The organism is Streptomyces sp. NPDC047853, from assembly GCF_043204535.1.
Taxonomy (GTDB): Bacteria; Actinomycetota; Actinomycetes; order Streptomycetales; family Streptomycetaceae; genus Streptomyces.
In genome coordinates this window covers 1-56254 of the sequence record NZ_JBIDCI010000027.1, presented here as the reverse complement: position 1 = coordinate 56254, position 56254 = coordinate 1, and the positions used below count along the sequence as shown (strand labels likewise).

At 73.1% G+C, this 56254-nt stretch carries 50 protein-coding genes, 2 pseudogenes and 1 riboswitch (1 of these 53 cut by a window edge); of the genes and pseudogenes, 18 read left to right on the top strand and 34 right to left on the bottom strand.

Annotation, left to right across the window (positions count from 1 at the left end; all coding sequences use genetic code 11):
• Together ACGF5T_RS32885 and ACGF5T_RS32880 are read right to left on the bottom strand one after the other, a co-directional pair.
• Nucleotides 1–796, bottom strand: the 5' portion of a protein-coding gene (locus tag ACGF5T_RS32885) for a HEAT repeat domain-containing protein (RefSeq protein ID WP_356605566.1). The gene continues 623 nt to the left of window position 1, outside the view; only the first 796 of its 1419 coding nucleotides appear in the window; the start codon lies at nt 794–796; its stop codon lies off the left edge, out of view.
• Nucleotides 797–1130: 334 nt separating this feature from the next.
• Nucleotides 1131–1523, bottom strand: a complete 393-nt coding sequence (locus tag ACGF5T_RS32880) for an ankyrin repeat domain-containing protein (protein ID WP_356605568.1) — start codon at nt 1521–1523, stop codon at nt 1131–1133.
• A 320-nt stretch (nt 1524–1843) separates the two neighbouring features.
• Here ACGF5T_RS32880 and ACGF5T_RS32875 point away from each other — a divergent pair, with 320 nt between their 5' ends.
• Both ACGF5T_RS32875 and ACGF5T_RS32870 read left to right on the top strand, forming a co-directional pair.
• Entirely contained in the window at nt 1844–2038 is a 195-nt protein-coding gene (locus ACGF5T_RS32875) for a hypothetical protein (RefSeq protein WP_003977410.1), read from the top strand.
• A gap of 52 nt (nt 2039–2090) precedes the next feature.
• Nucleotides 2091–3641, top strand: a pseudogene (locus ACGF5T_RS32870) (hypothetical protein); the annotation flags it as partial.
• A 641-nt stretch (nt 3642–4282) separates the two neighbouring features.
• Here the strand turns inward: ACGF5T_RS32870 and ACGF5T_RS32865 are convergent.
• Nucleotides 4283–5785: a PLP-dependent aminotransferase family protein gene (locus tag ACGF5T_RS32865; protein ID WP_356605570.1), complete on the bottom strand. Its 1503-nt coding sequence runs from the start codon at nt 5783–5785 to the stop codon at nt 4283–4285.
• A gap of 101 nt (nt 5786–5886) precedes the next feature.
• On the opposite strand from ACGF5T_RS32865, the gene ACGF5T_RS32860 reads away from it, so the two are divergent.
• The 4 genes from ACGF5T_RS32860 (at nt 5887) to ACGF5T_RS32845 (ending at nt 9394) form a co-directional block, all read left to right on the top strand.
• A complete protein-coding gene (locus ACGF5T_RS32860; protein ID WP_356605572.1) occupies nt 5887–6549 on the top strand; it encodes a hypothetical protein in 663 nt (220 codons plus the stop codon).
• Entirely contained in the window at nt 6546–7322 is a 777-nt protein-coding gene (locus ACGF5T_RS32855; RefSeq protein ID WP_356605574.1) for a glycerophosphodiester phosphodiesterase, read from the top strand. Before ACGF5T_RS32860 ends, ACGF5T_RS32855 begins: the two co-directional genes overlap by 4 nt.
• A gap of 73 nt (nt 7323–7395) precedes the next feature.
• On the top strand, nt 7396–8742 hold the full coding sequence (locus ACGF5T_RS32850) for an MFS transporter (protein WP_366768062.1): 1347 nt from the start codon (nt 7396–7398) through the stop codon (nt 8740–8742).
• A 277-nt stretch (nt 8743–9019) separates the two neighbouring features.
• Nucleotides 9020–9394 (top strand): RNA polymerase-binding protein RbpA, encoded by a 375-nt coding sequence (locus ACGF5T_RS32845; RefSeq protein WP_366768061.1) that lies wholly within the window; start codon nt 9020–9022, stop codon nt 9392–9394.
• A gap of 145 nt (nt 9395–9539) precedes the next feature.
• Here the strand turns inward: ACGF5T_RS32845 and fxsA are convergent, their stop codons facing one another.
• The 4 genes from fxsA to ACGF5T_RS32825 form a co-directional block, all read right to left on the bottom strand.
• A complete protein-coding gene (gene fxsA / locus ACGF5T_RS32840; protein ID WP_356605577.1) occupies nt 9540–10112 on the bottom strand; it encodes an FxsA family membrane protein in 573 nt (190 codons plus the stop codon).
• A gap of 45 nt (nt 10113–10157) precedes the next feature.
• The gene (locus tag ACGF5T_RS32835; protein ID WP_366768060.1) at nt 10158–11099 is read right to left on the bottom strand and encodes a polyprenol monophosphomannose synthase; all 942 of its coding nucleotides are present in this window, start codon (nt 11097–11099) and stop codon (nt 10158–10160) included.
• A 527-nt stretch (nt 11100–11626) separates the two neighbouring features.
• On the bottom strand, nt 11627–13231 hold the full coding sequence (locus tag ACGF5T_RS32830) for an amidohydrolase (protein WP_366768059.1): 1605 nt from the start codon (nt 13229–13231) through the stop codon (nt 11627–11629).
• A gap of 137 nt (nt 13232–13368) precedes the next feature.
• On the bottom strand, nt 13369–13809 hold the full coding sequence (locus ACGF5T_RS32825) for an Lrp/AsnC family transcriptional regulator (protein WP_332886433.1): 441 nt from the start codon (nt 13807–13809) through the stop codon (nt 13369–13371).
• 268 nt (nt 13810–14077) lie between these two features.
• Here ACGF5T_RS32825 and ACGF5T_RS32820 point away from each other — a divergent pair, with 268 nt between their 5' ends.
• Together ACGF5T_RS32820 and ACGF5T_RS32815 are read left to right on the top strand one after the other, a co-directional pair.
• Nucleotides 14078–14515 carry a hypothetical protein gene (locus tag ACGF5T_RS32820; protein ID WP_356605583.1) on the top strand — a complete coding sequence of 146 codons (438 nt, stop codon included), beginning with the start codon at nt 14078–14080 and terminating at the stop codon, nt 14513–14515.
• 353 nt (nt 14516–14868) lie between these two features.
• Nucleotides 14869–15090 carry a hypothetical protein gene (locus ACGF5T_RS32815; RefSeq protein ID WP_356605585.1) on the top strand — a complete coding sequence of 74 codons (222 nt, stop codon included), beginning with the start codon at nt 14869–14871 and terminating at the stop codon, nt 15088–15090.
• On the opposite strand, the gene ACGF5T_RS32810 is transcribed toward ACGF5T_RS32815, so the two are convergent.
• The gene (locus ACGF5T_RS32810) at nt 15041–16225 is read right to left on the bottom strand and encodes an acyl-CoA dehydrogenase family protein (RefSeq protein WP_356605587.1); all 1185 of its coding nucleotides are present in this window, start codon (nt 16223–16225) and stop codon (nt 15041–15043) included. The two genes, ACGF5T_RS32815 and ACGF5T_RS32810, sit on opposite strands and share 50 nt — an antisense overlap.
• Before the next feature lie 358 nt (nt 16226–16583).
• On the opposite strand from ACGF5T_RS32810, the gene ACGF5T_RS32805 reads away from it, so the two are divergent.
• Nucleotides 16584–17864 carry a glycoside hydrolase family 18 protein gene (locus ACGF5T_RS32805; RefSeq protein ID WP_366768058.1) on the top strand — a complete coding sequence of 427 codons (1281 nt, stop codon included), beginning with the start codon at nt 16584–16586 and terminating at the stop codon, nt 17862–17864.
• 65 nt (nt 17865–17929) lie between these two features.
• Here the strand turns inward: ACGF5T_RS32805 and ACGF5T_RS32800 are convergent, their stop codons facing one another.
• The 3 genes from ACGF5T_RS32800 to ACGF5T_RS32790 all read right to left on the bottom strand — a co-directional run bounded on the left by ACGF5T_RS32800 (nt 17930) and on the right by ACGF5T_RS32790 (nt 20362).
• Nucleotides 17930–18589 (bottom strand): TetR/AcrR family transcriptional regulator, encoded by a 660-nt coding sequence (locus ACGF5T_RS32800; RefSeq protein WP_366768057.1) that lies wholly within the window; start codon nt 18587–18589, stop codon nt 17930–17932.
• Between the two features lie 82 nt (nt 18590–18671).
• A complete protein-coding gene (locus ACGF5T_RS32795) occupies nt 18672–18812 on the bottom strand; it encodes an SCO1431 family membrane protein (protein ID WP_356605592.1) in 141 nt (46 codons plus the stop codon).
• A 176-nt stretch (nt 18813–18988) separates the two neighbouring features.
• Nucleotides 18989–20362, bottom strand: a complete 1374-nt coding sequence (locus tag ACGF5T_RS32790) for a peptidase C39 family protein (RefSeq protein ID WP_366768056.1) — start codon at nt 20360–20362, stop codon at nt 18989–18991.
• Between the two features lie 467 nt (nt 20363–20829).
• On the opposite strand from ACGF5T_RS32790, the gene ACGF5T_RS32785 reads away from it, so the two are divergent.
• Together ACGF5T_RS32785 and ACGF5T_RS32780 are read left to right on the top strand one after the other, a co-directional pair.
• A complete protein-coding gene (locus ACGF5T_RS32785) occupies nt 20830–21450 on the top strand; it encodes a hypothetical protein (RefSeq protein WP_356606199.1) in 621 nt (206 codons plus the stop codon).
• Between the two features lie 430 nt (nt 21451–21880).
• A complete protein-coding gene (locus tag ACGF5T_RS32780) occupies nt 21881–23755 on the top strand; it encodes an AAA family ATPase (protein ID WP_361012237.1) in 1875 nt (624 codons plus the stop codon).
• On the opposite strand, the gene ACGF5T_RS32775 is transcribed toward ACGF5T_RS32780, so the two are convergent.
• The 9 genes from ACGF5T_RS32775 to ACGF5T_RS32735 form a co-directional block, all read right to left on the bottom strand.
• Nucleotides 23752–24789, bottom strand: a complete 1038-nt coding sequence (locus ACGF5T_RS32775; protein ID WP_356605598.1) for a hemolysin family protein — start codon at nt 24787–24789, stop codon at nt 23752–23754. The two genes, ACGF5T_RS32780 and ACGF5T_RS32775, sit on opposite strands and share 4 nt — an antisense overlap.
• Nucleotides 24786–26117 carry a hemolysin family protein gene (locus ACGF5T_RS32770; RefSeq protein ID WP_366768055.1) on the bottom strand — a complete coding sequence of 444 codons (1332 nt, stop codon included), beginning with the start codon at nt 26115–26117 and terminating at the stop codon, nt 24786–24788. The genes ACGF5T_RS32775 and ACGF5T_RS32770 overlap by 4 nt, the downstream gene beginning before the upstream one ends.
• Before the next feature lie 204 nt (nt 26118–26321).
• Nucleotides 26322–26789 (bottom strand): PH domain-containing protein, encoded by a 468-nt coding sequence (locus tag ACGF5T_RS32765; protein WP_356605602.1) that lies wholly within the window; start codon nt 26787–26789, stop codon nt 26322–26324.
• A 20-nt stretch (nt 26790–26809) separates the two neighbouring features.
• On the bottom strand, nt 26810–27667 hold the full coding sequence (gene hisG / locus ACGF5T_RS32760; protein ID WP_356605604.1) for an ATP phosphoribosyltransferase: 858 nt from the start codon (nt 27665–27667) through the stop codon (nt 26810–26812).
• Between the two features lie 41 nt (nt 27668–27708).
• Entirely contained in the window at nt 27709–27981 is a 273-nt protein-coding gene (locus tag ACGF5T_RS32755) for a phosphoribosyl-ATP diphosphatase (protein WP_356605606.1), read from the bottom strand.
• Between the two features lie 34 nt (nt 27982–28015).
• Nucleotides 28016–28501, bottom strand: a complete 486-nt coding sequence (ribH, locus tag ACGF5T_RS32750; RefSeq protein ID WP_356605608.1) for a 6,7-dimethyl-8-ribityllumazine synthase — start codon at nt 28499–28501, stop codon at nt 28016–28018.
• A gap of 20 nt (nt 28502–28521) precedes the next feature.
• Nucleotides 28522–29811, bottom strand: a complete 1290-nt coding sequence (locus ACGF5T_RS32745) for a bifunctional 3,4-dihydroxy-2-butanone-4-phosphate synthase/GTP cyclohydrolase II (RefSeq protein ID WP_366768054.1) — start codon at nt 29809–29811, stop codon at nt 28522–28524.
• Nucleotides 29808–30452 (bottom strand): nicotinamide mononucleotide transporter family protein, encoded by a 645-nt coding sequence (locus tag ACGF5T_RS32740; RefSeq protein ID WP_356605612.1) that lies wholly within the window; start codon nt 30450–30452, stop codon nt 29808–29810. Before ACGF5T_RS32740 ends, ACGF5T_RS32745 begins: the two co-directional genes overlap by 4 nt.
• The gene (locus tag ACGF5T_RS32735; RefSeq protein WP_356605614.1) at nt 30449–31060 is read right to left on the bottom strand and encodes a riboflavin synthase; all 612 of its coding nucleotides are present in this window, start codon (nt 31058–31060) and stop codon (nt 30449–30451) included. Before ACGF5T_RS32735 ends, ACGF5T_RS32740 begins: the two co-directional genes overlap by 4 nt.
• 151 nt (nt 31061–31211) lie before the next feature.
• A riboswitch (FMN riboswitch) is annotated at nt 31212–31342 on the bottom strand.
• A 216-nt stretch (nt 31343–31558) separates the two neighbouring features.
• Between ACGF5T_RS32735 and ACGF5T_RS32730 the strand changes: the two genes are divergently transcribed.
• Nucleotides 31559–33934: a chitinase C-terminal domain-containing protein gene (locus tag ACGF5T_RS32730; RefSeq protein WP_366768053.1), complete on the top strand. Its 2376-nt coding sequence runs from the start codon at nt 31559–31561 to the stop codon at nt 33932–33934.
• An 86-nt stretch (nt 33935–34020) separates the two neighbouring features.
• A pseudogene (locus tag ACGF5T_RS32725) lies at nt 34021–34233 on the top strand (sigma factor); the annotation flags it as partial.
• Nucleotides 34234–34351: 118 nt separating this feature from the next.
• On the opposite strand, the gene ACGF5T_RS32720 reads toward ACGF5T_RS32725, so the two are convergent.
• Nucleotides 34352–35551, bottom strand: a complete 1200-nt coding sequence (locus ACGF5T_RS32720; RefSeq protein WP_361012249.1) for an ROK family transcriptional regulator — start codon at nt 35549–35551, stop codon at nt 34352–34354.
• Between the two features lie 140 nt (nt 35552–35691).
• Here ACGF5T_RS32720 and ACGF5T_RS32715 point away from each other — a divergent pair, with 140 nt between their 5' ends.
• Nucleotides 35692–36903, top strand: a complete 1212-nt coding sequence (locus ACGF5T_RS32715) for an MFS transporter (RefSeq protein WP_356605620.1) — start codon at nt 35692–35694, stop codon at nt 36901–36903.
• Here the strand turns inward: ACGF5T_RS32715 and ACGF5T_RS32710 are convergent.
• On the bottom strand, nt 36863–37330 hold the full coding sequence (locus ACGF5T_RS32710) for a thioesterase family protein (protein ID WP_356605622.1): 468 nt from the start codon (nt 37328–37330) through the stop codon (nt 36863–36865). The two genes, ACGF5T_RS32715 and ACGF5T_RS32710, sit on opposite strands and share 41 nt — an antisense overlap.
• 163 nt (nt 37331–37493) lie before the next feature.
• On the opposite strand from ACGF5T_RS32710, the gene ACGF5T_RS32705 reads away from it, so the two are divergent.
• Nucleotides 37494–38927: a solute carrier family 23 protein gene (locus ACGF5T_RS32705; RefSeq protein WP_356605624.1), complete on the top strand. Its 1434-nt coding sequence runs from the start codon at nt 37494–37496 to the stop codon at nt 38925–38927.
• Here the strand turns inward: ACGF5T_RS32705 and ACGF5T_RS32700 are convergent.
• Nucleotides 38909–40045 carry a glycoside hydrolase family 6 protein gene (locus ACGF5T_RS32700; RefSeq protein WP_366768072.1) on the bottom strand — a complete coding sequence of 379 codons (1137 nt, stop codon included), beginning with the start codon at nt 40043–40045 and terminating at the stop codon, nt 38909–38911. The two genes, ACGF5T_RS32705 and ACGF5T_RS32700, sit on opposite strands and share 19 nt — an antisense overlap.
• A 174-nt stretch (nt 40046–40219) precedes the next feature.
• On the opposite strand from ACGF5T_RS32700, the gene ACGF5T_RS32695 reads away from it, so the two are divergent.
• Both ACGF5T_RS32695 and ACGF5T_RS32690 read left to right on the top strand, forming a co-directional pair.
• Nucleotides 40220–40915, top strand: a complete 696-nt coding sequence (locus tag ACGF5T_RS32695) for a DUF5995 family protein (RefSeq protein ID WP_356605626.1) — start codon at nt 40220–40222, stop codon at nt 40913–40915.
• Nucleotides 40916–41008: 93 nt separating this feature from the next.
• Complete coding sequence (locus ACGF5T_RS32690) at nt 41009–41938, top strand: LLM class F420-dependent oxidoreductase (protein WP_356605628.1); 930 nt, start codon at nt 41009–41011, stop codon at nt 41936–41938.
• A 62-nt stretch (nt 41939–42000) separates the two neighbouring features.
• On the opposite strand, the gene ACGF5T_RS32685 is transcribed toward ACGF5T_RS32690, so the two are convergent.
• From ACGF5T_RS32685 to fmt, 11 genes are all read right to left on the bottom strand, one after another.
• The gene (locus tag ACGF5T_RS32685; RefSeq protein ID WP_356605630.1) at nt 42001–43698 is read right to left on the bottom strand and encodes an NAD(P)/FAD-dependent oxidoreductase; all 1698 of its coding nucleotides are present in this window, start codon (nt 43696–43698) and stop codon (nt 42001–42003) included.
• Nucleotides 43699–43753: 55 nt separating this feature from the next.
• Nucleotides 43754–44542, bottom strand: coding sequence for a carbon-nitrogen hydrolase family protein (locus ACGF5T_RS32680; RefSeq protein ID WP_366768052.1), 789 nt, complete (start codon nt 44540–44542; stop codon nt 43754–43756).
• 368 nt (nt 44543–44910) lie between these two features.
• Nucleotides 44911–46131, bottom strand: coding sequence for an MFS transporter (locus ACGF5T_RS32675; protein ID WP_361012258.1), 1221 nt, complete (start codon nt 46129–46131; stop codon nt 44911–44913).
• Between the two features lie 177 nt (nt 46132–46308).
• Entirely contained in the window at nt 46309–46761 is a 453-nt protein-coding gene (locus ACGF5T_RS32670) for an Lrp/AsnC family transcriptional regulator (RefSeq protein WP_003977367.1), read from the bottom strand.
• Nucleotides 46762–46771: 10 nt separating this feature from the next.
• A complete protein-coding gene (locus ACGF5T_RS32665) occupies nt 46772–48271 on the bottom strand; it encodes an amino acid permease (RefSeq protein WP_361012261.1) in 1500 nt (499 codons plus the stop codon).
• A 429-nt stretch (nt 48272–48700) separates the two neighbouring features.
• Nucleotides 48701–50143: a GuaB1 family IMP dehydrogenase-related protein gene (locus tag ACGF5T_RS32660; RefSeq protein ID WP_356605638.1), complete on the bottom strand. Its 1443-nt coding sequence runs from the start codon at nt 50141–50143 to the stop codon at nt 48701–48703.
• A 108-nt stretch (nt 50144–50251) separates the two neighbouring features.
• Nucleotides 50252–50605 carry a barstar family protein gene (locus ACGF5T_RS32655; protein ID WP_053127973.1) on the bottom strand — a complete coding sequence of 118 codons (354 nt, stop codon included), beginning with the start codon at nt 50603–50605 and terminating at the stop codon, nt 50252–50254.
• Nucleotides 50606–50636: 31 nt separating this feature from the next.
• Nucleotides 50637–51680: a sugar-binding domain-containing protein gene (locus ACGF5T_RS32650; RefSeq protein WP_356605640.1), complete on the bottom strand. Its 1044-nt coding sequence runs from the start codon at nt 51678–51680 to the stop codon at nt 50637–50639.
• A 77-nt stretch (nt 51681–51757) separates the two neighbouring features.
• Entirely contained in the window at nt 51758–52444 is a 687-nt protein-coding gene (rpe, locus tag ACGF5T_RS32645; RefSeq protein WP_356605642.1) for a ribulose-phosphate 3-epimerase, read from the bottom strand.
• Between the two features lie 90 nt (nt 52445–52534).
• Nucleotides 52535–53956 (bottom strand): transcription antitermination factor NusB, encoded by a 1422-nt coding sequence (locus ACGF5T_RS32640; protein ID WP_361012265.1) that lies wholly within the window; start codon nt 53954–53956, stop codon nt 52535–52537.
• 79 nt (nt 53957–54035) lie between these two features.
• The gene (gene fmt, locus ACGF5T_RS32635; protein WP_356605646.1) at nt 54036–54968 is read right to left on the bottom strand and encodes a methionyl-tRNA formyltransferase; all 933 of its coding nucleotides are present in this window, start codon (nt 54966–54968) and stop codon (nt 54036–54038) included.
• Between the two features lie 384 nt (nt 54969–55352).
• Here fmt and ACGF5T_RS32630 point away from each other — a divergent pair, with 384 nt between their 5' ends.
• Nucleotides 55353–55904: a hypothetical protein gene (locus tag ACGF5T_RS32630; protein ID WP_361012268.1), complete on the top strand. Its 552-nt coding sequence runs from the start codon at nt 55353–55355 to the stop codon at nt 55902–55904.
• The last annotated feature ends 350 nt before the right edge of the window (nt 55905–56254 follow it).

Sequence of the window (56254 nt, the reverse complement as noted above, 5' to 3'; positions counted from 1 at the left end):
AGCGGGCCCCCTCGTCGCCGGAACGCGCGGCCTCGACGATCTCGGGCCGGTCCTCGGGGCCGGCGACGGCCGTGAGGCACCGGGCGGCCGGCACATGGAGCGCGGCGCCCCGCTCGACGCCCTGGTCGGCCCACTCGAACACGGCGCGCACGCTCCAGCCCGGACGTGGTCCGGCGGGGCTCATCTGCCGCTGCCAGCGGTCGAAGCACCCCGTCTCCTGGGCGGCCCGCACCCGCGCGGCGATCGACTCGCGCGCATCGTCGGCCCAAAGACGCCAGGGGCGGGGCTCGAAGGCGTCGCGGACGGCGACGGCCAGCTCGGCGTCACCCTCGGGATCGCGCGGGAAGCGCGCCAGGACGGGCGCGGCGAGGGCGCGCAGTCCGGCGTCGTCGTCGCGCAGCGCCAGCTCGTCCAGGGCCCACGCCCAGTTGACGCCGTGGGCGGCGTACCTGCGCAGCAGCTGGAGCGCGTCGAGCCTGCCGTAGGACGCGAGGTGGCCGAGGACGGCGAGGGCCAGCCCGGTGCGCGACTCGTCGGAGTCGAGGACGTCCTCGGGGTCGAAGAGGTGGGCCTCGATCGCGTCCAGCTCGCCGTTGAGGTCGAGGTAGAGCCGGGCGTAGTAGAGGGAGCGGTTCTCGACCTGCCAGTCGTGGCGGGGGTCGTGGAGCACACAGTGGTTCAGTGCCGCGAGCGCCTCGGCCCGCGGGGCGGTGAGCGCGTGCAGCGTGCCGTCGCCGCGACCCCGCTGAAGCAGGCCGAGCAGCGTACCGCTGGGCGCTATGACCGGATCGAACATGGGAAACAGCCTCACATCAAGCGTCGACGCAATCGGGAACCACGCGTTACCTGGCCGTACGCCGACACGTCGAAGCGCCCACCGTCTCTTGCTTGCTGAAGACCATGTTCCTCTGCCTCTCGTCGATGGCCCGTGCGGGCCGTGTCACGGCCCGCGCGGTGCGGCAACACCTGCCCAGCCATCGCGTCCGTGAACCACGTCGTCATGATGACCCGGCGGTCACATCTGCCGCGACCGAAATTTCGGCGGCCCGGTACCGCCTCCCCCGTTGTTCGTGTTTTACCTGGTCAGAATGGGTGCAGCCGATCCGGAGCGGGATCGGCCCGACGCCCGGTCAGTGGACGCCGAACAGCTCCAGCAGCTCCGTGCGGGCGAACATCCGCGCCGTGTCCACGGCCGACGGGGTGCCCGCGGCCGGGTCGGCGCCGGCCTCCAGAAGCGCCCGGGTGACGTCCGTCTCGCCCTTGAAGGCGGCGCCGGCGAGAGGCGTCTGCCCGCGGTCGTTGATGCGGTCGGCCTCGGCGCCGCGCGCCAGCAGGGCGCGCACCGCGTCGGCGTGGCCGTGATAGGCGGCGAGCATGACGAGGGAGTCGCCGCGGTCGTTGGTGAGGTTGGCCGGCACACCGGCGTCGACGTACGCCACCAGCTCCTCGGTCCGCCCCTGCCGGGCCAGATCGAAGATCTTGGTCGCCAGCTCCACGACCTCGGGGTCGGGGGCTTCGCTCATCGGCCGGACCACCTCTCACTACGAACGCTTCACGACGTGAACGTTGGGGACTGGGTGTGCGTACGGCCGCGAGCGGCGCGGCCGTACGAGTGAATCGCCAGGGTAGCGGCTCGTGCCGCACCTCAGCCGACGTGCCCGAGGTAAAGATCAGCACGGACCCGGCAGGGCGCAACCGCCCTGCTCAACCGGCCGAGAGAAGCACTACGCCACCCGGGGCAAATTCGCCGAATTTCCCCCATTTGCACCTTTAATCGTATGGATACATGCTGTGATCCTGGAAGTACTCATGGTGACTGTCCCCGCGAACCAGGAGAACTCACATGATCCTCTCGATCTCAGGCGTGGTCCTGCTCGGCATCGTCGTCTTCATCTTCTTCCGCAAGGACGGCCTCAAGGCCTCCCACGCGCTCGTCGCGGTCCTCTTCGGGTTCTATCTCGCGAGCACCGCCATCGCCCCGAGCATCAAGGCGGGCGGCGAGAGCCTGGCGGGCCTCCTCGGCGGAATCAAGTTCTGACGGCCCGCACCACCGCCCGACATCCGCACGTACGTACCTCCAGGAGGCAGCAGTGGCCCGGCGGCCCCTCCCCCGCATTCTGAGCAACGGCGGCGCACAGCTCGCCCGAAGCCGGGAGCTGGCCCGGACGGCGGCCGACAGCGCCACCGACGTCCTCCAGCCACTGATCACGATCGCCCGAGGTCTGCGCCGCCTGGCCGCGGCCGCGCGGCGCAGATGGACCGAGACCCCCAAGGACCGGCGCGGCGCGCTGCTGTTCCTGGTGGCCTCGGTGGTCCTGGTCGTGGCACTCGTGCCGTACGGTCCGCTGCTGGCCGCCATCAGCCTGATGGCGGCGGCTGCCTGGCAGGGCCGTGACCGCGCCCCGGCGGAGCCCGAGGGCCCCGACGACGCCCAGACCAAGCGCCTCCAGTCCCTCTACGAGGCCCTGGTCCCCTACTTCTCGCTCGCCGAGGACCCCGACCCCCTCTACGCCCACGGCGGCGAGTGGGAGAAGGCCTTCCCGGCGTACGAGTTCGACGACAACGGCCGCTTCGCCCACCTGGTGATCCGCTACCCCGCGTTCTTCACCGACGGGGAGGCCGAGTCCCGGGCGCGCATCGAGCACCTGCTCGCGGCGAAGTCCGGCCGAGGGCGCGAATACCACTTCGCGTGGAACGAGGAGGCCAACCACCTCTCGGTCGACGTGCTCACCGCGCTGCCCACCGACATCGCCGCCCAGCGGTTCGTGACGGCGCCCGGCGAGACCGTCCTCGGCTTCACCGACCCGACCCGGGTCCAGCGCACGCTCCCGCTCACCCACGGCGAGGAGCGACGGGACGTACCGCCGGTGGTCTGGCGCACCGGCATCCGCTCGACCGAACCCCACCTGCTCGTGCTGGGCCAGCCCGGAACAGGCACCTCCACCCTGCTCCGCTCGGTCGCGCTGCAGGCGGTGCACCACGGCGACCTGCTCATCGTCGACGGCGGCGGCACCGGCGAGTACGCCTGCCTGGTCGGCCGGGACGGCGTGCTCGCCGTCGAGTGCGGCCTCACCGGGGCACTGACCAGCCTCGAATGGGCGGCGGCCGAGACGGAACGGCGGCTGATCGCCGTCAACCGGGCTCGTCAGGAGGGCCGGCCGGCGCCCGACGACACCCGGCGGCCCCTGTGGATCTTCCTCGACCGGCCGAGCGCGTTCGCGCACCTGGCCTCCACGGACGGCCGCAGGGACCCGCAGACCCTGCTCCAGGTCCCGCTGCGCCACGGCCGCGCCGCGAACGTGACGGTGGTCGTCGCGGATCAGCTGGACGCCCTGGCCGGCCTGGGCGACGCCGTGCGGCAGCACACCCGCGCGCGGGTCGTCCTCGGCCCGGCCACCGCGGACGAGCTCGCGGCCGTGCTGGGCGCGCCGCCGCACACCACCCCCGTCGAACAGGTTCCGCCCGGTCGCGGCTACGCCCGCCTGGGCACCGGCCCGGTGCACCGCCTCCAGGTCCCGGCCACCCCGGACCCCTACGACGACGCCACCAGCGAGGCTCAGCGGCAGGCCGTCCTCGACCTGCTCCCGCCCCGCACGACGCCCGCGGACGGCGAGCGGGCTCCGGTGCCGGCGGAGGCGGAGGGCGGGTCCGGGACTCCGGCCCAGGCGGAGACCGCCACCACCGGAAGAGGCGACACCACCGAACGAGCCGACACCACCGGGAAGGGCGGCACCACCGAGCAGGGCGGCACCACCGGGAAGCACGGCCCGGCCGGGGAGACGGTCGCCACCGACAAGGCCCCCTCGCCCGACATGGCCGTCGCCCCCGACAAGACCCCCTCCCCCGACAAGGTCATCGCCCCCGACAAGACCCCCTCCCCCGACAAGGTCATCGCCCTCGACAAGGCCGTCCTCACCGTCAGGACCGGGGTCACCGACAAGACCGTCGCCGCCGACAGGACCAGCACCCCCGCCACGAGGGAGACGGACACCCCGGCGGAGTCCCGGTCCGGGACGGAGGAGCCCGGCGAGCCGGGCGAGCCCGGGAAGCCCCTGGCGGACGCCCCGCCGGCGCCGGTCGCGCTGGAAGCGGCGACCGTCGCGCAGCCCTCCTCGGAGACGGCGGTGGCCATCGGCCCGGTCCGCACGGAGAAGGTCCCGGCCGAGGCGGGCGCGGCGGAGACCTCCTGACCCACGCGTCACACCGCGCTCCCGGCCGCCGGGATCCGGGCCGCCGACGGAGGGGGCGCCCGGATCCCGTCGCCGGGGTCGGCGCGTCCCCGCTACGCCACGAACGTCCGCGGCCCCTCGCCCCCGCCGCCGACGCCACCGTTCTCCACCAGCCGGGCCGCCGCGGCGAGCCGCGCCGCGGCCTCCTCGGCCACCGCGCCGCCCACGGTGAACGGCAGCCGGACATAGCCCTCGAAGGCCCCGTCGACCCCGAACCGCGGCCCGGAGGGGACCCGCACCCCCACCCGCTCCCCCGCCTCGGCGAGCCGGGAGCCCGAGAGCCCTCCGGTCCGCACCCACAGCGTGAGCCCACCGCGCGGCACCTCGAACTCCCAGTCGGGCAGCTCCCGACGCACCGCGCCCACCAGCTCGTCCCGGTTCTGCCGGGCCTGTGCGCGGCGCACCGCCACCGCCTGCTCCCAGCCCCCGGTGCTGAACAGCCAGTTCACCGCCAGCTGTTCCAGTACCGGCGTGCCCAGATCCGCGTACGCGCGCGCGGCGACCAGGCTGCGGATCACGTCGGGCGCGGCGCGGACCCAGCCGATGCGCATGCCCGCCCAGAACGCCTTGCTGGCGGAGCCGACGGTGACGACCGTGGAACCGGCCGGGTCGAAGGCGCACACCGGGCGCGGCATCTCGACGTCGTCGTCCAGCCACAGCTCGCTCATCGTCTCGTCGGCCACGAGCACCGTCCCCGCCGAGCGGGCGGCGTCCACCAGCCGCCGCCGCTGGTCATCGTCGGCGAGTGCGCCGGTGGGGTTGTGGAAGTCGGCGACCACGTACGCGATGCGCGGCGCGGCGTCGCGCAGCACCTGGCGCCAGCGGTCCACGTCCCAGCCGGTGAGCCCCTCGGCCATCGCGACGGGGACGAGCCGGGCCCCGGCCTCACGCATCAGCTGGAGGATGTTGGCGTACGACGGCGACTCCACGGCGATGCGCTCGCCACGTCCCCCGAACAGGTGGCAGATGGCGTCGATCGCGCCCATGGCCCCCGTGGTCACCATGATCTGCTCGGGCATGGTCGGGATGCCGCGCGCGCTGTAGCGCTCGGCGATCATCGAGCGCAGCGCGGGCAGTCCGGCCGGATAGTCGCCGTGGGTGTGCGCGTAAGGGGGGAGTTCCTCCAGCGCGCCCTGCACCGCCCGGGTGAGCCAGGGTTCGGGCGCGGGCAGCGCCGCGCAGCCGAGGTCGATCATCGACCCGAGGGCCTCCGGGGGCAGGGGCTCCAGGCCGCGCGCGGGCAGGGGGTTGCCGGCCGGGACCGCGGTCCAGCTCCCCGCGCCGCGCCGGGACTCCAGGAAGCCCTCGGCGCGCAGGGCCTCGTAGGCGGCGGCGACAGTGGTGCGGCTGACGGTCAGGGCGAGGGCCAGCTCGCGTTCGGCGGGCAGCCGGGCGGCGACGGGGACACGTCCTTCCAGGACGAGCAGCCGGATGCCGTCGGCGAGCGCGCGGTAGGCCGGCGGGCGGCGGGTGCCGGGCCCGGCCGGGCGGTCCTGCTGGGAGCCGAGCAGCCGCGCGAGCTGTCCCGCCCCCACGGCAGAAGTCCACTGCGCCATGGAAATCAGTCCACCTTCTCCGAATTGGCCCTGGTTGGCTCTGCTTATCAAGCCACAGGGTGTCATGCAGCAGGCCACTACCACCACCCAGGGGGCATGTCATGTCCAGGCGATCCGGACCGCGGCATCTCACGCGGCGACTGACACAGCTCTACGGCGGCCTCGTCCTGTACGGCGCGAGTTCGGCGCTGCTGGTCGCGTCCGGGCTCGGTCTGGAGCCGTGGAACGTGCTGCACCAGGGCCTCGCCGAGCACACGGGCCTGTCGATGGGCCTGGTGCTGACCGTGGTCGGCGCGGCCGTGCTGCTGCTGTGGATCCCGCTGCGCCAGCGCCCGGGACTCGGCACGGTCTCCAACGTGCTGGTGATCGGCGCCGCGATGGACGCGACGCTGGCCGTCGTGCCCGACGCCCACGGCTGGACGGCGCGGATCACCATGATGGTGGCGGGGATCGTCCTGAACGGCGCGGCGACCGGCCTGTACATCGCCGCTCAATTCGGTCCGGGCCCGCGGGACGGCCTGATGACCGGGCTGAACCGGCGGACGGGCCTCTCGGTGCGTCTGGTGCGGACCGCCGTCGAGATCACCGTGGTGGCGACGGGCTTCGCCCTCGGCGGCACGGTCGGTGTCGGCACCCTGCTGTACGCCGTGACGATCGGCCCGCTCGCCCAGGTGTTCCTGCGCCTGTTCGCCGTCCCGCCGGCATCGGGCGGCAGCACGGTGGTTGCCGCCGCTCGGCCCCGCCGCGCGATACTGCGTCGGTGACCACCCCGATACGCCACCCCCGCCACCCCTATCTGGACCACCCCGGTCCGATCGCCTTCGCCCACCGCGGTGGGGCGGCGGACGGCCTGGAGAACACCCTCCGGCAGTTCCGGCGCGCGGTCGAGGCGGGCTACCGGTACATCGAGACCGACGTACACGCGACCCGCGACGGGAAACTCGTCGCCTTCCACGACGCGACCCTGGACCGGGTGACGGACGGGGCCGGGCGGATCGCCGACCTCCCGTGGGAGAGGGTGCGCCGGGCGCGCGTGGCGGGCGAGGAACCGGTGCCGCTCTTCGAGGAGCTGCTGGAGACCTTCCCGGAGGTGCGCTGGAACATCGACGTCAAGGCGGAGTCGGCGCTGCTGCCGTTGCTGGAGCTGATCGAACGGACGGGCGGCTGGGACCGGATCTGCGTCGGCTCCTTCTCCGAGGCACGCGTGGTCCGCGCCCAGCGCCTGGCCGGCCCGCGCCTGGCGACCTCGTACGGCACCCGGGGCGTCCTCAACCTGCGGCTGCGCTCGTGGGGCGTGCCGGCCGCTCTGCGCCGTTCGGCGGTGGCGGCGCAGGTGCCCGAGGCCCAGTCGGGCATCCAGGTGGTCGACCACCGCTTCGTGCGCGCCGCCCACGCCCGCGGGCTCCAGGTGCACGTGTGGACGGTGAACGATCCCGACCGGATGCACCGGCTCCTGGACCTGGGAGTGGATGGCATCATGACCGATCACATCGACACACTGCGCGAGGTCATGGAGGACCGCGGCGTCTGGGTCTGAGACCGTCGGGGACCGCCTGGACCCGCGACCGGACCCCGGGGCGTCGCGTGCTCCCGGGGAGGCGAGGGCACGGGTGGGTACCGACACCCTGAGGACGGACGCGGCCGACGACGCGGACGGCCGACGGCGCGAGCAGCGCGGCTGGTACGTCTACGACTGGGCGTGCTCGGTCTACTCCACCAGCGTGCTCACCGTGTTCCTGGGCCCCTATCTGACGTCGGTCGCCGAGTCGGCGGCGGGCGCGGACGGCTACGTCCACCCGCTCGGCATTCCGGTGCGTGCCGGGTCCTTCTTCGCGTACTCGGTCTCGCTGTCGGTGATCGTCGCGGTGCTCGTGATGCCCCTGGTGGGTGCCGCGGCCGACCGCTCGGGGCGCAAGAAGCCGCTGCTGGCCGCCGCCGCGTACACCGGCGCGGGGGCGACGACCGCCATGTTCTTCCTCGACGGCGACCGCTACCTGCTGGGCGGACTGCTCCTGGTCGTCGCCAACGCCGCGCAGTCCGTGGCGATGATGCTCTACAACTCCTACCTCCCCCAGATCGCCCGGCCCGAGGAACGCGACGCGGTCTCCTCGCGGGGCTGGGCCTTCGGCTACGCGGCCGGGGCGCTGGTCCTGGTCGCGAACCTGATCCTCTACACCGCCCACGACTCCTTCGGGCTCAGCGAGAGCGCGGCGGTCCGCGTCTGCCTGGCGTCGGCCGGACTCTGGTGGGGCGCCTTCGCGCTGATCCCGTTGCGACGGCTGCGCGACCGCCGCGTGCCCGCGCGCGCGGCGGCGCTGCCGGGCTTCCGGCAGCTCGCGGCGACCGTCCGCGACATGCGCCGCCGCCCGCTGACCCTGGCCTTCCTGCTGGCGTACCTCGTCTACAACGACGGCATCCAGACGGTGATCTCCCAGGCCTCGGTCTACGGCTCCGAGGAACTCGGCCTCGGGCAGTCCACGCTCATCGTGGCCGTGCTGCTGGTGCAGCTCCTGGCGGTGGCGGGCGCGCTGGCGCTCGGCAGGCTGGCCCGCGCGTACGGGGCGAAGCGCACGATCCTCGGGTCGCTGGTGGCCTGGACGGTGACCCTCGCGGCCGGGTACTTCCTGCCGGCCGGGGAACCGGTGTGGTTCTTCGTGCTGGCCGCCGGGATCGGACTCGTCCTCGGCGGCAGCCAGGCGCTGTCCCGCTCCCTCTTCTCCCACCTGGTGCCGCCCGGCAAGGAGGCCGAGTACTTCTCGGCGTACGAGTTGAGCGACCGCGGGATGAGCTGGCTGGGGCCCCTGCTGTTCGGTCTCACCTACCAGCTGACCGGGAGCTACCGGGACGCGATCATCTCCCTGGTGGCGTTCTTCGTCATCGGTTTCGCGCTGCTCGCGCGGGTCCCGGTGCGGCGGGCGATCGACGACGCGGGCAATCCCGTACCGGCGAGGATTTAGCACTCGGCACGAAAGCGCTGTAGTGTACGCGTTTGGCCTGCCAGGCGTACCGTTACTGCGCGTCAATGGCGCCGAAACGCTATGTCACATCTATGAGCAGAGGTGACAAACCGGGCGTCGGCGGGTACTGCACTGGAGCAAGGCTGCGGCTGCGACGGCGACGCAGACGCCCGGAACGGGAGTCGGGACGGGAATCTTTACCGCCGCCCGGACGTTGACCGGATGACGACGACAGCGACACCTGTCCTGTGGGCGACAAGCCCGGGAGGCACGATTCATGAGTGAGCGAGCTCTTCGCGGCACGCGCCTCGTGGTGACCAGCTACGAGACGGACCGCGGCATCGACCTGGCCCCGCGCCAGGCCGTGGAGTACGCATGCGAGAAGGGGCATCGGTTCGAGATGCCCTTCTCGGTGGAGGCGGAGATCCCGCCGGAGTGGGAGTGCAAGGTCTGCGGGGCCCAGGCACTCCTCGTGGACGGCGACGGCCCTGAGGAAAAGAGGGCCAAGCCCGCGCGTACGCACTGGGACATGCTGATGGAGCGCCGCACCCGCGAGGAACTCGAAGAGGTCCTCGAGGAGCGGCTGGCCGTTCTGCGCTCCGGCGCGATGAACATCGCGGTGCATCCGCGTGACAGCCGCAAGAGTGCGTAGCGGGAAACCGTAGGCAACGAACACCGCGGGTGCCGTACGTGAACTTCACGTACGGCACCCGCGGTTTTTGCTGCCGTGTGCCGGCTGCCGTGTGCCGGCTGCCGCGTGCCGTCCGGGGACCGCTCCCCGGACGGCACGCTTCCGCTCAGCGCGCCAGCGGCGGGCGGGGGCCCTGCGGGGCGTCGTCCGGGTCGTCGCGCACGACCTCGCCCTGGACGACCCTGCCGTCCGGCTGGTGCATGCGGGCCTGGCGGAAGGCGTCGCCCAGGGTGCCGGGACGGGCCTCACGGAGCTTGCGCTCCACCGTCCGCTCCGCGTACCGGCTCACCCCCTTCTGGACCGGGGGCAGCAGCATGAGCAGCCCCAGCGCGTCCGAGATCAGGCCGGGGAGGATCAGGAGCAGTCCGCCCAGCATCATCAGGCCGTTGCCCTCGCTGTTCGGCCGGGCCTCGGGGGGCATGCCGGACTGCTGTTGCTGCACCGTCCGGGTCAGGTTCCGGAAGGCTCGGCGGCCCGCCGCCTTGATGACCACGGAGCCGAGGACGATGCCCGCGACCAGCAGCAGGAAGACCACGAAGCCACTGGAGGCGCCCGCGACCACGGTCAGCAGCCAGACCTCCAGCACGAGCCAGGCGGCGACACCCAACGGCAGGAACGTGCGCAGGCGGGAGCGTGGGGGCCGGGCGGGGGACCTGGGGGTCTGAGCGCCAGTCGTCATACCCCCAGTGTGCCTGCCCCCGGCTCAGCGCGGCGTAAGGGGGCGTCAGGCGCTCTCGTCGGGCGCCGGGGTCGACTTGTCGCTTTTCCCGGCGTGCCCCTGGGCGGCCTCCCCGGACGGCCCCGACGCCGGCTCCGCCGGTTCGTCGGCCCTCTCGCGGGAAGCGCCGGCGGTCGGCTCACCCGCTGCCCTGTCGGGCTGCTTGTCGCGCCCCAGGACCTTGCCGACCCTCTCCCCCACACCCCACGTGGTGACCCGCCAGAGGGCCTCCACGAGGATGTCGCGGCTCATCTTGGAGTCGCCGTGCTCGCGCTCGACGAAGGTGATCGGCACCTCGACGACGTGGTAGCCGGCCTTGATCGCCCGGCGGGCGAGGTCGACCTGGAAGCAGTAGCCCTGCGAGGAGACCTCGTCCAGGCCGAGGCCCTCCAGGGTCTCGCGGCGGAAGGCGCGGTAGCCGCCGGTGATGTCGCGCAGCGGCAGGTCGAGCGCGAGACGCGAGTACATGCTGCCGCCCCGGGAGATGAACTCGCGGGACTTGGGCCAGTTCACCACCCGGCCCCCGGGCACCCAGCGGGAACCGAGCACCAGGTCGGCCCCCTTGAGGGCGGTGAGCAGGCGGGGCAGTTCCTCCGGCTGGTGGGAGCCGTCGGCGTCCATCTCGATCAGCACGCCGTAGCCGTGCTCCAGGCCCCAGCGGAAGCCCGCGAGGTAGGCGGCGCCCAGGCCTTCCTTGCCCCTGCGGTGCAGGACCTGGACATGGTCGTCCCCGGCGGCCAGCTCGTCGGCGAGCTTGCCCGTGCCGTCCGGGCTGTTGTCGTCGGCCACGAGGACGTGCGCCTCGGGGACCGCCTCGCGCACGCGCGTGACGATCGCCTTGATGTTCTCCGCCTCGTTGTAGGTCGGGATGATCACCAAGGCCGTACCCAGGGGATCGAACCGCCTCCCCCGCCCCGCTGCCGCGGGCGTCCCGTCGCCGTCGTTCACCGCTGCCCCTTCATGTCCGTACGCAGAGCACCACCTTAATGGCCGCGGCCTGCGCCGACGTGACAGGACGTGCGTACGGCGGTGTCGTTTCCCGTGGACCGGGGTAGGGATGCACGCTTGCGTACCGTTGTCGCTGCGGATGGGGGCCCGGCGCCCTTCGGGCCGACCTGGGACCCGCTGGCTGCGGATCGACCGAGAGCCGTTGTCTACTGAGCGCCCGGGCCCCACCCGGGTCACACCTCCCGACCGGCGGGAACGTTCCCTCGTCGCGGCGAGAGCGCTGAGCCTGGCTCCCAGCGACGGTGCCCCGGTGCGGCACACCGTCCCTGACCCAGCGGCGCCGCGACGCGTGCGCGGAGGATTCCCCGGTCGGACGTCCGGTGGTGGACTCGGCCGAACCTACCGGCCCCCCGCCGTCGCCTGTCAACAGTCGTTCGACCTGCGGCTTCCGCACCAATGCCCAGGTCAGCGGGGCGGAGCCGCAGGTCGTACGCGGCGGAAGATCATCGCCCCGTCGGCCGTGGAGATCACTCGCCCGGCCGTACGAAGACGGTCCGGCCCCCCACGACGGTGCGCAGGCAGACGGGCAGTTCCCGGCCCGGGGTGAGGTCGGGCAGGCCGGGGGTGCCGGAACGCGGGTCGGTCGACCAGCGTGCGACCCGGTCGTCGGGGGCCTGGACCACCAGGGCGCCGGTACGCCAGACCGCGTAGTCGGCGGGGGCGCCCGGCACCAGGACGCCCGCGTCGTCGCGGCCGATCGCCCGCCAGCCGCCGCGCGTGTGCGCGGTGAACGCCGCCCGCACGGAGACGCGGTGTTCCGCCGTGCGGTGGAAGGCGGCGGCCCGGACGGTGCCCCACGGGTCGAGGGGCGTGACGGGGCTGTCGGAGCCGAAGGCGAGCGGGACACCGGCGCGCAGCAGGGCGGCGTAGGGGTTGAGGGTGCGGGCCCGTTCGGCGCCCAGGCGGCGGGCGTACATGCCGTCCTCGCCGCCCCACAGGGCGTCGAAGGCGGGCTGGACGGAGGCGGTCAGGCCCAGTTCGGCGAAGGCCGCGACGGTCTCGGGGGTGAGCATCTCGGCGTGCTCGACGCGGTGGCGGGCGGCGCGGACGCGCGCGAGGCCGAGCTTGTCGGCGGCGGCGCGCACCCCCTCCACGACGGCGGTCACGGCGGCGTCCCCGATGGCGTGGAAGCCCGCCTGGAGACCGGCCTCGGTGCAGGCGACGACGTGCGCGGCGACGTCGGCGGAGTCCAGGTAGGCGATGCCGGAGTGACCGGCGTCGGCGTACGGCTGGTGCAGGCAGGCGGTGTGGGAGCCGAGGGCGCCGTCGACGAAGAGGTCGCCGGCGGCGCCGACCGCGCCCAGTTCCCTCGCCTTGTCGACATCCCGTTCGGCCCAGTAGCCGATGACCCGGGGTCCGGCCTCGGTGGCCGACAGCCGCAGCAGGCCGGTGAGGTCGTCCTCGGAGGAAATCTCCGGTCCTGCGCATTCGTGAACGGTGCCGATACCGAGGGAGGCGGCGTGTGCGAGGGCGGCGCGCTGGGCCTCGGCGCGCTGGGCGGGGGACACGGCTCCGAGGGCGGCCGCGCGTACGGCGTGGTGCGCGTCGGCGGTGAGCGGACCGTCCGCGCGGTCGCCGGCCCCCGGGGTCAGGTCGAGCAGGGCGGTGGTGACGACGGCCGAGTGGACGTCGATTCGACTGAGGTAGAGGGGGCGGCCGCCGGTGGCCTCGTCCAGCTCCGCGCGCGTCGGGGGCAGCCCGTCGGGCCAGCGGGAGGCGTCCCAGCCGTGCCCGAGGAGGACGCGGTCGCCCGGCCGGGCCGCCGCGAAGTCCCGCACCAGGGCGAGGGCGGCCTCCCGGGTGGGAGCGCCGGAGAGGTCGAGGCCGGTGAGGGCGAAGCCGGTGCTCGTGGTGTGCACGTGTGCGTCGGTGAACGCCGGGGTGACCAGGGCGCCGTCCAGGTCGATCACCTCGTCCACGCCGTCCGCGAAGGCGTCGGCGGCGCCCTCGGAGCCGACCCAGGCGACCTGGCCGCGTTCGACGACCATCGCCGTCGCGAAGGGGTCGGCGGGACTGTGGACCTCGCCGCGGCGCAGCAGGACGGTCGTGGACGGGGTGGTGGGCTCGCTCATGGACACCAGTCTCGCCCCTCGTGCGGACCGACCGGCACGCAGGTCGGCGCTGCACGGGGGCGCCCCGCTCCCGACCGGTGACCGGCTGCCGGCCCGGCCGCCCCCTGCCGGGCCGGCACCGTGGCCCGCGGCGACGGTCAGACGCGGGGCGGCCGGGCCTCGTAGGGCGTGGACAGCACCACGGTGGTCCGGGTCGACACGCCCGCGAGAGAGCGGACCCGGGCGAGCAGCTCCTCCAGCTCGTGCGGGGTGGCCACGCGCACCTTGAGGATGTAGTTCTCGTCGCCCGCCACGCTGTGGCAGGCCTCGATCTCGGGAACCCCGGCCAGCCGGTCCGCGATGTCGTCGGGGGCGCTGGGGTCGAACGGTTTCACGGAGATGAAGGCGGTCATCGGCAGCCCGACGGCCTCCGGGTCGACGACCGCGGCGTACCCGCGGATGACGCCACGCTGCTCCAGCCGTCGCACCCGCTGGTGCACGGCGGACGTGGACAGGCCCGTGGCCTTGCCCAGGTCCGTGTAGCTCATCCGCCCGTCCCTGACGAGCAGCTGCACGATCTGTCGGTCCAGCTCCTCCATGGCGCAAGAACCTACAGTGCGCTTGATCTCCTCGGATACCTGAGCGGTCCAGGTCATGCCCTGTTCGTGATGTGACGGGCGGTCGGCCGACGGACCGGCGGGGTACGAACCGGCCACCGGGGGCGGTTGCGCGGGGCATGTGACGAAGACCACACCTCCGGGCCGTTCTCCGTGATGTTCTCGTGATTACCCCGTAGGGGGGACGGGAAGTGCTTGCTGTGGTCGAGGCCGCAGTGCCGTCACGGCCCAGCCCGAGGGGGAGAATCCCATGCAGAGTCTTAAGCGCCCTGGACGTACCACGTCCAAGCGGCAGCAGCCGGTCGTCGAGCCCCTTCCGGAGGGCGTCGAACCCGACGCCCTCGACGAGGAGGAGCTCGACACCTACGACACGTTCGAGATGTACCGGGTGATCTGCCCGGACTGCGCGCAGCCCATCGCGCTGCTGGCGGACGAGGAGGTGCTGCCGCAGCACGCGCTGTGCGCCTCCCCGTGGAACCCGTTCGGTCTCACGGCGTGTGCGGGCACCGGCCGCAGGGCCACCGACGCCCGTCCGGCGGACGAGTCGTTCCAGCCCCACGAGCAGGACACCGCCCTGCTGTTGACGCTCCCCCAGGGCCTCGACTGGCGGACCCAGCCCTTCTCCCACGTCGGCGGTCCGGGCTCGCGCCCGATGCGCGTGCCGACGATGCGGCGCGAGGCGGCCTGAGCCCAGGTGTGCCACCCGGGCGGGCGCCGTCCGGGGTGGTCGCCCCCATGCGTGCACCCACCCGCTCCACGGCCCGCGCACGGCCGTGGAGCGGGCGGAGCGCTGTCCGCGGGAGGCCGCCGGGAGCGACGGTGCGTCAGGCACCGTGCGACGCCGCCGACTCGGCGGCGGACAGCCGCGAACTCACTCTCGATTCCGGGCGCCGGTGACCTGTCCGCACGCCGCCGCGTTGCCCGGGTATGACCCCCACGTACTCGGCGACCGGGCCTCGGCGCCGCGCGTTCGTCCCGGTGCCCGCGGGACCGGTTCCGCCGGCCCCGCAGCCCCCGGACCCGCCGATCTACCGTGAGCTGATGCGGACCTGGGCCGACCGCGGCCGCACCCTGCCGGGACGCGACGACCCGGAGTGGGTGCGACTGGCGGCGCCGCCGCGCGGACTCGGGGACTTCTTCACCACCGGCGACCTCCGCGTCACCGGCGGGTTCGGCGTGGCCGGCGACTTCGCCGTCACCGGTGACTGGAGCGTCACCGGTGACTGGAGCGTCCCTCGGGACCCGCGAGGTGACGGGCGATGACCATGCGCTGGATCTGGTTGGTGCCCTCGACGATCTGCAGCACCTTCGCCTCGCGCATGTAGCGCTCGGCGGGGAAGTCGGCGGTGTAGCCGTACCCCCCGAGGACCTGCACGGCGTCGGTGGTGACCCGCATCGCCGTGTCGGTGCAGTGCAGCTTGGCCATGGCGGCCTGCTTGGCGAAGGGCAGTCCGGCGTCCCGCAGCCGTGCCGCCGTCAGGTACAGCGCGCGGCCGGCCTCGATCTGGGTGGCCATGTCGGCGAGCATGAAGCGCAGCCCCTGGAAGTCGGCGATCGGCTTGCCGAACTGCCGGCGCTCCGCCGCGTAGGACACCGCCTCGTCCAGCGCCGCCTGGGCCACACCGATCGCGCAGGCGGCGATGCCCAGCCGCCCCGAGTCGAGCGCGGACAGGGCGATCGCGAAGCCCTGCCCCTCGTCGCCGAGGCGTCGGGTGTCGGACACCCGCACGCCGTCCAGGTGGACCTGTGCGGTGGGCGAGCCCTTGAGCCCCATCTTCTTCTCCGGCACCGCGGCGCTCAGCCCCTCGGCGTCGGCGGGGACCAGGAAGGCGGTGATGCCCCGCGGTCCCTCCTCGCCCGTGCGCGCCATGACGGTGTAGAAGTCGGCGACGCCGCCGTGCGTGATCCACGCCTTGGTGCCGGTGATCACCCAGTCGCCGCCCTCGCGCACGGCCTTGGTGCGCAGCGAGGCGGCGTCGGACCCGGAGGCGGGCTCGGAGAGGCAGTAGGCACCGAGCAGGCCGCCGCCGAGCATCGCGGGGAGGTGCTCGACCTGCTGTTCCTTGGTGCCGTAGGCGGCGAGCGCGTAGGAGGCGAGGGTGTGCACGCTGACGCCGAGGCCCACCGTGAGCCGGGCCGCGGCCAGCTCCTCGAGGACCTGGAGGTAGACCTCGTAGGGCTGCTCGCCGCCGCCGTACTCGGCGTCGTAGGGCAGGCCGAGCAGGCCGGAGTCGGAGAGCAGGGCGAAGACCTGGCGCGGGAAGCGTCCGGCGTCCTCCTCCTCGGCCGCGTTCGGGGCGATCTCACGCTGCGCGATGTCGCGGACGAGCGAGATCAGATCCCGTGCCTCGTCCGTGGGCAGTTGCCGGTCCACCGGCTGCGGGGCGCGGTCGGGCATGGCGACGCTCTCCTCCCTGTCGGGCGCGACGGCGGACGTGCGCCTTGGGTGGAGGCGGTTCCGCCGGGTCGTTCGGGCCAGGCCGATGCTCGCACTCCCGGGTCGCGGAAGCGGCTGACCAGCGGCTGTGCGCTGTGAGTATGCCCGATCGGAGGCATGGAGTCACCAGTTAACGACCGCTTACTTCAGGAAATGCCCCGGCCGGTCCGCCGGCCCTCGATCCCGGCGCTCCGCCCCGAAGATGGTCCGAACCATTGACCCCACTGGTCTAGTCCTCCTACGGTGACGGACCGAACGCATTACCGCGTTCATGCCAATCGGCGCGCGTTTCCCTCTTCCCCCCACGAGGAGACACCCGATGCACGTCCCGCACCTCCCCCGCGTCCTCCCCCACGCCCGGCCCCGCTCACGCCGGAGGGCCCCCGTCCGGGCCCTCCTCGCCGCCCTGTGCTCCGCGGCGCTCGGCGCGGGCCTGCTGGCCGGCGCGGCCACGACCACCGCCGCGGCCGCCCCCGCGGCACCCGCGCCGCGGGCCGCCGCCGGTTCCAAGGTCGTCGGCTACTTCACCGAATGGGGCACCTACGACCGCAAGTACCACGTCAAGAACATCGAGACGTCCGGCTCCGGTGCCGAACTGACCCACATCAACTACGCGTTCGGCAACGTGACCGGCGGCAAGTGCGCCATGGGCGACGCCTACGCGGCGACCGACCGGGCGTACACGGCGGCCGATTCCGTCGACGGCGTCGCCGACACCTGGGACCAGCCGCGGGGCAACTTCAACCAGCTGCTCAAGCTGAAGAAGAAGCACCCCGGTCTCAAGGTCCTGTGGTCCTTCGGCGGGTGGACGTGGTCCGGCGGCTTCGCGGAGGCCGCGAAGGACCCCGCCGCGTTCGCCCGGTCCTGCCACGACCTGGTCGAGGATCCCCGGTGGGCCGAGGTCTTCGACGGGATCGACATCGACTGGGAGTACCCCAACTCCTGCGGGCTGAGCTGCGACACCAGCGGCCGGGACGCGTTCCCGAAGCTGATGAGCGCCCTGCGCGCCGAGTTCGGCTCCGGCAACCTGCTCACCGCGGCGATCACGGCCGACGCGACGTCCGGGGGCAAGATCGACGCGGCCGACTACGCGGGAGCGGCCCGGTACGTCGACTGGTACAACCCGATGACGTACGACTTCTTCGGCGCCTGGGACGCCGCCGGCCCGACCGCTCCGCACTCGCCGCTGACCTCGTACTCCGGTATCCCGAAGCCCGGTTACCACTCGTCGGCGACCATCGACAAGCTCAAGGGCCTCGGCATCCCGCCCTCGAAGCTGCTGCTCGGGATCGGGTTCTACGGCCGCGGCTGGACCGGCGTCAGCCAGGCGGCACCGGGCGGCACCGCCATCGGCCCCGCCAAGGGGACGTACGAGAACGGCATCGAGGACTACAAGGTGCTGAGGACCAGCTGCCCGGCGACCGGCACGGTGGCCGGTACGGCGTACGCCAAGTGCGGGAACGACTGGTGGAGTTACGACACGCCGCAGACCATCGCGACCAAGATGGCGTACAAGGACCAGCAGGGGCTGGGCGGCACCTTCTTCTGGGAGCTGAGCGGTGACACCGCGAACGGCGAGCTGATCAGGGCGATCGGCTGACCTGACCCACGGGGGGGGCGGAGGGGCGGGGGCCGGCTCGGGTCTCCGCCCCTCCGCTGTGCGCGTCAGGCGTCCCGGCGGGCGGCGGCCGGGGCCGGGCAGGCGGGGTCCAGCTCCTCGATGGCGCGCAGGGTGCCGCCGAGCGACTTCACCAGCAGGTCACGCATGGTTTCGCGGGGCAGGCCGGGGCGGCCGATCCAGTCCAGGGTGGCGCCCTCGACGCCGCACACCCAGGAGAGCAGGCCCATGCGGGCCAGCGGTCCGACGTCGGAGCGGCCGTACGCCCCTTCGGCGATGGTGGCGACGATCACCTCGCGCACCCCGTCCCGGACGGCGTGCACCTCGGCGTCGAAGCCGACTCCGCCGCTGACGATGGTGCGGTAGGCGGCCTGGTGGTGCTCGGCGTAGCGCAGATAGCCGTCGATGGTGCGGTGGACGCGGTCCACCTGCGGCAGTTCGGTACCGCCCGCCGCGGTCGTGACCAGCTCGGCCACGGAGTCCTGGATGATCGCCAGGTAGTAGCCCCGCTTGGACTGGAAGTAGTAGTAGATCAGCCCCTTGGCGACATGCGCCTGGCGGGCGATGTCGTCCATCGAGAGCGCGTCGTAGGACGTGTCGGCGAACAACCTGCGCCCGATGGCGATGAGTTCGGCCCGGCGTGCCAGCGAACGCTCGGTGCCGCGCGCCCGGGGGCGGGCGTCGGCACGCTGTTGACTGATGTTCAATTTCGACCCTGGTTTCCTACGGGCAGCGGGACTTCCGCAGTATGGCAGGTCGAATCGTGGGCCAGGTCACACCCGGGTCACGTCACAGCAGGCCCAGCTGGACCACGAGCATCGCGACCACCACGACGAGGGTCCAGCCCATGACGTGTTCGAGGACCTTCGGGCCGTCGTCCTTGGGGCCGCCGGTACGGACACGGGCGGCTGTGGCGGTGTGTGCGGTCATGGCTACTCGCTGATCTCGGAGTTCGGTGGACTCCCCCCGCCTCCCGCCGAGGGCGACCCCCGCGGTGACGCTGTCCACCTTGCCACCGCTGGCGGCATATGTGGCGGAGACCTTGCTCACAGCGGACGGCCCCCGGCGCCGATCCCACGCTGCCGGGGGCCGTCGTCGCGGTGCGGTCAGAGCACGCCCACCGCCGCGAGCGCCTTGCGCTGGCGCGGACTCGGGTGCGCCGGGAAGTACAGGTAGCAGACGCCGCCGGTGCCGGAGACGACCTTGCCGCTCGCGTTGTAGCGCTTGGTGCGCAGCCAGATGTTCTCCCACTCGCGCCGCCGGTAGACGCGGCGCACGGCCTCGTTGTCGTCCGAGGCGGGGTCGTTGGCGATCACGTCGCCGTCGGCGGTGAAGCCGATCACCGTCATCAGGTGCCCCGACGTGCCGTAGCCGGCCCCGGTCAGCTCCTCCTCCAGGAAGGACTGGGACGTTATGGCCGGGATGCCGGCCGCGATCAGCGTCTCCAGGTCGGTGAGGGAGCCCAGGCGGGTGACCACGCCCTGGAGCCCCTTGAAGGTGGCCGCGTAGGCGGCGTTGAAGGGCCAGTTGCCGCAGCCGGCGTACTGGTGGTCGTACGTGTACCGGGCCGCGTGGCAGACCTGCGGGTCGGCGTAGGACGGGTCGACCCAGGCGAGCTGCTCGGCGGTGAGCCGGCCGCCCCAGTACTCGATGATCATCTGCGAGGAGGTGGGGCTGCACCAGGCCTCGCCCCCGTTGTCGTACTCGGGGTACTGACCCTTGTGGATCTCCTGCGAGTAACGCGGGACGCTCAGCTCCTGGGCGAGGCCGGGAGCGGAGGCCGGGACGGTGAAGCGGTCGGGGATGTCCGAGCCCATCGCGCCGAGCCGCCAGACGGTGGGCGTGGTCCTCGTGCCGGGGCGGCGGTAGAGGGTGAGCCTGAGCCGGTAGGAGACCAGGCGCAGCCCCGTGGAGGCGTCGTCGACGGCGAAGGTGTCCGTCCAGACGCTGCTCTTGCCGTCGCCCTGGTCGTCGACCGAGGTCCGCTTGATGTCCTGGTCGCCGGCCGCCCAGCGGCCCATCACGTACCAGGGGGTGTCCGTGCCGTCGGAGTAGCTCCCCTTCAGTTCGACCTGGAGCCAGGTGCCGCTCGGGGTGTGCGCGTTCCAGGAGGCGATGACCTCCGTCGAGGGCACGGCCAGCCGGTGGACGGGCGAGGTCCAGGTCGCGTACTCCCAGGCGGCGGTGGTGCCGGTGTGCGGGTCGGTGTAGTCGGCGGTGCCGGCCGGGGCACCGATCACCACACCGGGCCGGGCGCCCGCGACCGCGCGGGCCCCTTCCGCGGACCCGCGCCGCCAGTCGCGGAACGTGGTCCAGGCCCGGTAGTCGACCTGCCGGGCGGGAGTGCGCTCGCGTTCCGACGGGCCCTCGTCCGCGGCGGGCGGGGCTGCGGCGGTGGCCGGACCCGCACTGCCCGCCACGGCGGCAACCACGGCTGCGGCCAGGACGGTTCTGCGGGACGGCTGTTCGGCTCTGCTCATGGGTGGAAGACCCCCAGGTGTCCGAGTCGGGCGGGTCCGTTGCACGGTTGTGCGCCAACTATGGCCGCAGGAACCCGGTCCTGCCAGCACTTCTCCGCACGCCGCGCCACGAATATTGGTGTCGACCAGTGGCGTGCCCCGGTGGCGTGCGTCGCGGGGGCGGCCGAACCGGACGCGGGGCCCGGGCGGGGCGCGGGACCCGAGCCACACACCAGACCCCGACGAGGCGCAGGACCCGAGCCACACACCAGAGCCCGACGAGGCGCAGGACCCGAGCCACACACCGGACCCCGACGAGGCGCGGGACCCGAGCCACACACCGGACCCCGACGAGGTGCGGGACCCGAACCACACACCAGACCCCGACGGCGTGCAGGGGCCGGCCGCCGGCCGGACGCACGCCACGGACGGGCGCGGCTAGAGTGCGGGGGACGTCGTCCGTTCCCTCGCGCAGCCCAGGATCCGCCATCCACGCCCTCGCAGCCCTGCTCCGCCGGCTCCCACCCTCCTGCGGACCCGTGCGTCTGGTCGGCGTCGACGGGCACGCCGGCTCCGGGAAGTCCACGTTCGCCGGACGGCTGGCGGCCGAGCTGGGCGGCGCCCCGGTGCTGCGGCTCGACGACATCGCCAGCCACGACGAACTGTTCGACTGGACCGGTCGGCTGCTGAGCCAGGTGATCGAACCCCTGGAGCGCGGCGACCTCGCGCACTACGCCCCCTACGACTGGCGGACCCGGCGCTTCGGAGCGCCCCGCCCGCTGCCGCCCGCCCCGGTGGTCCTCGTGGAGGGCGTCGGCGCGGGCCGCGCGGCGCTCCGCCCCCACCTGGCCCGGCTGGTCTGGATGGAGCTGCCGCGCGAGGAGGCGTGGGCGCGCGGCAGGGCGCGCGACGGCGCGGAGCAGCGGACGTTCTGGGACGGGTGGATCCCCGCGGAGCGCCGGCACTTCGCCGACGACCCCTCGCGCCCCTTCGCACACCTTCTGGTGCGCCAGGGGGAGAAGGGGTACGAGATGCTGCCGGGTCCCGCGGGAACCACCTCTGAGGCGCACTTTTTCACGCAGGGTGACGGACCCTCCGCAATGTGCTGAACTCGTGAAGATCGCCCCGTCGCAACCTGCCGGAGTGCCTCAACTTCGCTTGACCCAGGGGTCGTACAGGTCTTACGTTCTGGATGTGCGGCCGTTCGGTGCCGCCGACAGACGCGAAGCCCCCGATTGTTCCCCCGTGATCGGGGGCTTCGTTCTGCCCCGAGCACGTTTTCCGGCTGCTGCGCGAGGCGATCCGCTCACCCTCCGTCACCGTCCGGCGCGTGCCCCGGCCGTGCCCGCCTCGCGCAACGGCCTGCCCCGGCACCCTTCGGAGGACAGACCCCCGCGGGTACGATGCCCACGGTGCGACCTACGGGCGGTTGCCGCGCGCACCTTGCAACTCCGGTCCGCGGTACACCCGTTGACCGAGGCGGTCGGCGGGCGACGGCTCGTCGGCATACCGACGGGGGCACGGTACGTGGGGGACGGGATGGACTTCGGCACGAGGGGCCCCCAGGCCCCGGCCGACCTCGCCTGGCTGCGCGGCGTGGACGCCTACACCATGGGGGCCTATCCGCAGGCCGAGGAGGAGTTCCGGACCGCGGTGCGCATCGACCCCGCGATGGCCGACGGCTGGCTGGGACTGCACGCGCTGCGCGTCGACACCACGAACGCCCTGCTCAGGATGTTCCGGCACCGGGAGCGCTTCGGCGAGCAGCGTGCCCGCCATCGCCGCACGCTCAACTCCTGGTACTGGCTGGGCTGGTGGGTGCAGCCCGTACTGGAGAGCCCCCGCGACCTGCTGCTGGCGCACGCCTCCCACTGGCTGGACGGCCGCCACGTCCCGGAGCTGGACCGGGCCCTGGCCGGGTTGCCGCCCGTGGACGCCGACCCCCAGGTCCGCTTCCTGCACGCCTGCCGTGCCTACCTGGTCAAGGACTGGGAGCAACTCGTACGGCACACCGACCCGCTGCTCGGCGATCCCCTGCTGGGTATCGAGGCCGGCCTGTTCAGCGGCATGGCCCGCGTGCGCCTGGAGATGTACGGACAGGCCGAGCCGCTGCTGTCGACGGCTCTGATGCGCTGCCGCAGCGAGCAGCCGCAGCGCAAGGAGCTGCGGTACTGGCTGGCCCGGGCCCACGAGGGAACGGGCCGCAGTGCCGCGGCGCTCCCGCTGTACCGGGCCGTGCACCGCGTCGACCCGGCCTTCATGGACACCTCGGCCCGGCTGGCGGCGATCGCCGAGGGAGACGGTTACGACGACACCGGCGATCTCACCGGACTCGCGCAGGCCGGCACGGGACCGGACGGGCTGGACTGCGCCGACGGACTCGACCCCCTCTTCGGCGCCGAGGAACGCGGCCTCAAGCTCTCCGTCCCCGAGGTCCCCGAGCCCCCGCCGGGCGCCCCGCTGCCCTCGCTGAGCGGCCCCGCCGTGCGCGAGCGGACCGACGGGCCGCACTCCTCCCTGCCCACCGGGCCCACCGATCCGGCCTTACTGGAGGAGGCGCTCGCGGAGCTGGAGCGCATGGTGGGTCTGGAACCGGTGAAACGCCAGGTCAAAGCCTTGTCCGCGCAGCTCAACATGGCACGGCTGCGGGCCGGCCAGGGGCTGCCGGTCCAGCCGCCCAAACGGCATTTCGTCTTCTCCGGCCCCTCCGGCACCGGCAAGACCACCGTGGCCCGCATCCTGGGCCGGGTCTTCTACGCCCTCGGCCTGCTCGGCGGCGACCACCTCGTGGAGGCGCAGCGGGCCGACCTGGTCGGCGAGTACCTCGGCCAGACCGCCGTGAAGGCCAACGAGCTGATCGACTCCGCGCTCGGCGGCGTCCTCTTCGTCGACGAGGCCTACTCCCTGTCGAACTCCGGGTACGGCAAGGGCGACGCCTACGGCGACGAGGCGCTCCAGGTGCTGCTGAAGCGGGCCGAGGACAACCGCGACCACCTCGTCGTCATCCTCGCCGGCTACCCGGAGGGCATGGACCGCCTGCTGTCCGCCAACCCCGGGCTCTCCTCCCGGTTCACGACCCGCGTGGACTTCCCCTCGTACCGGCCGCTGGAGCTGACCTCGATCGGCGAGGTGCTCGCGGCCGAGAACGGGGACGTCTGGGACGAGGAGGCCCTCGACGAACTGCGCTCCGTCGCGGGGCACGTGGTGGACCAGGGATGGATCGACGAGCTGGGCAACGGACGCTTCCTGCGGACGCTGTACGAGAAGAGCTGCGCGTACCGCGACCTGCGCCTGTCGGTGTATCCCGGCTCGCTGACCCGGGACGACCTGGCCACGCTGCGGTTGCCGGACCTGATGCAGGCGTACGGGGAGGTCCTCTCCGGGCGGGGGCCGCAGGACCCGGCGGGCCCCTAGCCGGCCAGCGTCACCTCCCGGTGGGCCGGGTCGCGCACCTCCCCGACCAGGAGTTCCAGGACGTCCTCCAGGGCGACCACGCCGAGCACCCGTCCCGACGCGTCCGTCACCTGGGCCAGGTGGGTCGCCGCGCGACGCATCACGGTGAGGGCGTCGTCCAGGGGCAGTTCGGGGCGGAGGGTGGTCATGGGACGCCAGAGGTGCTGGGGGACGGCACGCTCCGAGGTCTCGAGGTCCAGGACGTCCTTGACGTGCAGGTACCCCATGAAGGCGCCCTTCTCCACGGCGACCGGGAAGCGCGAGTACCCGGTGCGGGCGGTGAGGGCGACGATCTCGCCGGGTGTGACCGACGGGCTGACCGTCACCAGCGACTCCCGGGCGAGGAGCACGTCGGTCACCGGACGGGAGCCCAGCTCCAGGGCGTCCTCCAGGCGTTCCTGCTCCTCCGGGTCGAGCAGTCCGGCCTGGCCCGCGTCCCCCACCAGCCGGTTGAGCTGCTCGCTGGTGAAGACGGCCTCGACCTCGTCCTTGGGCTCCACGCGGAACAGCCGCAGGATGCCCTGGGCACAGGCGCCGAGCGCCGCGGTGATCGGCCTGCACAGGCGGGCGAAGGCGACCAGGCCGGGGCTCAGCCACAGCGCCGCCTTCTCGGGGGCGGCCATCGCGAGGTTCTTCGGGACCATCTCGCCGATGACGAGGTGGCAGAAGACGACCGCGGCCAGCGCGATCACGTAGCCGAGCGGGTGGATCACCCCGTGCGGCAGGTGCATCCACGCGAAGACCGGCTCCAGCAGGTGCGCCACCGTGGGTTCGGCGACCGCGCCGAGCGTCAGCGAGCAGACGGTGATGCCGAACTGGGCGGCGGCCATCATCTGCGGCAGCCGCTCCAGGCCGTACAGCACCTGACGGGCGCGAGCGGTGCGAAGGGGCTCGATCTGGCTGCGGCGCACCGAGACGAGCGCGAACTCGGCGCCGACGAAGAAGCCGTTGGCGAGCACCAGCAGCGCGGCGAAGAGGAGTTGCAGGACGCTCATCGGGCGGCCTCCAGCACGGACACCGGAGCCGTGCGCACCAGGCGTATCCGCTCGGCGCGGTAGTGGCCGACCTGCCGTACGGAGAGCCGCCAGCCGGGCAGTTCGGCCCGGTCGCCGACGGCCGGGATACGGCCGAGCAGGTCGGCGACGAGCCCGGCCGCGGTCTCGTACGGGCCCTCGGGAGCCTCCAGGCCCACGCGTCGCAGGGCGTCGACGCGGCAGCTTCCGGCCACGTCCCAGGCGGGCCGGCCGTCCTCCGGGGCGGCGGCGGCGAGTTCGGGGACGTCGTGGCCGTCGTGCTCGTCGCGGACCTCGCCGACGATCTCCTCGACGATGTCCTCCAGGGTGACGACGCCGGCCGTGCCGCCGTACTCGTCGACGACGACCGCGATGGGCTGCTCGCTGCGCAGGCGGGTCAGCAGCGGCCGGACGGGCAGGGTCTCGGGGACCAGCAGCGCCGGGCGGGCGATCCGGTCGGCGGGGGTCCGCAGCCGGTCGGGCGCGGGGACGGCGAGGGCGTCCTTGAGGTGGACCATGCCGACGATCTCGTCGATCTTCTCCCGGTAGACGGGGAAGCGGGACAGACCGGTGGCACGGGTCAGGTTGACCACGTCCTCGGCGGTGGCCGAGGAGTGCAGGGCGCTGACCTTCACCCGTGGGGTCATGACGTGCTGCGCGGTCAGTCCGCCCAGCGAGAGGGTCCGTACGAAGAGGTCCGCGGTGTCCTGCTCCAGGGCGCCGGCCCGGGCGGAGTGCCGGGCCAGGGAGACGAGTTCGCCGGGGGTGCGGGCGGAGGCCAGCTCTTCGGTGGGCTCGATGCCCAGCGCGCGGACCAGGCGGTTGGCGACGGCGTTCAGCGCGGCGATCACCGGGTGGAACACGCGGGCGAAGGCGTGCTGCGGGCCCGCGACGAAGCGCGCCACCTGCAGCGGCTTGGACACCGCCCAGTTCTTGGGCACCAGTTCGCCGATCACCATCTGCACCGCCGAGGCCAGCAGCATGCCGACGACGACCGCGACGCCGGGTACGGCGCCGTCGGGGACGCCGATCGCCGTGAACGGGCCGTCCAGCAGCCGGGCGAGCGCCGGTTCGGCGAGCATGCCGACGACGAGGGAGGTGATCGTGATGCCCAGCTGGGTGCCGGAGAGCTGGAAGGACAGCTCCTTGAGGGACTCGACGACCCGGCGGGCGCGTCGGTCGCCGCCGGCGGCCGCCTGCTCGGCGTCCGGCCGTTCGACGGTCACCAGGCCGAACTCGGCGGCCACGAAGAAGCCGTTGGCGAGGATCAGCAGGAACGCGGCTGCCAGGAGCAGCAGGGGGGTGGTCATGATGCCGCCGCCTGTGAGGGGTCACAGCAGGGGGCGGCGCAGGTACTGCAGGACGGTCCGTCCATCGCCGGAGGGGGTCACTCCTCGGGTAGCGGGGTCCCCCGCGCACCGGGCGGAGCGACAGGGGTGAGGACGCGACGACCGCGTCCTCGTTCCCAGATTAATCACGAAAAGGGCGCCCGCGGCAGGGGCGCCGCGTCCGCTTCAGCCTCGCGGCGTCTCGGACGCGCCGCGGGACCGGGCCTCGACGAGGGCGCGCAGCGCGCGGGCGTCGTGGAGGGCGCGCTCCCGGGCGATGCCCGGCTGGATGCCGAGCGCGGGCAGGCTGGTGCCGTCGCTGAGGTCCAGGAAGGCCCAGGGGTCGCCCTGCCTGAGGTTGACCCGCACGATCTCGGCCCACGCGAGGCGCCGCTTGGTGGTGAGGTTGACGACGGTCACCCCGGCGTCGTCGGCGACGACCCGGGGTCGGGCCAGCAGCAGCACGACGCCGGCCAGGAGGAGGCCGGTCAGCGCGAAGCTGAGCCTCTCCCCCGGGCCGAGGCCGTTCAGCAGCAGCCCGACCGCCGTGATCGCCGCGAAGGTGATGACGGCGAGGACGGTCAGGACCGCGCGGGTGCGCCCCGGTCGGAAGGTCACCGGCAGGGCGGGCAGGTCCGGCGTGGTGTCGGGCATGGTGTCGCTCCGGGTCGTGCTCAGAGACGGCAGGCGTGGATGGCCGTGGTCAGGATGGCCCGGGCACCGATCTCGTACAGGTCGTCCATGATCCGCTGGGCCTCCTTGGCGGGGACCATCGCGCGGACGGCGACCCAGCCCTCGTTGTGCAGCGGGGAGACGGTCGGGGACTCCAGGCCGGGGGTGAGGGCGACGGCCTTCTCGAGCTGCTCCACCCGGCAGTCGTAGTCCATCATCACGTACGTCCGGGCCACCAGGACGCCCTGGAGGCGGCGCAGGAACTGCTGCACCTTGGGCTCGGTGGTCGCGTCGGGCTCCGCGCCGGAGCGGCGGATCACGACGGCCTCGGACTTCATGATGGGCTCGCCGAAGACCTCCAGGCCCGCGTTGCGCAGCGAGGTCCCGGTCTCGACGACGTCCGCGATGACCTCGGCGACGCCGAGCTCGATGGCGGTCTCGACGGCGCCGTCGAGGTGGACGACGGAGGCGTCGACGCCCCGGTCGGCCAGGTAGGCGGCGACGATGCCCTCGTAGGAGGTGGCGACGGTGCGGCCCTTGAGGTCTTCGACGCCGGTCGCGGTGCCGGGCTTGCCGGCGAAGCGGAAGGTGGAGCGGGCGAAGCCGAGCGGGAGGATCTCCTCGGACTCGGCGCCGGAGTCGACGAGCAGGTCCCGGCCGGTGATGCCGATGTCGAGCCGGCCGGACGAGACGTAGATCGCGATGTCGCGGGGGCGCAGGTAGAAGAACTCGACCTCGTTGACCGGGTCGACGATCCGCAGTTCCTTGGACTCGCGGCGCTGCTGGTAGCCGGCCTCATGCAGCATCTCCCCCGCGGGGCCTGACAGGGAACCCTTGTTGGGGACGGCGATGCGCAGCATGAGGTCGGCTTCCTTTGTGTGAAGGGGTGAAACGGGGGGTTCTACAGGTGGGCGTAGACGTCGTCCAGGGAGATGCCGCGGGCGACCATCATCACTTGGACGTGGTACAGCAGCTGGGAGATCTCCTCGGCCGCCGCCTCCTTGCCCTCGTACTCGGCGGCCATCCAGACCTCGGCGGCCTCCTCGACGACCTTCTTGCCGATGGCATGGACCCCCTTGTCCACCAGCTCGGCGGTGCGGGAGGTGGCGGGGTCGCCGCTTGCGGCCTTGTGCTGGAGCTCGGTGAAGAGCTCCTCGAAAGTCTTCTTGGACATGGTGGCGCCCACTTTACGCGTAGTGCCGGGCGGCCTAGCGCCACGGTTCGGATACTGAGCGGAGCGTGGCCGCCGTGGCGACGGCCGCGGTCACCGCCTCGTGGCCCTTGTCCTCGCGGGAGCCCTCGATGCCGGCCCGGTCCAGCGCCTGCTCCTCGGTGTCGCAGGTGAGGACGCCGAAGCCGATGGGAACGCCGGTCTCCACGGAGACCTGGACCAGGCCCTGGGTGACGCCCTGGCACACGTAGTCGAAGTGAGGGGTGCCGCCGCGGATGACGACGCCGAGGGCGACGATCGCGTCGTAGCCGCGGCCGGCGAGGACCTTGGCCACCACCGGGAGCTCGAAGCTGCCGGGGACCCTGAGCAGGGTCGGCTCGTCGATGCCCAGCTCGTGCAGGGCGCGCAGGGCGCCGTCGACGAGTCCGTCCATCACCTTGTCGTGCCACTGCGCCGCGACGACGGCGACCCGCAGGTCCCCCACGTTGCGTACGGTCAGTTCCGGTGCGCCCTTGCCGCTCATGTCTCTCCTGGAGTCCTTGCTTACTGGTTGCCGCAGGTGGACACGGGGGTCGTGTCCAGCCAGGGCAGGTCGTGTCCCATCCGGTCCCGCTTGGTGCGCAGGTAGCGGAGGTTGTGCTCGCCGGCCTGGACGGGCATCGGCTCGCGGCCGCTGACCTCGATGCCGTGCCGGACGAGGGCGTCGCTCTTGTCCGGGTTGTTGGTCATCAGGCGGACGGAGCGCACGCCGAGGTCCGTCAGGATCTGGGCGCCGGCGCCGTAGTCCCGGGCGTCGGCGGGCAGGCCGAGTTCCAGGTTGGCGTCGAGGGTGTCCCGGCCGCGCTCCTGGAGTTCGTAGGCGCGCAGCTTGGACATCAGGCCGATGCCGCGTCCCTCGTGGCCGCGCAGGTAGACGACCACGCCCCGGCCCTCGGACTGGATGCGGTCCAGGGAGGCGTCGAGCTGGGGGCCGCAGTCGCAGCGCTGGGAGCCGAAGACGTCGCCGGTGAGGCATTCGGAGTGGATGCGGACCAGCACGTCCTCGCCGTCGCCGATCTCGCCGTGCACGAGGGCTACGTGCTCGACGCCGTCGACGGTGGAGCGGTAGCCGTACGCCGTGAACGCGCCGTGCCGGGTGGGGAGGTGGACCTCGGCCTCGCGGCGGACGGTCGGTTCCGCGCTGCGGCGGTAGGCGATCAGGTCCTCGATGGAGATGATCGTCAGTCCGTGCTTGCGGGCGAAGGGGATCAGCTCGGGCAGCCGGAGCATGCGCCCGTCCTCGCCGGCGATCTCGACGATGGCGCCGGCCGGGCGCAGGCCCGCCAGGCGGGCGAGGTCGACGGCGGCCTCGGTGTGGCCGTTGCGGACCAGCACGCCGCCGGAGCGGGCACGCAGCGGGAAGATGTGGCCGGGGCGGACCAGGTCGGCCGGCTCGGCGGTGCCGCTCGCCAGGAGTTGGAGGGTGGTGGCGCGGTCCGAGGCCGAGATGCCGGTGCTCACGCCGTGGGCGGCGGTCGCGTCCACGGAGACCGTGAACGCGGTCTTCATCGACTCGGTGTTGTCGTCGACCATCTGGGGCAGGCGGAGCCGGTCCAGTTCGTCGCCCTCCATGGGCGCGCAGATCAGGCCACGGCACTCGCTCATCATGAAGGCGACGATCTCCTCGGTCGCCTTCTCGGCGGCGACGACGAGGTCGCCCTCGTTCTCGCGGTTCTCGTCGTCGACGACGACGACCGGCCGGCCGGCGGCGATGTCGGCGATGGCCTGCTGGACGGGGTCGAGGAGCAGGTCCTCGGGTCCGTCGGGGCTGTAGAGGATGGGTGCCGTGCTCATGCGGGCGCTCCTTCCGGGACGGGCCGCGCCGCGGTGCGGGAGCGCAGCCACCAGTCGCGCAGGCCCCACAGGACGAGCGCGCCGTAGATGACGTAGACGAAGCCGGAGAAGGCGAAGCCGTTGGCGAAGTTCAGCGGGACGCCGACCAGGTCGACCAGCAGCCAGGCGAACCAGAACTCGACCATGCCCCGGGCCTGCGCGTACATGGCGACGACGGTGCCGACGAAGATGTACGCGTCCGGCCAGGGGTCCCAGGACAGGGTCGGGAAGGCGGTGAACAGGCCGCCGACCGCGAGGGTGCCGACGGCGGCGGCGCCGACCAGGGCGCCGCGCTCGCGCCAGGTGGCGAACCGGACGGCGATGGAGCCGTCCTGGCTCTGCCGCCGGCCGCGGTTCCACTGCCAGAAGCCCCAGGCGGCGACGACCATGACGACGATCTGCTTGCCCGCGCTGCCGGAGAGGTGGGCGGTGGCGAAGGCCGTGAAGAGGACGAGCCCGGAGACGAACTGCACGGGCCAGGTCCAGATCGAGCGCCGCCAGCCGAGCGCGAGACCGAGCAGCCCGATCACGTTGCCGATCATGTCCGACCACTTGATGTGCTGGCCGAAGAGCGTGAACGCCTCGGAGTTGAGCCAGTTCACCGGGCGTCTCCCTGTCCGGTGTGGCCGCCGAGCAGGCGCTCGACGTACTTGGCGATGACGTCCACCTCGAGGTTGACCGGGTCGCCGGGCTGCTTGTGGCCGAGCGTGGTCAGGGCGAGGGTGGTCGGGATGAGGCTGACGGTGAAGAAGTCGGGGCCGGCCTCGACGACGGTGAGGCTGATGCCGTCGACGGTGATGGAGCCCTTCTCCACGACGTAGCGCGCGAGGTCCGCGGGCAGGGAGATCCTGACGATCTCCCAGTGCTCGGAGGGCTTGCGCTCGACGATCTCACCGGTGCCGTCGACGTGTCCCTGCACGATGTGCCCGCCCAGGCGGGCGCCGACGGCGGTGGGGCGCTCCAGGTTGACGCGCGAGCCGGTGGCGAGGACGCCCAGGCTGGAGCGGTTCAGGGTCTCCGCCATCACGTCGGCGGTGAACTCGTCGCCCTCGTGGTCGACGACGGTGAGGCAGACGCCGTTGACGGCGATGGAGTCGCCGTGTCGTGCCCCTTCGGTCACGACGGGGCCGCGCACGCGGAAGCGACAGGCGTCGTCCAGGGTCTCGACGGCGGTGATCTCGCCCAGCTCTTCGACGATTCCGGTGAACACTTCCCGGGTCCTCCTGCCTCTTCGGGCACGGACTCCGGGGCTGTCGAGGAACGACAGAGATCGCGAGCGAGGACACCGGGAGCGACGCCGGACGGGACCCGCCCGTCAGGGGCGAGCCCAGAGGTCGGCGGCGCGCACGCATGCTCGCCCGCCGCGCACTGCCTCCCATCCGGACTTTAACCGTCGGTCCAGGAATTTCACCTGGTCAACCGGTCGCTGGAGGCGACCGGGTCGCGGACTGTAACCGCCGGTTCGGACTTTCACCGACCCCGGAGTGCGCTGCTTCTGGTACAGGGCCAGTCTGCCACGCCCGCTCGCGGTCCATGCGAACGGAGTGTGTGGAGTGGCTCACAGGACGCCGCGCGCGAGCGCCGCTCGAGCCGGCGCCGCTCCGCCAACCCCGCCTTTCCGCCCGCACCTTGCAATTGGTCCATACCTATTGACTCACTGGTCTAGTCCTCTTAATGTCTGCGCAACTTCCGTGGAGAGGAACCGACTGTGCCTTCCCCCTCACGCTCCAGAACGCGCCGCGGAGCGAGACCGGCCCTGTTCGCCGCGGCCGCCGCCGTCGCCGGTCTGGTCCTCGCCGGCCTTCCCGCGACCCCCTCGCACGCCGCGGACCAGGAAAGCTGCCGGCCCGACGGGCTCTACCGGACCCCCGGCGTCGACGTCCCCTACTGCTCGGTCTACGACTCCGCCGGCCGGGAGAAGATGGGCACCGACCACCCGCGCCGGGTGATCGGCTACTTCACCGGCTGGCGCACGGGCAAGGACGGCAAGCCGGCGTACCTGGCGTCCGACATCCCGTGGGACAAGATCACTCACATCAACTACGCCTTCGCGCACGTCGACGGGGCCAACCGGCTCTCCGTGGGCCCGGACGGCGAGAAGAACACCGCGACCGGCATGACCTGGCCCGGGGTGGCGGGCGCCGAGATGGACCCGGGCCTCCCCTACAAGGGCCACTTCAACCAGCTCACCAAGTTCAAGAAGCAGCACCCGGACGTCAAGACGATGATCTCGGTGGGCGGCTGGGCCGAGACGGGCGGCTACTTCGCGGCCGACGGCTCGCGCGTGGACTCCGGCGGCTTCTACTCCATGGCGACCAACGCCGACGGCTCCGTCAACCAGGCGGGCATCGACACCTTCGCGGCCTCGGCGGTCGACTTCGTCCGGAAGTACGGCTTCAACGGCGTCGACATCGACTACGAGTACCCGACGACGATGAAGGACGCGGGCAACCCGCTCGACTGGTCCTTCGCCAACGGCCGCCGGGCCGGGCTGGTCAAGGGGTACGCGGCGCTGATGAAGACGCTGCGCGAGAAGCTCGACCGCGCGGGTGCCGCGGACGGCAGGCACTACCTGCTCTCCGTCGCCGCGCCGTCCTCCGGGTACCTGCTGCGCGGCATGGAGACCTTCCAGGTCCAGAAGTACCTGGACTACGTCAACATCATGTCGTACGACCTGCACGGCGCCTGGAACGAGCACGTCGGGCCGAACGCCTCCCTCTTCGACGACGGCAAGGACTCCGAACTCGCCGCCGCGGGCGTGTACACCACCTCCCAGTACGGCGGCATCGGCTATCTGAACACCGACTGGGCCTACCACTACTTCCGCGGCTCGATGCCGGCCGGCCGCATCAACATCGGCCTGCCGTACTACACGCGCGGCTTCAAGAACGTCACCGGCGGCACCGACGGGCTCTGGGGCAAGGCGCCCGCCACGTCGTGCCCGGCCGGTGCCGGGCTGACCAAGTGCGGTGACGGCGCGGTCGGCATCGACAACCTGTGGCACGACCTGGACACCGCGGGCAAGGAGTCGCCGGCGGGTTCCAACCCGATGTGGCACGCCAAGAACCTGGAGAAGGGTGTCGTCGGCGACTACGTCACGGACTACGGCTTCCCGGCCACGACGAAGCTGACCGGGACGTACGCCCGCAAGTACGACGCCACCCTGGTCGCGCCCTGGCTGTGGAACGCGGAGAAGAAGGTGTTCCTGTCCACCGAGGACGAGCAGTCGGTGCGCGCCAAGGCGGACTACGTGGTCGACCGCGGCATCGGCGGCACCATGGTCTGGGAGCTGGCGGGCGACTACGCCTGGGACGCGGGCAAGGGACAGTACGTGCCGGGCTCGACGCTGACGGACACGATGTACGACACGTTCAAGTCGGCCTCCCCCTACGGCGCCGAGCGCGCGACGATCGACATGCCGGCCGAGGCCGTCGACGTCGACGTGGAGTTCGGACAGTTCCCGCTCGGCGACTCCAACTACCCGATCAGTCCCAAGCTGAAGATCACCAACAACACGGGGACGGCGCTCCCGGGCGGTACGGAGTTCCGGTTCGACTACGGGACCTCCGCGCCCGGCAACGCCAAGGACCAGTCCGGCTGGGGAACCTCGGTGATCCGCAGCGATCACACGGGCGGCAACGTCGGCGGCCTGAAGGGCGACCACCACCGCGCCTCGCTGAAGCTGCCGGCCTGGCAGTCGCTGGCACCGGGCGCGTCCACCGAACTGGACCTCGTGTACTACCTGCCGGTGTCGACGCCGTCGAACTGGACGGTGACGTTCGGCGGGAAGACGTACGCCCTGGAGGGCGACCTCGCACGGGGGACGACCCCGGTGGAGCCCGGTACACCGACGCCGACGCCGACGCCCACGCCGACGGGCACCGGTTCCCCGAGCCCGAGTCCCAGCCCCACCGGCGGCACCGGTTCGTGCACGGCGCCGGCCTGGGACGCGGCCACGCCCTACGGCGGTGGCATCACGGTGTCCCACACGGGGCACTCGTGGAAGTCCAAGTGGTGGACGAAGGGCGAGCGGCCCGGCACCACGGGTGAGTGGGGCGTCTGGCAGGACCTCGGCGCCTGCTGACCCCGGCAAGACCGGCCCGGCGGCGGTGACGAAGGCCCTTGCCCGCCGCCGGGTCTCCTCAGGTCCCCCGCCGGGCTTCTGGCAGGGTGAGACGCAGGACGACCGCGCTCGCCGAGGAGTTCGAACGCCACCGACCGCGCCTGTTCGGCCTGGCCCACCGCATGCTAGGTTCCGCGCACGAGGCCGGGGACGCGGTCCGGGACGCCTGCCTGCGCTCCGGCGGAGCCGACCGGGCGGGCATCCACCAGCCCGCGGCCCGGCTCGCCACGGTCGTCACCCGCCTGCGCCTCGACCGTGTCACCTCCGCCCGCGCCCGGCGGGAGACCTACGTCGGCACCTGGCAGCAGACCGGTCGCCGAGGTCCGCGGCGTCCCGGGGCGGGCCCGCCGCCGGCCTCCGTTCACGAGCCGCCGCGGACTATCGCTCCTGGGGTGCGAACAGGTCGTCCTGGGCGCGGTCGCGGGCGGTCAGCAGGGCCCCGCGCAGCACGGCGCCGCCGCCCAGCGTGCTGGCCCGCACCTCGGTGGCCAGCGGCGACATCCGGGTGAGGCGGTGCTGGACGCGGGTGGCCAGCGCGTCGGCGCCGGCCCGGCCGACCTCACCGGCCAGCACCACGCAGCCGGGGTCGAGCACGGAGACGACGGCGGCGGCGCCGAGGGCGACCCGGTCGGCGAGCGCGTCGAGGAAGCGCGCGGCGACCGGGTCCGTGCCGGACCGGCGCACCGCGTCCCGTACCAGCGCGGCGGCGTGCTCCTCCGGTTCGGGTTCCTCCCCGGGTGCCGTCAGCCCGTGGTCCGCCGCGAGGGCGGCGACCGCCGCGGCCCCGGCCACGGAATGGAAGCCACCGTCGCAGTCGGTGGCCGACGGCAGGCCCGAGGTGCCCGGCACCGGCAGGAAGCCGATCTCGCCGGCGCCGCCGGACACGCCCCGGCGCAGGGTGCCGTCGAGGACGATCGCGGCACCGATGCCGAGGCCGAGCCAGAGGAGGACGAAGGTCTCCCGGTCCCGGGCCGCCCCGTCGCGCTGTTCGGCCAGGGCGGCCAGGTTGGTCTCGTTCTCGACGTCGACGCGCGCCCCGGGGAACGTCTCCCGCAGCGCGGCCATGAGCCGGCGGTGCCACTCGGGCAGCCCGGTGGAGTCCCGCAGTTCGCCGAGCGCCGGGTCGATCAGGCCGGGCGCGCCGATGCCGACGGTGTGCAGCCGGACGGCGCCGGCCTCCTTCGCCGCGCGCTCGACCAGACCCACCGCCTGCTCCACCGCGGGACCGGTCCCGGTGTCGTCGCCGATCGGCACGGACCCCTCGGCGAGCACCCTGCCGAGCAGGTCGGACACCAGTACGGCCACGCTGTCCGTGCGGACGTCGAGGGCGGCCAGGTGGGCGCGGTCGGCGACGATGCCGTACAGCTTGGCGTTCGGCCCGCGGCGCTGCTCGCCGGACTCCCCGGCCACCTCGATCAGGCCGGAGACGGTGAGGCGTTCGACGAGGTCGGCCACGGTGGGCCGGGACAGACCGGTCAGCTGCTTCAGCTGCCCCGCCGTCAACGGGCCCTCCTGCTGGAGCAGGCGCAGGGCGAGCCGGTCGTTGATGGCCCGGGCGGTGCTCGGGGATGCGGGCATGCCGGGATCCTTCCAGATCGGCGGCGCGGTGGCGCGCGCCGGTGTCCCCTATCTATCAGGCAGGGTTCCTGATAGTTTACGCGGCGCAGCGACGCCAGGGGGCGAGTCTGCCGAGTGGACCCGACGAAGGGGGCAGGGGAATGAGCACAGTGGTCTACGCGCCGCGCGAGGTGAGGCGCGCCCGGTACGCCGTGGCGGCCGTGTTCGCCGTGCACGGCGCCGTCACCGGCTCGTTCGCGACGCGCGTGCCGTGGATCCAGGACCACGCCGGGGTCAGCGCGGGCCAGTTGGGCCTGGCGCTCGCCTTCCCGGCGCTCGGCGCCTCCGTCGCCATGCCGCTGGCCGGCAGCATCAGTCATCGCTTCGGCGCCCGCACCGCCCTGCGCGGACTGCTGGCCCTGTGGACGCTGGCGCTGGTCCTGCCGTCCCTCGCCCCGAACCTGCTCACCCTGTGCCTCGCCCTGTTCGTCTACGGCGCCACCGCGGGCATGTCGGACGTGGCGATGAACGCGCTGGGCGTCGAGATCGAGAACCGGCTCGACAAGTCGATCATGTCGGGGCTGCACGGCATGTGGAGCGCGGGCGCCCTGATCGGCTCGGCGGCCGGCACCCTCGCCGCCCACCTGGGCTCGGACGCCCGGCTGCACCACGTGCTGGCCGCCGGGGTGCTGACCGTGGCGGGCCTGGTCGCCTGCGCCTGGGTGCTGGACCTCCAGCCCGCCGAGGACGAGGACCCGCCGCCGCGGTTCGCGCTGCCCCCGAGGTCGGCGCTGCTGATCGGCGCCGTCGGGTTCTGCGCGGTGTTCGCCGAGGGCGCGAGCCTGGACTGGTCCGCGGTCTACCTGCGGGACGAGTTGGGGACCTCGGCCGGTCTGGCGGCGGCCTGCACGACGGGCTTCACGCTCACCATGGCGCTGGCCCGGTTCGCCGGCGACAAGGTGGTGGACCGCTTCGGCGCGGTGCGCACGGTCCGGGTGAGCGGTGTGCTGGCCGCGCTCGGCGGTCTGCTCATCGTCCTCGGGGGGCGTCCGGCGGTGGCGATGGCCGGCTTCGCGCTGATGGGCCTCGGCATCGCCGTGGTCGTGCCGTTGTGCTTCGCGGCGGCCGGGCGCGCCGGCTCCAACCCCAGCCTCGCCATCGCGGGCGTCGCCACCATCACGTACACCTCGGGCCTGGTCGCGCCGAGCGCGATCGGCGGCCTGGCCGAGCTGACCAGCCTGGTGGTCTCCTTCGGCCTGGTGACCGTGCTGACCTGCTGCCTGGTGCTGTTCGCCAAGGTGCTGCGCGCCGGGGACCGGGACCGGGCGAAGATCAGTCCGCCGAGCGCAGCAGTGCCCGACCGGCAGCCCTGAAGGTGTCGCTCCACGGCGCCGGACGCAGCGTCGCCGAGTCCAGCCTGACCAGCACCCGGGTGCCGCGGGCGTAGGTGGTGGCGCCGTCCGGGGAGCAGAACCGGAAGCCGTACGTCAGCCCGGTCCTGCCCAGGCGCTCCAGCCAGAGGTGGACGGCGTACGCGCCCGGCCGGGTGACCGGCGCCTCGTAGGTGACGGTCAGCTCCTTGACGGCGTTGCAGGCGTCGCCGGCCGCCGCCCAGTCGCCCTCGAAGCGGAAGCCGTACTCGGTCCACAGCTCGGTCCAGGCCCGTTCGACCAGCACGGGGTAGCGGGCGTTGTGCAGCAGTCCGAGGGCGTCCAGATCGTCGAAGTGGACGGTGACGGGGACGAGCCGGCCGTACCGCGGGGCGGACAGGGCGGGGGCGGTGGGGACTTGGGCGGACACGGCGGACTCCAGGTGGCGCGGGGGTACCGACGAACGGACGATCCCCTCCATCCTAAGCGGACGCTCAGGACGCCCCGTAGGGAAGGAGCAGGTCAACCGCACGGTCGGGCACCCCTGACAATGGTCCGGACAGACCTCGGTACAGAGAAAGCGAAACCTCACCATGGACCTCGGCGTGCGCTGGAAGCTGCACGGTGACGGGCGCACGCCCGCACCCGGAGCGGTGGTCCGCCCCGACGAACGGCTCTCGTGGCCCCGCACGGTCGGGCTCGGCGCCCAGCACGTGGTGGCCATGTTCGGGGCGTCCTTCGTGGCTCCGGTCCTGATGGGCCTGGATCCCAACCTCGCGATCATGATGTCGGGCGTGGCGACCGCGATCTTCCTGCTCGCCACCCGCGGCCGGGTGCCCAGCTACCTCGGCTGCTCCCTCTCCTTCGTCGGCGTCGCCGCGGTGATCCGGGCCCAGGGCGGCACCAGCGCCACGGTCACCGGCGCGGTCCTGGTCGTGGGCGCCGCGCTGTTCCTGGTGGGCCTCGCCGTGCAGCGCTTCGGGGCGCGGATCATCCACGCCGCGATGCCGCCCATCGTGACCGGCGCGGTGGTGATGCTGATCGGCTTCAACCTGGCCCCGGTCACCGCCTCCACCTACTGGCCGCAGGACCAGTGGACGGCCCTGCTGGTGATGCTGTTCACCGGTCTGGCCGTGGTCTGCCTGCGCGGTTTCTGGTCCCGGATCGCGATCTTCCTCGGGCTGGTCTTCGGCTACCTGCTGTCCTGGGTGCTCGACCTGGTCTTCGGCAAGATCCACTCCGTGGACGGCAGCGGCAAGCTCACCGACCACTGGCGCCTGGACCTCTCCGCCGTGGGCCGGGCCGACTGGATCGGCCTGCCCTCCTTCCACGGACCGAGCTTCGAGTGGTCGGCGATCCTGGTCGCCCTGCCGGTCGTCATCGCGCTCGTCGCGGAGAACGCCGGGCACGTCAAGGCGGTCGGCGAGATGACCGGCGACAACCTCGACGACAAGCTGGGCACGGCGATCTCCGCGGACGGCGTCGGCTCCATGCTCTCCACCGCGGTCGGCGGCCCGCCCAACACCACGTACTCCGAGAACATCGGTGTGATGGCCGCGACCCGGGTCTACTCGACGGCCGCCTACTGGGCCGCCGCGGGATTCGCCCTGCTGTTCGGCCTCTGCCCGAAGTTCGGGGCGGTCGTGGCCGCGATCCCGGGCGGCGTCCTCGGCGGCATCACCGTCATCCTCTACGGCATGATCGGCCTGCTCGGCGCTCAGATCTGGATCAACGCGAAGGTGGACCTGCGCAACCCGCTGAACCTGGTGCCGGCCGCCGCGGGCATCATCATCGGCGTCGGCAACGTCAGCATGGAGTTCACCGACACCTTCTCGCTCAGCGGCATCGCGCTCGGCACCGTGGTCGTCATCACCGGCTACCACGCACTGCGGGCCTTCGCCCCGGCCCACCTCAAGACGCAGCGGCCGCTGCTCGACGAGGGCACCTCCTCGTACGACGCGGGGACCGGGGCGGCGCAGGACGAGGGGCCGGACGGCGACGGCGGCTCTCAGCGCGCCAGGTCGTAGGCGTAGGACGGCGTGAAGGTGCCCGGCTCCCCCCTGCAGCCGTCCGACTCGCCCGGCAGCTTGACCCACAGGTAGGCGTCGACGCGTCCCAGGCCGGTGCTCAGGGTCGGTGCGCGGCCCAGGGTGCGGCCGGCCGGGTCGCACCACTGGCCGCCGGGCGGGGCGCCGCTGCCGTTGCGGCTGGTGTCGATGACCGCGCCGAGGCTCGCGGGACCGCCCAGGGCGTCGAGCACCGCGCGGTCGTAGGCGACCTCGTCGGCCGTCGCGTGGAAGTTGGAGACGTTGCTGAAGATGCCGTCGGAGGAGGCGGCCGAGGCGGCGCCGGCCTGCCTCAGCCAGCCCGCCTGCCTGGCGGGCGCGTGCCAGCCCGAGTGGCCCGCGTCGAAGTAGACCCGGGCCCTGGGGTTGGCGTCCTTCATGACCCGCCCGGCCCGGGCCAGCGAGGCGAAGCGGTCGGCGCGCTCCCCGGCCGACAGGCACTCGGCCTGGGCCACCGAGTCGGGCTCCAGGACGACGATGACGTCGCCGGAGCCGAGCCCGGCGGCGAAGCGGTCGATCCACGCGTCGTAGGCGTCGAGGTCGGGTGCCCCGCCCTCGGAGTGGCCGCCGCAGTCCCGGCCCGGTACGACGTACGGCACGACGACCGGCACCCGGCCCGCCGCGGCGCCGCCCGAGGTGACGGCGCGGACCCGTGCGGTGATGTTCGCGGGCGTGTGGTCGGCGAACCAGACGGCTGCCGGGTGGGCGGCTATCCGGGAGCCGATGACGTCCCGGCGCGGGTCGTCGGGGTGGGCCCTGACCCAGTCGAGGACCTGGGAATCGGGGTGCCGGTAGAGCCGGGTGGAGGCCTCGGTGGCCGGGGGCGTCTTCCTCTCGGGCCTCTTCCCGGGCTTCCCGGGAGAGGCTTTGGGGCCCGCCTTCTTGGACGCGGAGGGCGAGGCCGTGGCCGCCGCGGTCGCTGTCGCCGACGGGGACGGCACCACGGGCAGGGAGTGCAGCCGTGGCGAGCGCGTCGCCTGGGGCCGTGCCCCGTCCACGCCGCCGCCGTCGTCCCCGAGCACGGACAGCATGCCGGTCGCGGTACCCACTGCCACCACGACGGACGCCACCGCGACCATCGCGCCGCGGCGGGCGGCTCGCCTGCGCTCGGCCCTGCGAGCGGCCAGGCGCCGGGCACGAAGGCCTGACACGTACGGTTCCCCCTCCCCCGCACGGCGGGCGCGTTCCCCCGTTCTGGGGAAGCGTCGGGCCCGCCGGCACTCCGGCCAGCCTAAAGCTGGGACCCTGCCGCCATGGCGCACTGCGAACAACTCCCGGCGGCCGTCCGGACGGTGGACACGGTCCTCGCCCGGATGCGCGCCCTCGACACGGCGCTGCCCGCACGGGACGGGGTGGCCGTCTTCAACCGCGTCTACCTGACCGTCACCGAGACCGTCGACCGGCACATCGACGGCGGCCGGTTCCCGGACGCCCGGGCCGCGATCGCGCTGGACGTGCGGTTCGCGGAGCGCTATCTGGCGGCCGTCGACACCGTGGAGAGGGGACACCGGCCGCCCGCGTGCTGGCGACCCCTGTTCCAGTTCCGCCGCCATCCCGGCGTACGGCCGCTGCAGTTCGCGCTGGCGGGCATCAACGCGCACATCGGCCACGATCTCGCGCTGGCCGTGGTGGACACCTGTCGTACGCTCGGCTGCGATCCCCTGGAGCTGGAGGACGAGTTCGACCGGGTGGGCGAGGTCCTCGTCTCGCTGGAGGAGCGCATCCGCGACGAGCTGATGCCGGGTCCCGACCTCCTGCGGATCGCCGACCCGCTGACCCATCTGCTCGGCTCCTGGAGCCTGGAGCGCGCCCGCGACGCCACCTGGTCCGCGGCCCGCGCGCTGTGGGCGCTGCGCCGGCTCCCGGACCTGGCCGGGGAGTTCACGGAGCGCCTGGACGCGGCCGTCGGCTTCGCGGGCCGCATGCTGCTCACCCCGCTGCCGGACTGAACGGCCGCTTCCCGGGCGGGCGGAATCCCCGCGCGATCGCCGCACGTTGCCCCTCTCAGCAGCCTCGCACCCGACGCGAAGGAGCACCCGGACATGACGACCCGGCTCGGACTCGGCCTCCCCCAGATGCGGCAGTACGACCTCGGCAGGGACGTCCCCGACGTGGCCCGCGCGGCGGAGCGGACGGGGTACGACAGCCTGTGGGTCTTCGAGCGGGCCCTCGTCCCCGAGCCGGCGACCCAAGGGCTGTACGGCGTCGAGGGCCTGCCCTGGCCGGACGAGTACCGGAACGTGGCGGAACCGCTGGTCACCCTGACCCTCGCGGCCGCGGCCACCGAACGGGCGGAGCTGGGCACCAGTGTGCTCGTCGCCCCGCTGCACAACCCGTTCCAGTTGGCCAGGGCGCTGGCCTCGCTGGACGCGGCGAGCGGCGGCCGGGTGGTCGCCGGCTTCGGCACGGGCTGGTCCCACGACGAGTACGCGGCGGCTTCGTTCCGGCCCTTCGCGGAGCGCGGGCAGGCTCTGGACGAGGTGATCGCCGTGTGCCGCGCGGTCTGGGGCCCGGACCCGGTGGTGTACGAGGGTGACCTCACGAGGATCGCGTCCGCCGTGGTCGGTCCCAAGCCCGCCCGGCGCGTCCCGGTGCTGCTGGCGGCGGGCAGCGGGAAGGCCCGGCGTCGGCTCGTCGACCACGCCGACGGCTGGCTGCCGGGCGGCGTGGGGGTCGAGGCCGTGGCCGCGCAGTGGCGGCAGCTGCGGGAGCTGGCGGAGGAGCGGGGGCGTACGGAGCCGATCCGGACGGTGCTGCGGGCCAACGCCCGCCACAGCTCGTCGACCCGCGCGGACGCCGGGCGCCGGCCCTTCCACGGCAGCGTCGACCGGATCGTCGAGGACCTCGCCGCCCACGCCGCCATCGGGCTGGACGAGATCCTCGTCGACCTGCAGGGCTCCGCGCGGGACGCCGAGGAGCTGAAGGACCTCGCCACCGAGGTGTACGAGAAGGCCAGGGCGGCCGGGGTGTAGGGGGTGCATCTCCCGCCGGAGGCGGCCGCCGGAGGCGGGCCGCCCCCGGCGGCGGACCCGGGCTAGTCCTCGGGCAGCTCGACCGGCGCGATCTCGTCGTAGACGTCGCCCGGGCCGGGGTTGGTCGCGTCGGTCGTCCCGCCGAAGTGGTGCATGACGCCCCAGACGGCGTTCAGCGCGGTCTGGACGGCTCCCTCGGCCCAGCCCGCGGTCCAGGAGATGTCGTCGCCGGCGAGGAAGATCCCCCGCTTGTCCTCGGGCAGGTCCTCCTGCATGAAGTGCGTGAACAGGCGCCGCTGGTACCGGTAGTGGCCGGGCAGGTTGGCCTTGAACGCGCCCATGAAGTAGGGCTCGTTCTCCCAGGAGACCGTCACCGGGTTGCCGATGATGTGCTTCCGGATGTCGACCTTCGGGTAGATCTCGCCGAGCGACTTGAGCATGACCTCCATCCGCTCGGCCGCGGACAGCGGGAGCCACTTCAGGCTGTCGTCGCACCAGGTGTAGGAGAGGCAGATGACGGCGGGCCGGTCCGGGCCGTCGTCCAGCAGGTAGGTGCCGCGGGTCATGCGGTCGGTGAGCGTCATCGACATGACGTCCCGCCCCGTCTCCTCGTCCTTGTCCAGCCAGAACGGGCGGTCCACGGGGACGAAGAGCTTGGAGCTCTCCATGTAGTGGGTCCGCTCGATCGCGGTCCAGTGGTCGATCGGGAAGAGCGAGTCGTCGCAGTCGATCTTGGAGAGCAGCATCCAGGACTGGGCGGTGAAGATCGCCGCCCGGTACGTGCGGATGTCGCCGTCGGCGTCGGTCACCGTGATCCGGTTGCCGGCGGTGCGGGTCAGCCGGGTCACGGCCGGGCGGGGCTCACCGTCCACGTGCAGGGACCGCAGCGAGGTGCCGTAGGGCCAGTGGACGATCTTCTCCGGCTCGCGCTCCCAGAGCCTGAGCGGCAGTTGCTGGGAGCCGCCGACGATGCCGCGGTGGTGGTCGTCGGCCTCGGTGTAGACGACGCGGAGGATCTCCAGGATGGAGTTGGGGAAGTCGGTGTCCCAGCCGCCGGTGCCGAAGCCGACCTGGCCGAAGATCTCGCGGTGGCGGAAGGACTTGAAGGCCTCGGAGTCGCAGAGGAAGCCGTAGAAGGTCTGGTTGTCGAGCTTCTCGACCAGCTTCGCCCAGATCTCGCGGATGCGCGGGACGTCGCGCTCGCGCAGGGCGCGGTTCATGTCGGAGAAGTCGGCGCCCTCCTCGAGGCACCTGGCCCAGGCGTCGGCCACGTCGCGGTAGACCTGCGGCAGGTCGGCGAGGGTCTCGGCGTAGTGCGACTCGCCCTTGAGGTCGACGACGGTGGAGGGCGTCGCCTCGGCCAGGGGGTTGGGGAAGGAGCGGGTCTCCAGTCCCACCAGGTCGATGTAGTGCTGGAGCGCGGTGGAGGAGGGCGGGAAGCGCATCGCGCCCATCTCGGCGGTCAGCGACGGGTCGCACCCCTCGAAGCCGACGGTGCGCAGGCGCCCCCCGATCCGGTCGGCCTCGTACACCACGGGCTTGAGGCCCATCTTCATCAGCTCGTAGGCGGCCACGATGCCGGACATGCCGCCGCCGATGACCGCGACCTCGCTGCCGTGCTCGGTCGCGGGGACCTGCCCGAGACCGGCCGGGTGGGCGAGGAAGTCGTCGTACGCGTACGGGAAGTCCGGACCGAACATGGTGATCGGCGGCTGCTGCTCGTCTGCGTGCTCGATCGCGTTGGGCACGGTGGACGTCATGGGGTACGGACTCCTTGCACAGGTGGAACAGGGGGGAGGGCTCGGCGCGCGGGACTCAGACGAGGGAGCCGTAGAGGCCGGGGCGGCGGTCCTTCAGGTAGGGGTTGGCCTCGCGGGAGGCGGCGAGGAGGGCCGGGTCGACGTCGGCGAGGACCAGCTCCTCGACGCGTCCGGCCCGGCCGCGGACGGTCCCGTCCGGTCCGGCGAGCGCGGACAGGCCGACGAACTCGAACTCGCCCTCCTGACCGACGCGGTTGACGTACGCCACGTACATCTGGTTCTCGAAGGCCCGCACCGGTACGACGGACTCGGCGACGAACTGGAACGGGTGCATCTGCGCGGTCGGCACGAGCAGCAGGTCGGTGCCGGCCAGGGCGTGGGCGCGTACGTTCTCCGGGAACTCCACGTCGTAGCAGATCATCAGGCCGACGGTGACCCCGTCGAGCTGGGCCTGGACGACGGACTTCTCGCCGGGCGTGAAGTGCTCGCGCTCGAAGCAGCCGAAGAGGTGGGTCTTGCGGTAGTTGGCCAGGCGGGTGCCGTCGGCGGAGATCAGCTGGACGGAGTTGAACACGTCCGCGCCGGCCCGCTCCGGGTAGCCGTAGGCGACGGCGAGGTTGTGGCGCCCGGCGATCTCGGCGACGGCGTCGGCCGCGTCGCCGTCCGCGGGCTCGGCGAGGGCGGCGATCGCGTCGCCGATCGCGTACCCGGTGAGGAACAGCTCGGCGGTGACCAGCAGCCCGGAGCCCGCTGCGGCGGCGCGGCGCGCGGCCTCGTCGAGGACCTTGAGGTTCTCGGCGGTGGAGCCGGGCCGGCCGGAGCTCTGGAGCAGGGCGGTGCGCATGCGTGATCCTCACCGGTGGGAGGGGGTCGGGGGGCCAGATAGACGGTACGGTCGGCGGTCTCGACCGGACAAGCGGGAGCCGTTGCGCGCTGGTGAGCGGTTCGTTGCGTCCATTCGACGCCCGACGGCGATTCGTTGCGCACCTCGCCCGCCGGGCCCCGACCGCGCCACCCCACACCGGAAACCGACGCCCCCGACACCGAGGGCCCCGGCCCCCGGCACGTAAGCACCCGGCCGCCGGGAGCCCGCTGCTCCCCCGGCGGCACGGGACGCGCCCGTCGGAGACTCCGGTGCCTCAAGGGCATCTTCCGGCCGTGGGGACGCGCCGGTGGGCTCCCTCCGGGAAGGTCAGGAAAGGGACGGCGGCTTCAGGGCCGTGCCCTGGCGGCCGCGGCGCGGGCGGCCGAGGTGCGGGCGGCCCTGAGGAGCACCAGCGCCGTCAGCAGGTACGGCAGCGCGGACCAGGCGAAGGCGGCGCCGTGCCCGGCCGCCGTGGCCGTCGCCGCGTAGGCGGCGTAGGCGGTGAGGGTGCCCAGCTCCGTGCCGAGACCCGCGACCGACGTCAGCGTGGCCCGCCCGGTGTCCTCGATGCGTCGCTGGAGGCGGGCGTCGGCCAGCACGGTCGCCAGCTGGAAGCCGCCGAACGCGAGCGCGACCAGGACCAGGGCGGCCGGGGTGCCGGCGGCGGCGCCCACCGCCAGGGCGAGCGCGGAGCCGGTGAGCAGCGCGGCGAACCCGGCCGGGCCCAGGCGTTCGGCGGGCCCGGCCAGCAGGCTGCCGGCCGTGGCGCCGGCCCAGATCACCAGCAGCAGCCACGGGACGGCCTCCTGCGCCACACCGGTGTCGCGCACCAGCAGCGGCGTGTACTCGTCGAGCGCGCCCCACACCGAGGTCACCGCCGGGACGAGCAGCAGCGCGCCGCGCACGGAGCGGTCGGTGCGGGCCTCGGCGAGGCCGGCGCGCAGGGTGGCGGTCCAGTGACCGCCGCCGGCGGGCGGGGTGCGGCGCTCGGGGAAGCGGGTCGCCACCGCCGCTCCGGCCAGGCAGACCAGGACGCTCGCCGCGCCCACCGCCTGGTAGCCGCCCCAGGAGAACACCGGGCCGGCCAGGCCCATCGCCGCCATCGTCGCCGCGATGCCGACCGCGCGGGCCCGGCCCATCACGCGCGCGTACCGGTCGGCGGCGCCGTCCCGGTCCAGTTCGTCGTAGACCAGCGCCTCCAGCGCTCCGGAGCCGAGTGCTCCGCCCGCGCCCCACAGGACGAAGCCGAGCGCGAAGGCCCCGTAGGAGGGCACGAGCACCCACAGGGCGAAGCCGGCCGCGGTGAGCAGCGGGCCGAGGACCAGCAGCCGCCGCCGCGAGGTGGCGTCGGCCCAGGCGCCGGAGGGCACCTCCAGGACGACGCCGGTGAGCGACCACAGGGCGAACAGGGAGGAGATCTGCCAGACGGACAGACCGGTGTCGCTGAACAGCAGCGCGTACACCGGGTAGAGCAGGACGAAGTCGTCGCAGAACGCGGAGGCGTACAGCGTGCGCGACAGCCGCCGGGTATGGGCGGTGGCGGGGGCACGCTCGGGTGAGAGAGTCATGAGGCCTTCCCGAGAGGGCGGTTCGGACACCGGAGGTACGGCGTCCGAGGCGGCCCTCGGGGGCAGGCACGGCGGGTGGATCAATGTCGCCAGGTCATGACACCGATGTTAGTCGGCTTCCCCGCCCCGGTCAGGCGGACGGGCGAGCAGGACGGCGAGCAGTCCGGCGATCGGCGGTCAGGTCGGCGACCCAGACGAGAAGCGCCGGAGCAGCGGCGAGAGCACCAGCACGGACTTGGTCCGCTCCACGAACGGCTCCCCGGCGATCCGCTCCAGCACCCGTTCGAAGTGCCGCATGTCGGAGGCGAAGACCTGGGCGACCGCGTCCGCGTCCCCGGTGACGGTGGAGGCGGCCACGACCTCCTGGTAGCGCTCCAGGCCCCGCTGGATGGTCTCCGGCGAGGTGTTGCGGCGGCAGAAGATCTCGACGAACCCCTCGGTCTCCCAGCCGAGCGCGGCGGGGTCCACCCGTACGGTGAATCCGGTGATGGCTCCGGTGGCGCGCAGCCGGTCCACGCGCCGTTTGACGGCGGGCGCGGACAGGCCGACCGACTGCCCGATGTCCGCGTAGGAGCGGCGGGCGTCCTCGGCGAGGGCGTGCACGATGCGTTCGTCGAGATCGTTCAGCACTGCGGGTGGTTCACTTCACTTCTGGTGTCACGGTGTCTGGTGTCACGGTGTCCGGTGCGGCCAGCCGGGACCGGCGCCGACCGTACACGAAGTAGAACACGAGCCCCACGGCCATCCAGACACCGAAGACCACCCAGGTGACGGTGGACAGGCTGCCCATCATCCAGACGCAGAGGGCGAAGCCCAGCGCCGGCAGGACCGGTGACAGCGGAACCCGGAAGGTGCGGCGCATGTCCGGGCGGGTCCGGCGCAGCACCACGACGGCCACGTTGACCAGGGCGAAGGCGAAGAGGGTGCCGATGCTGGTGGCGTCGGCGAGCTGCCCGAGCGGGATGGCGGCGGCCAGGACGCCGCAGAACAGGGAGACGATGAGCGTGTTGGCGCGGGGCGCGCCGGTCTTCGGGTGGACCCGGGAGAACACCTTCGGCACCAGTCCGTCGCGGGACATGGCGAACAGGACGCGGGTCTGCCCGTAGAGCACGGTCAGGACGACGCTGGCGATGGCGACGACGGCGCAGAACGCCAGCAGGGTGCCCCAGAAGTCGTGGCCGGTGACGTCGGTCATGATCTGGGCGAGGGAGGCCTCGGAATCGGTGAAGTTTTGCCAGGGCTTGGCGCCGACGGCGACGGCGGCGACGAGGACGTAGAGCACCGTGACGATGACCAGGGACAGCATGATCGCGCGGGGCAGGTCGCGCTGGGCGTTCTTCGCCTCCTCGCCGGCGGTGGAGGCGGCGTCGAAGCCGATGTACGAGAAGAACAGCGTGGCGCCGGCCGCGCTGACGCCGGCCATGCCGAGCGGCATGAAGTGCTCGTAGTTGCCGGAGCGGAAGCCCTGCACGCCGATCGCGCAGAACAGCACGAGCGCCGCGATCTTGACGAGCACCATGATCGTGTTGGCGCGGGCGGACTCGCGGGCACCGCCCAGCAGGAAGGCCATGGCGAGGAGCACCACGATGAGCGCGGGCAGGTTGAAGACGCCGCCGTCGCCCGGCGGGGCCGACAGCGCGGCCGGGATGGTGACCCCGATGGTGCCGTCGAGGAGCTCGTTGAGGTACTCACCCCAGCCGACGGCGACGGCGGCGACCGACACGCCGTACTCCAGGACCAGGCACCAGCCGCAGACCCAGGCGACCAGCTCGCCCATCGTCGCGTAGGCGTACGAGTACGAGGACCCGGCGACGGGGATGGTGCCCGCCAGTTCGGCGTAGGACAGGGCGGAGAAGAGCGCCGTGAGGCCGGCGATGACGAAGGAGAGCGTGACGGCGGGCCCGGCCTTGGGGACGGCCTCGCCGAGGACGACGAAGATGCCGGTGCCGAGGGTGGCGCCGATGCTGATCATCGTGAGCTGCCACAGGCCGAGGGAGCGCCGAAGTGTTCCGCCCTCGCCCTGGCCGCCCTCGGCGACCAGCCGTTCCACGGGTTTGCGGCGCATGAGGCGCGCGACCGGGCCCGGGGACGTGGGGCCGGCCGATGCGCCGTGGTGCGGGGGTGCGCCTTGGTCGAGCACGCGTTGACTCCTTTGTCGCTGCCGGTCGCCCGCCGGTGACGAGCGGGTGGGCTCCCGGCGGGTCTCTGGAGCGGCGGGGAACGGCGGGCACCCCGTGAAGGAGCGGGAACCCACCGAGCGGGGTTCCCGCCACGCCACGTACAGCGCAGAACACTACGAGCGGTGCGGTGCCCGGGTAATGCAGCAACCTTGCGCGTCCCCGCACGATCGTTGCGTTCGCCGGGGCGCGGCGCGTGTTCGTTGCGTGAGGGCCGTTGAAACGTTCCGACCACGGCGCCGACCCGGTCGTCGTCCCTGGTCAGCGGCGTCCCCGGGGGCGCTGCGCAGCGCCCGGGCGACGGGGCGCACCACCGCGGACGCCGGAACGCGGTGCGGCCCCGGACCGTCCCCGTGAGGGGAGGGCCCGGGGCCGCGGGAACGATTCGGCGCTCAGCTCCAGCTGGCGTGCAGCGGCTTGCCCTCGGCGTATCCGGCGGCGCTCTGGACGCCGACGATGGCCTTGTCGGCGAACTCCTCCAGGGAGCCGGCACCGGCGTAGGTGCACGAGGAGCGGACACCGGCGATGATCGAGTCGATCAGGTCCTCGACGCCCGGGCGGGTCGGGTCGAGGAACATCCGGGAGGTGGAGATGCCCTCCTCGAACAGCGCCTTGCGGGCCCGGTCGTAGGCCGACTCCTCCGAGGTGCGGTTGCGCACCGCGCGGGCCGAGGCCATGCCGAACGACTCCTTGTAGGGGCGGCCGTTGGCGTCGTGCTGGAGGTCGCCCGGGGACTCGTAGGTGCCCGCGAACCAGGAGCCGACCATCACGTTGGACGCGCCGGCCGCGAGGGCCATCGCCACGTCGCGCGGGTGGCGGATGCCGCCGTCGGCCCACACGTGCTTGCCGTACTTCTTCGCCTCGGCGGCGCACTCCAGGACGGCGGAGAACTGCGGCCGGCCGACGCCGGTCATCATGCGGGTGGTGCACATGGCGCCGGGGCCCACGCCGACCTTGACGATGTCGGCGCCCGCCTCGATCAGGTCGCGCACGCCCTCGGCGGAGACGATGTTGCCCGCGACGATCGGGACCCGCGGGTCGAGGTCGCGCACCAGCTTGACCGCGCTGATCATCGACTCCTGGTGGCCGTGCGCGGTGTCGATGACGAGGGTGTCCACGCCCGCGTCCAGCAGCTGCTTCGCCTTGCCGGCCACGTCGCCGTTGATACCGACGGCGGCGGCGATGCGCAGCCTGCCGTTCGCGTCCACGGCCGGGGTGTACAGGGTGGCGCGCAGGGCGCCCTTGCGGGTGAGGATGCCGACCAGGCGGCCGTCCTGGTCCACGGCGGGCGCGTAGCGGCGGTTGGCGGCGTCGAGGGTGTTGAAGGCCTCGCGCGGGTCCACGTCGGCGTCGATGAGGATCAGGTCCTTGGACATGACCTCCTCGAGCTGAGTGAAGCGGTCCACGCCGGTCAGGTCGGCGTCGGTGACCACACCTACCGGCCTGTTGTCCTCGTCGACGACGACACCGGCGTTGTGCGCCCGCTTGGGCAGCAGGGACAGCGCGTCGGCGACGGTCTGGTGCGGGGCCAGCACGATCGGGGTGTCCAGGACGTGGTGGCGGCTCTTCACCCAGCTGACGACGTCGGTGACGACCTCGATCGGGATGTCCTGCGGGATGACCACGAGGCCACCGCGCCGGGCCACCGTCTCGGCCATCCGGCGGCCCGCGATGGCGGTCATGTTGGCGACGACCAGCGGGATGGTGGTGCCCGTGCCGTCCGGGGAGCCGAGGTCCACGCCCTGCCGGGAGCCGACGGCGGAGCGGCTCGGCACCATGAACACGTCGTCGTACGTCAGGTCGTACGAGGGCTGGATGTCATTCAGGAAACGCACGTGCTGCACATCCCAGTCGATCAGAGGTGGCCCCCGGACAGGTCAGCCAGGGGGAAAGAGCACGTACTTCATTCTCCCATGGCCGGTGGCCGACAACCCCCGGTCGGATCATCCAGGCTGGTCGGCGACCTCCTTGGAGGATCCTCCAGGGCCGAGGGTCACGAAGAGCCCCGGACCGCGGTCGGTCGCCTCGGCGAAGACCTCCTCGGCGACGGCCCACTCGTCCGGCCGCGCCTCGGCGTACGCCCGCCAGCCCCGTACGACGAGGACCAGCCCCCGCTCCGCCGCCTCCCCGGGCCAGACCGAGGGGTCGGCCAGGGAGTCGGCGAGCGCGTCCCAGTTCCGGCCGAACCAGTCGGGCAGGGCCAGGTCACGGGCGCAGCGGTCCATCAGGCCCGCCTTGTCCGTGACCCCGTCGAGGTCCAGCGTGACCACGAGCCGCCCCGCGGGGTCCTCGGTCATCTCGCGCCCTTCCTTCCGCCTCGACCGGCCGTCAGACGCCGTCCGGGTCCGTCCGGTTGAGCGTCGACTTCGGCGCGGAGCCCGCCGTCATCAGGTAGTCCGCGGCCGACGTGTCCGTCACCAGGCTGGTGACCAGCCCGGAGCGCAGCACCGCGTCGATCGCCGCCGCCTTGCGCTGACCGCCCGCGATCGCCACGACCTCGGGGATGCGGCGGAGCTGGTCGGCCTTGACCGTGATGCACCGCTCCCCCAGGTCCCGCCCGACCCGGCGCCCCTCGGCGTCGAAGAGGTGCGCGGACATCTCGGCGGCGACACCGAGCGAGGCGTAGTGCGCGCGCTCCTCGTCGCTGAGCATGTCGTGCACCGTCGAGATGCCCGGCTCCCAGGAGCCGATCGAGACGCAGGCGACCGTGACCTTGTCGAAGTACTCGAAGGCCCGGGCGATCCCGGTCTGGTGGCGCAGCGCCTCGGCGGTGGCCGCGTCCGGCAGCAGCATCGGCGCGTAGATGGGGTGGGCGTCGCCGCCCGACACCTGGGCCGCGCGGCGCACCGCCTCGACGGAACCGCGCTCGGCGGTCCCGGCGTCGTACACGCCCGTCAGCTGCACCACCGTGCACGGCGGCAGCCGGTCCAGGGCCGCCGCCATGTGGATGGTGGAACGGCCCCAGGCCAGGCCCAGCACATCGCCCTCGTTGACCAGCTCGCCCAGCAGGTCGGCGGCCACCTCGCCCAGGTTCTCCGGGTCGGGGGTCTCCTCGGCGTCGGCCGGGGACTCCACGACGACGGCGTGCCTGAGGCCGTAGCGGGCCCGCAGGGCGTCGGAGCGCTCCGCGTCCAGCTCGGCCGGCACCCGGATCTCGATTCGTACAAGGTCCCGCTCGAGGGCGGTCTCCAGGACCCGGGCCACCTTGAAGCGGCTGACGCCGAACTCCTCGGCGATCTGGATCTTGGATTTGCCCTCGAGGTAGAAGCGGCGGGCCATGGCCGCCGCCTGGACCAGCTCAGCGGGTCCCATCCGCATGGCTGAACGGCCCGCCGACATACCCGACACGGCGATCTCCTCACTGCTGTTCACACTCTGGATACGCCGTTCATCCTTGCAGATTCGGCGCACTTGATCAGCCCTGATGGGAGCCGTTCACGTTCTGTTCCTCAGTGGTCGCACGCCCAGGACGCCTTGGCGGTCGCCGCCTCGGCCTGCGTGCGCAGTGCACGTACCGCCTCGGCCGGGTCGGATGCCCCGTACACGGCGGAACCCGCGACGAAGACGTCCGCGCCGGCTTCGGCGCACCGCTCGATCGTCGACGCCGACACCCCGCCGTCGACCTGGAGCCAGAGCTCCAGTCCATGCTTCTTGATCAGCTCACGCGTGCGCCGGATCTTCGGGAGCATGATGTCGAGGAACGCCTGCCCCCCGAAGCCCGGCTCAACCGTCATGACCAGCAGCATGTCCAGCTCGGGCAGCAGATCCTCGTACGGCTCGATCGGCGTCGCGGGCTTCAGCGCCATGGACGCGCGGGCGCCCTTGGCCCGGATCTCCCGGGCGAGCCGCACCGGCGCGGCGGCCGCCTCCACGTGGAAGGTGACCGACCCCGCGCCCGCCTCCACGTACTGCGGCGCCCACCGGTCCGGGGCCTCGATCATCAGGTGGCAGTCCAGCGGGGTGTCCGTCGCCCGGGCCAGCGACTCCACGACCGGCACGCCGAGCGTGAGGTTGGGGACGAAATGGTTGTCCATGACGTCGACGTGGAGCCAGTCGGCTCCCTCCACCGCCTTGGCCTCGTCCGCGAGGCGGGCGAAGTCGGCGGACAGGATGCTGGGGTTGATCTGCGCGGCCATGCCCCAAGACTGCCATGCCCCGTGGGGGTGGGGGGCATCGGTCCCGACGAGGCGGTCACCCGCGCGGGCCCCGCCTCCCCTCCGGACCGTTCAGGCGGTCCGGCGGATCAGGGCCAGGTACATCGCGTCGGTGCCGTGCAGGTGCGGCCAGAGCTGGATGTCGGGGCCGTCGCCCAGGTCCGGCACGCCGGGGAGCAGCGGGCGGGCGTCGAGCAGCTCGGTGTCCGGGTGCCGCTTGAGTGCGTCGGCGACCACGGCACGGGTCTCGGCGAGGTGGGGTGAACAGGTCGCGTAACCGACGACGCCGCCCACCCGTACCGCCTCCAGGGCGCTGCTCAGCAGCCCGCGCTGGAGCGGGGCGAAGCCGTCCAGGTCCTCGGGACGGCGCCGCCAGCGCGCCTCGGGGCGGCGGCGCAGGGCGCCGAGCCCGGTGCACGGCACGTCGACCAGGACGCGGTCGAAGCTGCCGGGCCGCCACGCCGGACGGGTGCCGTCCGCGGTGATCACCTGGTACGGCCCCGGGTTGCCGTCCAGTGCCTTGGCCACGAGCCCGGCCCGGTGCGGCTGCTTCTCCGAGGCGAGCAGGAAGGCGCCCCGCTGGGCGGCCAGCGCCCCGAGGAGCGCCGCCTTGCCGCCCGGTCCGGCGCACCCGTCCAGCCAGCGGCGGTCCGGTCCGTCCAGGGGCGCGTTCGCCAGGGCGAGCGCGACGAGCTGGCTGCCCTCGTCCTGGACGCCGGCCCGGTTCTCCCGTACGGCCTCGACGGCCCCGGGCTCGCCGCCCTCGCTCAGTCGCACGGCGTACGGCGACCAGCGGCCGGGCACCGCGGCCTCCTCGTCGAGCAGCTCGTCGGTCGTGGCCCGCCCGGGCCGGGCGACCAGCGTCACCTCGGGCCGCTCGTTGTCCGCGGCCAGCAGCTCCTCGATGCCCGCCCGGCCGCCGCCGAGCGAGTCCCACAGCGCGGAGACGACCCAGCGCGGATGCGCGTGCACGACGGCGAGGTGGTCCTCGGGGTCCTCGTCGTAGGGCGGGGCGACCTTCTCCAGCCATCCGTCGAGGTCGTCCCGCGCGACCTTGCGCAGCACGGCGTTGACGAACTTGGCCCGCCCGTCACCGAGCACGACCCGCGCCAGCTCGACGGAGGCCGACACGGCGGCGTGGCTCGGGATGCGGGTGCCGAGCAGCTGGTGGGCACCGAGGCTGAGCACGTCCAGCACGGGCGGGTCGACCTCCCGCAGCGGCCGGTCGACACAGGCGGCGATGATCGCGTCGTAGGTCCCCTGGCGGCGCAGCGTCCCGTAGACCAGCTCGGTGGCGAGCGCCGCGTCCCGGGCGTCGAACCCGTCGTCCTTCTCCCGCGCCTTGCGCAGCAGCGGCGGCAGGACGAGGTTGGCGTACGCGTCCCGCTCGTCCACGGCCCTGAGCGCCTCGAAGGCGAGGAGGCGGACGGGGTCCTTCTGGGGCCTGCGGTACGGCTTGCCGGGCTTGCGGGGACGGCGGGGCTGCTCGCTCACGAAAAGGTGCTCCGGGTGTGGGATGAATAGCGTCCACCAGCGTACGTCGGGCCGGTGGACGGTGGTGCGGAGGTCGAGGTCAGCCGCCGAGCGACTCGCCCTCGGCGATGCGCACCCCGCGCGCCCAGTCGGCGCCCCGCATCGGCTTCTTGCCCTGGGGCTGCACCCACAGCAGCTCGACGGCGTACGAGCCGGTGCCCACGTACACGTTGTTCTTGCCGGCGGCGAGCTGCCCGGGGGCCAGGTCGCTCCGGTCGGCCACGGGCACGGCCTGTACGAGCTTGAGCCGCTCGCCCCGAAAGGTGGTCCAGGCGCCGGGGGCCGGGGTGCAGCCGCGCACCACCCGGTCCACGCGCAGCGCCGGGGCCGTCCAGTCGATCCGGGCGTCCTCGACGGTGATCTTCGGGGCCAGGGTGACGCCGTCGGCCGGCTGCGGCACCGCCTCCAGGCTGCCGTCCTCGATGCCGTCCATGGTGGCCGCGAGCAGCCCGGCGCCGGCGAAGGCGAGCCGGGTCAGCAGGTCGCCGCTGGTGTCGGTGGGGCGGACGGTCTCGGTGACCGTGCCGTAGACGGGCCCGGAGTCGAGCCCCTCCTCGATCAGGAAGGTCGACGCGCCGGTGATCTCGTCGCCCGCCATCAGGGAGTGCTGCACGGGGGCGGCGCCGCGCCAGGCGGGCAGCAGTGAGAAGTGCAGGTTGACCCAGCCGCGGGCGGGCACGTCGAGGGCGACGCGGGGCAGCAGGGCCCCGTAGGCGACGACCGGGCAGCAGTCGGGCGCGATCTCGCGCAGCCGCTCCAGGAAGTCGGGGTCGCGCGGCTTCGCGGGCTTGAGCACCTCGATCCCGGCCTCCTGTGCCCGCTCGGCCACAGGAGAGGCGACCAGCCGGCGCCCGCGTCCGGCCGGAGCGTCGGGCCGCGTGACGACGGCGGCCACCTCGTGGCGCCCGGAGGCGATCAGGGCGTCCAGGGCGGGAACGGCGACCTCGGGGGTACCGGCGAAGACGAGCTTCATGGGTGGGACGGGCCTCTCGGGCGGGGGCGGATGCGGGCGACGCACCAGTCTACGAGGCCGGGAACGACCGGCACCGCCGACGGCGGCGCACCCCCACGGCAGGGGCCCGGCCTCCCGGCCGACCGGGGAGCGGCGGGGCGGGGCAGGCGGAGTGGGCGGGGTGGGGTGGGGTGGGCGAGGTGGGGTGGGGTGGGCGGTTAGGAGGACATCGGCGGCCGGCCGGAGGCCCAGGCGCACGACCCGTCCGACCAGGCGCACGCATATGCCGCCACGCCCCCACCCCGTGACCAGCGGAGCGCCCACGCGTTGGTCAAGGAAGAGTTGACCACACCGGACCGCCCGCGCGGCCCGATCCCTTTCCACGCCGGTTCGAGAGGCTTGTTCATGGCCGACCACGCAACCCACGACGCCCAGGCTCGGGCCAGCCTGCACTTGCTGGTGCGGGACATCGAGCGGGTCCGCCGGCAGGTGGACGCACTGCGCACCCTCACCGCCCAGCTGGGCAACGTCTACCGTCCGCGCCGTTCCGGCCCCTCCACGGGCTTCGTCGTGTACGGACGCGCCCCCGCGCCGACCGTCCGTCTCGCCCAGGAGCTGCGGGACAGTGTCGAGACGCTGGTCACGGCCGCCGTGGACTTCGACCGCTCGCTCGGCTTCTCGTGGGACGCGGTGGGCTCCGCGCTCGGCGTCACCAAGCAGGCGGTGCACCGCCGCTACGGTTCCCGCCGCGCCGCGGCCCAGACCGCGCCCGCCGCCGAGACCCCCGAGCACGCACCGGAGTCGGCGGGCGCCCGCACGGTCAACGTGGGCTCCGCCCTGCCCTCCGTGCCCACGGTCCCGGCCGCCCGGTCCATGCCGACCCAGCCGACCGCGGGCAGTCCGGCCCTGCGCGAAGACGTCCGGCCGACCACCTTCCCCGGCCCGCGCAACGGCTGACCACGAACACCGCCGGCCCACCGCCCTGCGTCGCACTCCGGGGGCGGTGGGCGTCTTTCTGCCCCCTACGGATGGCGGGCCTTCGTCCGCACTCCCCGCACAGCAGCCCTCCGCCCGCACTCCACGGGTATCTGGGCCCCCACTCCCCGGGCGGCAGGCCCCGTCCCCCACTCCCTGGGCGGGGGGCTCCATCCGCACTTCCCGGGCGGGCAGGCCCCATCCGCACTTCCCGGGCGGTAAGCCTCCGCCCGCACCCCCCATTACCTTCTTGGTGGCCCCGCGACGGGGTCGCCCGGCCTTCGGAGTTGGCATGACTGTCTCCCCCTGTCGAGTTGATGGCTTGGGGGGTG

Coding starts and splice junctions, on each gene's coding strand:
- ACGF5T_RS32875 (WP_003977410.1), top strand. CDS start 1,844: ATGATCCTCTCGATCTCAGGCGTGGTCCTGCTCGGCATCGTCGTCTTC.
- ACGF5T_RS32795 (WP_356605592.1), bottom strand. CDS start 18,812: ATGACCGCACACACCGCCACAGCCGCCCGTGTCCGTACCGGCGGCCCC.
- ACGF5T_RS32880 (WP_356605568.1), bottom strand. CDS start 1,523: ATGAGCGAAGCCCCCGACCCCGAGGTCGTGGAGCTGGCGACCAAGATC.
- ACGF5T_RS32630 (WP_361012268.1), top strand. CDS start 55,353: ATGGCCGACCACGCAACCCACGACGCCCAGGCTCGGGCCAGCCTGCAC.
- ACGF5T_RS32805 (WP_366768058.1), top strand. CDS start 16,584: ATGCACGTCCCGCACCTCCCCCGCGTCCTCCCCCACGCCCGGCCCCGC.
- ribH (WP_356605608.1), bottom strand. CDS start 28,501: ATGAGCGGCAAGGGCGCACCGGAACTGACCGTACGCAACGTGGGGGAC.
- ACGF5T_RS32690 (WP_356605628.1), top strand. CDS start 41,009: ATGACGACCCGGCTCGGACTCGGCCTCCCCCAGATGCGGCAGTACGAC.
- ACGF5T_RS32680 (WP_366768052.1), bottom strand. CDS start 44,542: ATGCGCACCGCCCTGCTCCAGAGCTCCGGCCGGCCCGGCTCCACCGCC.
- ACGF5T_RS32865 (WP_356605570.1), bottom strand. CDS start 5,785: ATGGCGCAGTGGACTTCTGCCGTGGGGGCGGGACAGCTCGCGCGGCTG.
- ACGF5T_RS32765 (WP_356605602.1), bottom strand. CDS start 26,789: ATGCCCGACACCACGCCGGACCTGCCCGCCCTGCCGGTGACCTTCCGA.
- ACGF5T_RS32845 (WP_366768061.1), top strand. CDS start 9,020: ATGAGTGAGCGAGCTCTTCGCGGCACGCGCCTCGTGGTGACCAGCTAC.
- fxsA (WP_356605577.1), bottom strand. CDS start 10,112: ATGACGACTGGCGCTCAGACCCCCAGGTCCCCCGCCCGGCCCCCACGC.
- ACGF5T_RS32830 (WP_366768059.1), bottom strand. CDS start 13,231: ATGAGCGAGCCCACCACCCCGTCCACGACCGTCCTGCTGCGCCGCGGC.
- ACGF5T_RS32860 (WP_356605572.1), top strand. CDS start 5,887: ATGTCCAGGCGATCCGGACCGCGGCATCTCACGCGGCGACTGACACAG.
- ACGF5T_RS32810 (WP_356605587.1), bottom strand. CDS start 16,225: ATGCCCGACCGCGCCCCGCAGCCGGTGGACCGGCAACTGCCCACGGAC.
- ACGF5T_RS32655 (WP_053127973.1), bottom strand. CDS start 50,605: ATGACCGAGGACCCCGCGGGGCGGCTCGTGGTCACGCTGGACCTCGAC.
- ACGF5T_RS32700 (WP_366768072.1), bottom strand. CDS start 40,045: ATGGTCGCGGTGGCGTCCGTCGTGGTGGCAGTGGGTACCGCGACCGGC.
- ACGF5T_RS32720 (WP_361012249.1), bottom strand. CDS start 35,551: ATGCCCGCATCCCCGAGCACCGCCCGGGCCATCAACGACCGGCTCGCC.
- ACGF5T_RS32790 (WP_366768056.1), bottom strand. CDS start 20,362: ATGAGCAGAGCCGAACAGCCGTCCCGCAGAACCGTCCTGGCCGCAGCC.
- fmt (WP_356605646.1), bottom strand. CDS start 54,968: ATGAAGCTCGTCTTCGCCGGTACCCCCGAGGTCGCCGTTCCCGCCCTG.
- rpe (WP_356605642.1), bottom strand. CDS start 52,444: ATGGCCGCGCAGATCAACCCCAGCATCCTGTCCGCCGACTTCGCCCGC.
- ACGF5T_RS32705 (WP_356605624.1), top strand. CDS start 37,494: ATGGACCTCGGCGTGCGCTGGAAGCTGCACGGTGACGGGCGCACGCCC.
- ACGF5T_RS32745 (WP_366768054.1), bottom strand. CDS start 29,811: ATGAGCACGGCACCCATCCTCTACAGCCCCGACGGACCCGAGGACCTG.
- hisG (WP_356605604.1), bottom strand. CDS start 27,667: ATGCTGCGCATCGCCGTCCCCAACAAGGGTTCCCTGTCAGGCCCCGCG.
- ACGF5T_RS32770 (WP_366768055.1), bottom strand. CDS start 26,117: ATGACCACCCCCCTGCTGCTCCTGGCAGCCGCGTTCCTGCTGATCCTC.
- ACGF5T_RS32685 (WP_356605630.1), bottom strand. CDS start 43,698: ATGACGTCCACCGTGCCCAACGCGATCGAGCACGCAGACGAGCAGCAG.
- ACGF5T_RS32775 (WP_356605598.1), bottom strand. CDS start 24,789: ATGAGCGTCCTGCAACTCCTCTTCGCCGCGCTGCTGGTGCTCGCCAAC.
- ACGF5T_RS32695 (WP_356605626.1), top strand. CDS start 40,220: ATGGCGCACTGCGAACAACTCCCGGCGGCCGTCCGGACGGTGGACACG.
- ACGF5T_RS32715 (WP_356605620.1), top strand. CDS start 35,692: ATGAGCACAGTGGTCTACGCGCCGCGCGAGGTGAGGCGCGCCCGGTAC.
- ACGF5T_RS32820 (WP_356605583.1), top strand. CDS start 14,078: ATGCAGAGTCTTAAGCGCCCTGGACGTACCACGTCCAAGCGGCAGCAG.
- ACGF5T_RS32815 (WP_356605585.1), top strand. CDS start 14,869: ATGCGGACCTGGGCCGACCGCGGCCGCACCCTGCCGGGACGCGACGAC.
- ACGF5T_RS32675 (WP_361012258.1), bottom strand. CDS start 46,131: ATGACTCTCTCACCCGAGCGTGCCCCCGCCACCGCCCATACCCGGCGG.
- ACGF5T_RS32755 (WP_356605606.1), bottom strand. CDS start 27,981: ATGTCCAAGAAGACTTTCGAGGAGCTCTTCACCGAGCTCCAGCACAAG.
- ACGF5T_RS32825 (WP_332886433.1), bottom strand. CDS start 13,809: ATGGAGGAGCTGGACCGACAGATCGTGCAGCTGCTCGTCAGGGACGGG.
- ACGF5T_RS32780 (WP_361012237.1), top strand. CDS start 21,881: ATGGACTTCGGCACGAGGGGCCCCCAGGCCCCGGCCGACCTCGCCTGG.